Consider the following 51,340-nt stretch of genomic DNA (forward strand, 5'->3'; position numbering starts at 1 on the left):
GCCATTCGCGCCGAGGGCCGCTCGGCGCTCATCGGCTACCTGCCCGTGGGCTTTCCCTCCGTGGAGCGCTCCGTGCGGGCCATGGTCGCGATGGTGGAGGCCGGAGTCGACATTGTCGAGGTTGGCCTTCCCTATTCCGATCCAGTGATGGATGGCCCCACGATTCAACGGGCCGCGGAACGCGCGCTCGCGGGCGGCACACACGTTGCCGACGCTTTCACCGCAGTCGAGGCAGTGACCGACGCGGGGGCGCCCGCCGTCGTCATGTCCTACTACAACCCGATGCTGCAGTACGGCCTGGAACGCTTCGCCGATGACCTTGTCGCGGCTGGCGGATCCGGCGCGATTACGCCGGACCTGACGCCCGACGCGGCAGGCTTGTGGCTCGCGGCGGCGCGGGATCGCGGCCTGGACACGATCTTCCTGGTGGCACCCAGCTCGACGCATGAGCGGCTGCACATGACGGTCGCCGAGACGACGGGATTTGTGTATGCCGCTTCGCTCATGGGTGTGACGGGGGAGCGGGCCACGGTGGGCGCAGGGGCCGAGAAGCTCGTGGCGGCGACGCGCGCGGCTGGCGCGCCGCGGGTGTGCGTTGGCCTCGGAGTGTCGACCGGGGCGCAGGCCGCAGACGTGGCGCGCTTTGCCGATGGCGTGATCGTCGGCTCAGCGTTGGTGCGGTGCCTGGTGGAACATGACGGTGAAGAGGCCGCGCTCGATGCGCTGCGAACCAAGACCGCGGAGCTCGCTCGCGGAGTAAGGGGTGAGGCGTGATTCACGTGTCGTTTCCCAGCCCGCCGGTTGAGTGGGCGGCCTACCAGGTGGGCCCGCTGACGGTGCGTGCGTACTCGCTGTGGATCCTGGCGGGCATCTTCGTTGCCCTGTGGCTCACCACGAAACGATGGGTTGAGCGTGGCGGCAAGTCCGAGGTCGTCGCTGACGTCGCCTTCTGGGCGATCCCCTTCGGCATCATCGGCGGCAGGCTCTACCACGTCATCACGACGCCCGGGCCGTACTTTGGCGCTGGCGGCCAGCCGATGAACGCGTTCAAGATATGGGAGGGCGGGCTCGGCATCTGGGGAGCGGTCGCCCTGGGATCGCTTGGCGCCTACATCGGCGCGCGTCGCCACGGTGTGACGTTCACGGCGTTCATGGATGCCGCCGCGCCCGGTATCCTCATCGCACAAGCCATCGGCCGCATGGGCAACTACTTCAACCAAGAGTTGTTCGGTGGGCCGACCGACCTGCCGTGGGCGGTGCGGATCGATCCCGCATTTCGCCCCGATGGGTTTGAGCAGTTCGCCAGCTTCCACCCGACGTTCCTTTACGAACTGCTGTGGAATCTCGCAGGCGCGGCGTTGATCGTCTATCTCGATCGACGGCTCGACTTGCGTGGTGGCAGGGTCTTCTGGCTCTACGTGATCGTGTACGTGTCCGGCCGCCTGTGGATCGAGATGGTGCGGATCGATACCGCTGTGCACGTGTTGGGACTGCGCATCAATGTATGGGTGTCGATCGGCGTGCTGCTGCTCGGCATCGGCATGTTTGTGATGTGGGGCAGGCGCCAAGCGGCGCGGCCGCGGTTGCCGCGAGACCAACTTGCGGCTGACCAACGGGATGTCGCCGCTACGGACTGACGGTTCTGGCGGGCCCAGGAGGACGCGGTAGTCTGACTATTCGTGTGTACACCGGGTCGATGGCGCCCCGATACAAAGAAGTTCACGGCCTTGAGCCGGGACGGCAAAGGACGGTGTGATGGCCACGCATGGTGGTGACGAGCCCACGTCGGGACTGTACGACCCGGCCTACGAGCACGACGCATGTGGAGTCGCCTTTGTGGCGACGTTGCGTGGTCACGCGGGGCACGACATCGTCGATCTTGGCCTCACCGCGCTGAAGAACCTGGAACACCGCGGCGCCGTGGGCGCCGAGACGGAAACCGGCGACGGCGCGGGCATGCTGACGCAGATTCCTCACGAGTTCCTGCAGGCGAGAACGGACTTCGATCTTCCCGACATGGGGTCGTACGGCGTGGGCATTGCGTTCCTGACGCCCGGCAAGGAGGCCGCGGAGACTGCGGCATTCGAGAACGCGGCAGCCGCTGAGCATGCCGTGGTGCTGGGCTGGCGTGATGTGCCGGCCGTGCTCGATTCGCTTGGCCCGTCCGCCCGTGCGGCCGCACCCACGTTTCGCCAGGTGTTCGTGGTGGCGGATCAGCTGAGCGACATCGATCTGGATCGCCGGCTGTACCGAGTACGGAAGCGCGCGGAGAACAATGGCGGACCGTTCTTTGCGTCGCTGTCGGCACGCACGCTGACGTACAAGGGCATGCTCACCACGTACCAGCTCGAGCAGGTGTTCCCTGATCTGCTCGATTCGCTGTTCGCGTCGGAACTGGCTCTGGTCCATTCGCGCTTCTCCACCAATACCTTCCCGTCGTGGCCGTTGGCCCAGCCGTTACGCCTCATCGCGCACAACGGCGAGATCAACACGGTGCGCGGAAACCGCAACTGGATCGCGGCACGGGAAGGACGCCTGCACTCTGAGCTGCTCGGAGAGCTGAAGGACCTCATGCCCGTCTGCACGCCCTCGGCGTCGGACACCGCATCGTTTGACGAGGTGCTGGAGTTGCTGCACTTGGCGGGACGCCCGTTGCCGCATGCCGTGCTGATGATGATGCCGGAGGCATGGCAAAACAACGACGAGATGGATGAGTCGCGCCGCGCGTTCTACGAGTACCACTCGGCGCTGATCGAGCCTTGGGACGGCCCCGCGGCGTTGCATTTCACGGACGGCACGCTCATCGGTGCCACGCTGGATCGCAACGGCCTGCGACCGGGGCGGTTCTGGGTGACGGACGACGGCCTCGTGGTGTGCGGATCCGAGGCGGGCCTGCTGGACATCGACCCCGCCACCGTGGTCCGCAAGGGCCGCCTGCAGCCCGGCCGCATGCTCCTGGTCGACACGGCCGCGGGTCGCATCGTCGAGGACGATGAGGTGAAGTCCGCGCTAGCGGCCGAGCACCCCTACGCTCAATGGGTCAGCGACAATGCCGTGAGACTGGCCGAGTTGCCCGACAGGGAGCACGTGACGCACTCGCGCGCCTCGGTCGTGCGCCGACAGCGCACGTTTGGCTACACCGAAGAGGAGCTCAAGATCCTGCTTGAGCCGATGGCGAGGACCGCGGTGGAGCCGATCGGCGCCATGGGCTCCGACACCCCCATCGCGGTGCTCTCGAACCGACCCAAGCTGCTCTTCGACTACTTCACGCAGATCTTCGCGCAAGTCACCAACCCGCCGCTCGATGCGATCCGGGAAGAAATCGTGACCGCCATCGGGGGCGCCATCGGGCCCGAGCCCAACCTGCTCGCCGCGACCCCGGAGCACGCCCGCAAGGTCATCCTCGACTTTCCCGTGATCGACAACGACGAACTCGCCAAGATCATTCACATCGATGCGGACCCCAGCTTGCGTGGCGTGTTCTCGTCGCGCCGCATTCAGGGGCTCTACAACGTGCACGCCGGCGGTGCCGGGCTTGAGGCCCGCCTGGAGGAGATCTTCGTCGAGGTCGACCGTGCGTTGGAGGACGGCGTCAGCTTCTTGATTCTGTCTGACCGCGATTCCGACGCCGACCATGCGCCGATTCCCTCGCTGCTGTTGACCGCCGCGGTGCATCACCACTTGGTGCGACGCCACAACCGGACGCAGCTGTCGCTGGTGGTGGAGGCCGGAGACGTGCGCGAGGTGCACCACGTCGCGCTGCTCGTCGGCTACGGCGTGGGCGCCGTCAACCCATATCTCGCGATGGAGACGGTCGAGGATCTGGTCAGGCGCGGCTACATCACCGACATCACGGCGGAACAGGCCGTCAAGAACCTCATCAAGGCGCTCGGCAAGGGCGTCCTGAAGATCATGTCGAAGATGGGGATTTCGACGATCGCCTCGTACCGCGGGGCTCAGGTATTCGAGGCGATCGGCCTGTCTCGAGAGTTGGTCAACCTGCACTTCGCCGGCACGCCGAGCCAGATCGACGGCGTCGGCCTTGACGTGATCGCGCGAGAAGTCGCCGAACGTCACGCCGATGCCTATCCCGCATCGGGCCAGCGTCCCGCCCACCGGCGCCTCAACTCGGGCGGCGAGTACCAGTGGCGCCGCGATGGCGAGGAGCACCTGTTTGACCCCGAGACGGTGTTCAAACTTCAGCATTCGACCCGCACCCGCCAATACGCGCTGTTCAACGAGTACGCGCAACGCGTCAACAACCAGTCCAAGCGCCACATGACACTGCGCGGGCTCCTCGACTTCACGTCGGATCGTGAGCCCGTTCCCATCGAGGAAGTGGAACACGTGCGCGACATCGTCAAGCGCTTCACCACGGGCGCGATGTCGTTTGGATCGATCTCGCAGGAGGCCCACGAGACTCTTGCGGTCGCCATGAACAGGCTGGGCGGAAAGTCCAACACGGGTGAGGGCGGAGAGTCTCCGGAGAGGTTGTACGACCCCACGCGTCGCAGCGCCATCAAGCAGGTCGCCTCGGGCCGCTTTGGCGTGACCAGCGAGTATCTGGTGAATGCCGACGACCTGCAGATCAAGTTGGCGCAGGGAGCAAAGCCGGGCGAGGGCGGGCAGCTTCCCGGAGCGAAGGTGTACCCGTGGATCGCTGAGACGCGTCACTCCACGCCCGGCGTGGGCCTCATCTCGCCACCGCCCCACCACGACATCTACTCGATCGAAGATCTCAAGCAGTTGATCCACGACCTGAAGAACTCCAACCCCAAGGCGCGCGTGCACACCAAGCTGGTGTCGGAGATCGGCGTGGGAACGATCGCCGCAGGTGTCGCCAAGTGCAAGTCGGACGTGGTGCTCATCTCCGGTTCGGACGGCGGCACCGGTGCGAGCCCGCTCAACTCTCTCAAGCACGCGGGTGCGCCGTGGGAGATCGGCCTGGCCGACACCCAGCAGACGCTCGTGCGCAATGACCTGCGCGACCGCATCGTGGTACAGGTCGACGGCCAGTTGAAGACTGGACGCGATGTGGTCATGGCGATGCTGCTCGGCGCCGAGGAGTTCGGCTTTGCGACCGCCCCTCTGGTGGTCTCCGGCTGCATCATGATGCGCGTGTGTCACAAAGACACCTGCCCGGTCGGCGTCGCCACCCAGAACCCCGAACTGCGTGGCAGGTACACCGGCAAGCCGGAGTTCGTCGAAACGTTCTTCGAGTTCATCGCCCAGCAAGTGCGCGAACTGTTGGCTCGCCTGGGTTTCCGGTCCATCGAGGAGGCGGTGGGTCACGTGGAGATGCTGGACACCCGCGCGGCGATCGACCACTGGAAGGCGCAGGGATTGGATCTTGCGCCCATCCTCGCGGTCCCGCCCGCTGGAGCGAACTTGCACCAGTCGACCGCTCAGGATCACGGCCTCGACAAGGCCCTGGACCTGACACTCATCAAGGAAGCCAAGGCGGCGCTCGACAAGGGCACGCCGGTGCGACTCGCCCACGACGTGCGCAACACGAACCGCACCGTCGGCACGATGCTCGGGTACGAGGTGACCAGTCGCTACCAGGGGCAAGGCCTCCCGGACGACACCATCTGGGTGGACTTTACCGGTTCTGCTGGCCAATCATTTGGGGCGTTCGTTCCCAAGGGCATCACCTTGAGGCTCTTCGGTGACGCCAATGACTATGTGGCAAAGGGGCTGTCTGGCGGCCGCGTCATCGTTCGTCCCGACGCCTCGGCTGCACTCAACGACGCTCTCGACGTGATCGGCGGAAACGTCATCGGGTATGGCGCCACCAGCGGCCAGATCCTGCTGCGCGGCCAGGTGGGCGAACGCTTCCTGGTGCGCAACTCCGGCGCGACCGCTGTGGTGGAAGGCGTGGGCGACCACGGGCTCGAGTACATGACGGGCGGAACCGCCGTGATCCTCGGCCGGACGGGGCGAAACTTCGGTGCGGGAATGTCTGGCGGCACCGCCTACGTGCTGGATCTACGTCCGGAACGAGTCAACAAGGCCGCTCTTGCGTCGGGCGAGTTGACACTCGGCCCGCTCGACCCGGAGGACGTCGTCATCGTCCGTTCGCTGCTGGAGACCCACGTGGCGGAAACGGACTCGCCGCGCGGTCGTGAAGTACTCTCGAACTGGGATGCGTCAAGCGAGCGTTTCACTCGTGTGCTACCCGCCCAGTATGCCCGCGTGCGTGAGGCACTCGCGGAACTCGACGCCAAGGGGCTGGACCTCCAGGCGCCGGGTGCGTGGGAAAACTTCTTGGAGGTGACCGGTGGCTGACCCCCGTGGATTCCTGAACCACCGTGAAAGGGAGCTCCCCAGGAGCCGTCCCGTGCCGGTGAGGCTCATGGACTGGAAGTACGTCAAAGACGAACTCGCCAAAGATCCCGAGGCGCTGAACCGTCAGGCGGGACGGTGCATGGACTGCGGCATCCCGTTCTGCCACCAGGGATGCCCGCTCGGCAACCTCATTCCGGAGTGGAACGACCTTGTCTGGCGCGGCCAATGGGACGACGCCCTGGACCGTCTGCACGCGACCAACAACTTTCCCGAGTTCACGGGACGCATCTGCCCCGCGCCGTGCGAAACGAGTTGCGTACTGGGAATCAACCAGCCCGCAGTGACCATCAAGAACATCGAGGTCTCGATCATCGACGAGGCCTTCGAACGGGGCAGCGTCAAGCCCCTCGAGCCGACGCGTCAGACGGGCAGGACGATCGCCGTGGTGGGCTCCGGACCAGCGGGTTTGGCGGCCGCGCAACAACTCACGCGTGCCGGCCACACTGTGGCGGTCTACGAGAAGGACGACCGCATCGGCGGCCTGATGCGATATGGCGTGCCCGACTTCAAAATGGAGAAGATCCACATCGACCGCCGCGTCGAGCAGATGGAGGCCGAGGGAACCCGGTTCCGGACGTCTATGGAGATTGGCAAAGACATCAAGTGGGACGAACTTCGGGCCCGATTCGATGCCGTGCTGATCTGCACTGGGTCTAGCGTCCCGCGTGATCTGCCGGTTCCTGGGCGACGCTATAGGGGCATCCACTTCGCGATGCCCTACCTCACCCAGAGCAACAAGGTGGCTGCGGGCGACACCGTCGAGCGCCAGATCACCGCTAAGGACAAGCACGTGATCATCATCGGCGGCGGAGACACCGGCTCGGACTGCCTCGGCACCGCGCTTCGCCAGGGTGCCAAGTCGGTCACGACGCTCGCCATCGGCGTGCGACCACCCGACGAGCGCGACCCCAGGTCGCAGCCGTGGCCCACGCACCCGGTGCTGTTCGACGTGTCGAGTTCGCATGAGGAGGGCGGGGAGCGTAAGTTCCTCGCTTCGACCGTCGAGTTTCTGGCCGACGAGGATGAGCATGTCACGACGTTGCGCCTCGCCCGCACCCAGATCATGCCGGACGGCACCCGCGGGCCGGCGCCGGGCACCGAAGAAGAGATCCCGGCAGACCTCGTGCTCATCTCGATGGGCTTTACGGGGCCGCAGCGCGACACGTTGAGCCAACTCGAGCACATCGGCTTCACGCCGCGGGGCACCGTGGCGCGCAACGACCACTTCGCAACCGCCGTTGACGGCGTCTTTGTTGCGGGCGATGCTGGTCGTGGCCAATCACTCGTCGTCTGGGCGATCGCCGAAGGCAGGGCCGCAGCGGCCGCTGTCGACACATACCTCACCGGTGACACCGAGTTGCCGGCACCCGTGACCGCGAGAACGCTCGCGCTGCGGGCCTGAAGATCCCTAGGTTGGAGAACATGCGAAACGCCAAGATTGTCTGCACCATCGGCCCGGCGACGGCCTCGCTGGAGAACATGCGCAAGCTGGTGGATGCGGGTATGGACGTCGCCCGCATCAACCGCTCTCATGGCAGCGCCGAAGAGCACGAGCAGGTTTATCAGAATGTCCGCCGCGCCGCCGAGGATGCTGGCCGCAACGTCGCCGTGCTCGTGGACCTGCAGGGCCCCAAGATCCGCCTGGAGAAGTTCGCCGACGGCCCGCACGACCTCGCGGTGGGCGACGTGTTCACCATTACCACCCGCGACGTGGTGGGCACCAAGGACATCTGCGGCACCACCTTCAAGGGCCTGCCCGGCGACTGCCACGTGGGAGACTCGCTGCTGATCGACGATGGCAAGGTGCGTCTCGAGGTCACCTCGGTGACCGACACCGACGTGGTCACCAGGGTGGTCGTGCCTGGTCCCGTGTCGAACAACAAGGGCATCAACCTTCCCGGCGTGGCCGTGTCGGTCCCCGCTCTGTCCGAGAAGGACGAAGACGACTTGCGCTGGGGCCTCAGGCTCGGCGCGGACTTCATCGCTCTGTCTTTCGTGCGTTCCGCGGCCGACTATGACGATGTGGCCCGGATCATGGCGGAGGAAGGCATCACGTTGCCCGTGATCGCCAAGGTGGAGAAGCCGCAGGCCGTCGAGAACCTTGAAGAGATCGTCGATGCGTTCGACGGAGTCATGGTGGCGCGCGGCGACCTGGGTGTGGAACTCCCGCTCGAAGACGTCCCGCTCGTCCAGAAACAGGCCATCGAACTGTGCCGCTCGCAGGCTAAGCCCGTGATTGTGGCGACGCAGGTGCTCGAGTCGATGACGCATTCGCCGGTTCCGACCCGCGCCGAGACGTCCGACTGTGCGAACGCCATTCTCGATGGCGCCGACGCCGTCATGCTCTCCGGCGAAACCTCGGTGGGCGACTACCCGATCATCACTGTGGAGACGATGGCTCGCATCATCAAGAACACGGAAGAGAAGGGCCGTCACCGCATCGCGCCGTACACATCGATTCCCAAGACCCGTGGTGGCGCCGTGACTCACGCGGCCAAAGAGATCGCGGAGGTGTTGGATGTCAAGTACATCGTCACCTTCACGCAGTCGGGTGACTCTGCACAGCGCATGTCGCGCCTGCGTCCCGAGACGCCGATGATTGCGCTCACTCCCAACCCGAAGACTCAGAAGCGTCTGGCGCTTTCCTGGGGCGTCAGGACGGAGATTGTTCAGAAGGCCGAGAACACCGACGAGATGGTGGGGATCGTCGACACGATGCTGAAGAGGTCCGGTCGCGCCGTCGACGGTGACTACGTCGTCGTCGTGTCGGGAGCGCCCGTGGGCATACCCGGAACGACCAACTCCGTGCTGGTGCACAAGGTGGGTCAGGTCCGCGGCTAGTACCGCATTGTCCAGAGGGGCCCGCCGATTCGGGTCGGCGGGCTTTTCTGCAGGCGCATTGCGGTGCCGACGGTCCTAGAGTGAGGTGAGGGCGTGCGAACGCACGCGACCGGTCGCGACGAAGCGCCGGCGGGAACAGGGGAGTGGTCACCATGACGCGCAACGCGGTCCAACTCATCACATACGCCGATCGGCTCGCTGGGGACGTGCCTGGCCTGGCTCGGCTAATGGCGAGCGAACCGTGGTCCGGCGCGTTTGGCGGGGTTCACGTGCTGCCCTTCTTCACGCCATTCGATGGCGCAGACGCGGGTTTTGACCCCGTCGACCACACGCAGGTTGACCCCAGGTTGGGTAGTTGGGAGGACTTGGGAGCGCTTGGCGCCCAAGGCGACCTGATGGTGGACATCATCGTGAACCACGTGTCCAGTTCCTCCGCCGCGTTTGAGGATTGGTGCGAGCGAGGATCGGCGTCGCCTCACGACGGGATGTTCCTCACCATGTCGACCGTCTTCCCGGACGGGGCGACAGAGGCCGACCTCACCAAGATCTACCGACCTCGGCCGGGATTGCCCTTCACCCCCTATCGGGTGGGCGGCGAGCTCAGGCTGGTGTGGACCACATTCACGCCCCAGCAGATCGACATCGATGTCGCCAGCCCTGTGACGCTGCGTTACCTCGATACGATTCTCGATGCGGTCTCGGCATCCGGGGCCACCATCGTGCGCCTGGACGCGGTGGGTTACGCCGTGAAGACTCCCGGCACGTCGTCATTCATGACCGATGACACCTATGGGTTCATCTCCGATTTCACGGCGAAGGCGCGCGCCAGGGGCCTCGAGGTGCTGGTGGAGGTGCACTCGTACTACCGTCGCCAGATCGAGATCGGCCACGCAGTGGACAGGGTCTACGATTTTGCTTTGCCGCCCCTGGTGCTCCACGCCCTTTACACCGGTGACGCTGCGCCGCTTCACGAGTGGCTCACCATCCGGCCAAATAACGCGGTGACTGTCCTTGACACTCACGATGGCATCGGCGTCATCGATGTGGGCGCGGACCCATCCGCTCCCGACAGCCCGGGGCTGCTGCCTCCGGAGGCGATCGATGCTCTCGTCAAGACCATGCACGCCAAGTCCGGCGGGTCCAGTGCGGCCGCGACCGGCGCCGCCGCATCCAATCTTGACCTCTACCAAGTCAACTGCACGTTCTACGACGCGCTCGGAGCCGACGACCGCGCCTATCTCGCGGCGCGCGCCATTCAGTTCTTTGTGCCCGGTATCCCGCAGGTGTACTACGTGGGAGCCTTGGCGGGCCGAAACGACGTGGAGTTGCTGGGGCGCACCGGCATCGGTCGTGACATCAACCGCCACTACTACGCCCGCCAGGAGATCGCTTCCGATCTGGAACGGCCCGTGGTGGCGGCCCTCATGGCACTGTGCAAGTTCCGGAGTGAATTCCCGGTATTCGATGGCGACCACGTCTTCGGAATGTCCGACGACGGCATGACACTCACTCTGCATTGGAGCGACTGGCGCGACTGGGCCGAGCTCACGGTCTACGTGGGCGAGGCGTCAGCAAGTCTCGCGTGGTCCCATAAGGGTGTCGAGGGCAAGACGGACGACCTGCTGATCGATCCGCCGGTGCTTGTCTAGTGGTAGCGCTCACCGCATCGGCGGCGCACTGGCGACTCAGGGTCGATTCGTCAGTGTGATTCGCGCAGCGCGGCCCAGTCCCGGTCGCCAAGATCAGGGACGGTGCGGTCGTACGGCTCCGCAAACAGGGGCGACGAGATGAGGAAGTCGGCCGTTGCCATGTTCGACGCCATGGGAATGTTCCACACCGCCCCGATGCGTAGCAGTGCCTTGACGTCGGGGTCGTGCGGCTGTGCCTCGAGCGGATCCCAGAAGAAGAAGAGGGTGTCGATGCCGCCCTCCGCGATCTTGGCGCCGATCTGCTGGTCGCCGCCGACGGGGCCAGAGAGAAAGCGGGTGACCTTGAGGCCTAGCTCATACTCGAGCATCGTTCCCGTGGTCCCCGTCGCGTACAGGTGATGCTTGGACAGCGTGCCCTTGTTGAAGCTCGCCCACTCGAGCAGGTCGACCTTCTTGTTGTCATGCGCCACGAGGGCGATGTGACGTTTCGCGTCGTTGGTGCGCTTCGCATCGGTTTGAGCCATGTGCCCAGTATCGCGCCCGCCAGCCAATCGGGCCAAGTATTGTGCGGCCCTCAGGCGAGGTCCCACGCGGGTCTGCTACGTGCCTCCGCGGGTGGAGGCCTCACCCCTGAGTCGTAGAAGCCCGCCACGAGAAGATCATCCGTGGGGCGGTGCCGCCGACACCCCGGCGCTCCTAGTTTTGACGTGTCACAGCGTGAGACACAACGAGGAGAAAGATGATTGAGGCACAAGGGCTGACCAAGCGGTACGGCCCAACCACCGCGGTGGACCACATGTCATTCACCGTTCAACCCGGTCGAGTCGCCGGCTTCCTGGGCCCCAACGGCGCCGGGAAGTCCACCACCATGCGGATGATTGTGGGGCTTGACCGACCCACCGACGGCTCGGTGACCATCAACGGTCGCCACTACGCCGACCACCGCGCCCCCCTCCAAGAGGTGGGCGCACTGCTGGACGCCAAGGCCGTTCACACGGGCCGAAGCGCGCGCAACCACTTTGCGTGCCATGGCAGCCACTCACGGCATCTCCACCAAGCGGGTCGATGAGGTCATCGACATGACTGGACTCGAGTCGGTGGCCGACAAGCGGGTGGGTGGGTTCTCCCTGGGCATGGGTCAGCGATTGGGAATCGCGTCGGCGCTGTTAGGCGATCCGCAGACCTTGATCCTGGACGAGCCGGTCAACGGGCTGGATCCCGAAGGCGTGCTGTGGGTGCGCAATCTGACCAAGTACCGTGCGGACAAGGGTCGCACGGTCTTCTTGTCGTCTCACCCGATGAGCGAGATGGCGCTGGCCGCGGATCACATCATCGTGGTCGGCCGCAGCCGGGTACTCGCCGACGCCCCCGGTGGAAGACGTTGTCGCCGGCGCTCAGGGGTCCAAGGTGCGGGTACGTAGCCCGCGGGCGAACGACCTGGAGGCGATGCTGCGTTGCGCTGGTGCCGCGGTCGTCGCCACCGAACCCGGACTCCTGGAAGTGACCGGCAGCTCACTCGAGGATGCCTACCTGCAACTGACCGCCAACGACGTCGAGTACCACTCGACGCCCGTGGGCGCCGCCCACCCGTCCGGCGCGCAGCCGGTTACCGAAGGAGCATCACGATGACCACCACCGCAACACGCACACCGTTCGTACCGTCGAGTTCCGTCCGTCGCCAGACATTTGGACAGACCGTGCATGCCGAGTGGATCAAGTTTTGGACCGTGCGCTCGACGGCATGGACGCTCATCGCGACCGTCGGTCTCATGGTTGGCATTAGCGCCCTCGCCGCGTGGGGGATCCTCGATCGAGGCGGTCGACGCTGGCGATGGGCCCATGAACACCGCGATGCTGCTCGGCGCGGGCTACCAGGTGGGCCAACTGCCCGTGGCGGTTCTCGGCGTGCTGACGATTGCGGGCGAGTACTCGACGGGAATGATTCGCTCCACACTGGTGGCCGTGGGTCTGCCTCTGTACCTCGTGGCGATCGCGCTCTTCGCGTTCGTCGTGGGTGCGCTCCTTCGACACAGTGCTGCGGCGTTGACCGCAGTGATCGCGTTGCTGCTCGTCATCGAGAACGTGCTCCTGATCATTCCGTTGCGCGCCGTGGAGCTGATTAGCCCGTTCCTGCCGTCCACGGCGGGACGCATGGTGCTCTTCGACAACGAGATGTTGGAGGCCGCCACTCAGATGACGGATGGCGCCCCCGGGAACTCATGGTCCGCACGATCGCCAACCGACGGGCACCGACGAGGTGCTGCCCGGCATCCCACGTATCGGCCGCCACCGCCATCGTATGAGGTAATCCGCGCCCCTGGCTACTGATCCTCCACAGACGGCCGCCCGGGAAATCCCCGCGAGTCGCGCGTGGCGGACGCGCGAGTTCTGGCCGGGTTCGGCGGCAACGCACCTGCTGCATGTGCTCGCAGTTCTGAGCGCTTGCCCGGAGGTCGAGACGCGTCGCTGGTTGCCCGCGCGGGGTGCGGGGACGGGGCTTTTCACGCGTCTCATGAGGCGACCCGACGCGATCTACTCCACCCCTATGTGTCCGGGCTGGACGCGTGAAGGAAAATGCCCTACCTTTGGAGAAAGTCAGCCAGAGTGACATATACCTGGCCTCATGCGCAAGGAGGCGCTATGACTGAATCCGTCGCACCCCACGGTGCGCTCAGTGACCTGCTCCCGGCCTCTGCCGTTGAAGCTCAGGTGGAGGCAACGGATTGGCGGGAGGCGATCAGGGCCTCGGGCGACCTCTTGACCTCGACGGGGTCGGCTACGCCGGCCTACACCGAGCAGATGATCGCGGCGATCGACAAGTTCGGCCCCTACATCGTGATTGCCCCCGGCTTCGCACTCGCACACGCGCAGGCCTCCGAGGATGTCCTCCACACAGGCATGTCCTTCGTCCAGCTTGCCCGCCCGGTGAGTTTCGGTCACAAGACCAACGATCCCGTTCACCTGGTCGTCGGCCTGGCCAGCAAGGACCATGACGCCCACATGGAGGCCCTCCAACAATTGGCGGGCTTTCTGTCCGCCCCAAAAAAAACCGAGCAGCTGAGAAGCGCGGCCGACGCCGACGAGTTGCGAGTACTGCTCGGGCTCGTTCAGGGGTATGAGTAAACAACAGACCGGGCCGACGGCAGCGGCGCGATAGCGGCAAGACAGACGACACACAAAGGAGAAAGCATGAAAGTGATCTGCGTCTGCGGGATGGGTCTAGGAACCTCCATCCTGCTGAAGATGAATACCGACAAGGCAATGAAGCAGCTCGGCATCGACGCCGATGTGGACGCGGCCGACATCGGCACCGCCAAGGGTGCCGCAGGACAGGCCGATTTCGTGCTCACCAGCGCTGAGCTGGCCGAGGAATTGGAGGGGTTGCCGATACCGATCCGGGTCATCAACAACTTCATGGACGTGGACGAGATCTCCGCAGCCATCACCGATGTACTCAACCTCGAACAACTCTAAGAATGGAAGGTAGTTCGTCATGCCAGTAGTAAATTTCCTGGTTAACGAAGTCCTATCGGTGCCCGCCTATCTGGTCGGCATCATCGTGGCAGTAGGACTCATCGCCCTGAACAAGAGCGTGGGGCAAATTGTCGGGGGCGCACTCAAGGCAACCCTCGGTTTCCTCATTCTTGGAGCGGGTGCGGGTGTCGTCGTCAACGCGCTGTCGCCCCTAGGTGAACTGATCCTCGCGGCCACCGGCGCACAGGGCGTCGTGCCGACGAACGAGGCAATCGTCTCGATCGCCGCCGCCCAATTCGGAGCCCAGGTTGCCTGGACGATGATCGGTGGCTTCGCGATCAGCCTGTTGATTGCGCGGTTCACACCCCTCAAGTACGTGTTCCTCACCGGCCACCACATCTTCTTCATGGCCACCATGCTCACCGTGGTGCTGTCGGTGGCGGACCTGAGTAACACCATGATTGTGGTGGTTGGGTCGCTACTGCTGGGCACGATTATGCAGATCATGCCCACGTTCGCCCAGCCGTTCACGCGGCGCGTCACGGGCAACAACACGCTGGCCATGGGGCACTTCGGCTCGCTTGGTTACATCACCGCCGGAGCCATCGGTACTGTGGTCGGCAAGAAGTCGCGTTCCACCGAGGACCTCCACGTGCCCGAAGGGCTCCGCTTCCTGCGTGACTCGATGGTCGCCACGGCGCTTTCGATGGTGATCTTCTACATCGTCTTCACGACCTGGACCTGGATCAAGCTGGGCGACACGGCCGCGTTCGACATCCTGGGCGCCACCAATGGCGGCAACTTCATCATGCTGGGTGTGGCACTGGGTCTGCAGTTCGGTATCGGTGTCTCGATCATCCTCTACGGCGTGCGGACCATCCTGGCTGAACTGGTTCCCGCGTTCGAAGGAATCTCACGCAGGGTCGTTCCCGGTGCCGTCCCGGCGCTCGACGTTCCGATCGTCTTCCCCTTCGCCCCCAATGCGGTGCTTGTCGGCTTCATCGCGTCCTTCGCGGGCGGCCTGCTCTCGTTCGGGCTCCTCGCCTGGATCTTCGGGCCCGTGTTCGGGCTGGCGCTCATCCTGCCGGGCATGGTTCCGCACTTCTTCACCGGCGGTGGCGCTGGCGTATACGGCAACGCGACCGGCGGACGTCGTGGAGCGGTCATCGGAGCGTTTGCCAACGGCGTGCTGATCACCTTCCTTGCGGCGCTGCTGCTCAAGGTGCTGGGCTCGCTCGGCTTCGAGAACACGACGTTCGGTGACGCCGACTTCGGGTGGTTCGGCATCGTCGTCGGCAACGTCGTCAAGCTGGGCGCGATCGGCGGGCTGGTCGGGCTCGCAGTACTGATCGTGGTCCTCCTGTTCGGCGCCAGCCGGTACCAGCAGCGACTCGTCAACGTCGAATGGAAGCCGGGTCTGGAACACTCCGAGTGGGTCGCCGAGGAGGAGGCCGCAGAAAAGGCCGCCATCGCGGAAGAGGCTGCACGCAAGAAGGCCGCTGCCACTGGGGGCGAGACCTCCTAGCAGTATCCTCGACGCCGCAGGTACTCCACCTCCAAGGAGCACCTGCGGCGTCGCTCACTCCCCACATCTGATCACCGCTACTTCATGTCCCGCGAAGGACTGACTATGACCACCCCGCTTGAGTGGAACGACATCGATCGAAGGGCCGTCGACACCGCGCGCATCCTTGCAGCCGACGCGGTGGAGAAGGCCGGTAACGGACACCCGGGAACGGCGATCTCCTTGGCGCCGCTGGCCTACCTGCTCTACCAGAAGGTGATGACCGGCGATCCCTCCGATCCGCAGTGGATCGGTCGCGACCGGTTCGTGCTGTCCGCCGGTCATACGTCCTTGACCCTGTACACCCAGTTGTTCTTGGCCGGGTACGGCTTGGAAGTGGCCGACATCGCGGGGACGCGCGCGGAGGGCTCCCTGACGCCCGCGCATCCGGAATACGGGCACACGGCGGGTGTCGAGTGCACCACCGGCCCACTGGGAGCGGGCGTGGCGAACGCGGTCGGCTTCGCGATGGCGGCCCGCCGCGAGCGCGCACTGCTGGATCCGGACGCCCCACAGGGTTCCTCGGTGTTCGACCGGACGGTGTACTGCCTCGCCGGGGACGGCTGCATGCAGGAAGGGGTCGCCTCGGAGGCATCGTCGCTGGCGGGAGCTCAGAAGCTCGGCAACCTGATCCTGATCTACGACGACAACCGGATCACGATCGAGGGCGGGACACAGATCTCCTTCACCGAGGACGTGATGGCCCGCTACGCCGCCTACGGCTGGGACGTGCACCACGTGGACTGGACCAACGGCAGCACCGAGTACGCCGAGGACATGGAGGCCCTGTACGCCGCCCTGGAAGCGGCGAAGGGGGTGACGGATCGTCCCTCGTTCATCAGGCTGAGCACGATGATCGGCTGGCCCCTGCCGACCATGGCGGGCCACCACGCGGTGCATGGAGCGGCGCTGGGGCACGAGGAGATCGCTCGGCTGAAGGTTGCGCGGGGCTTTGACCCGGAGCGGTCGTTTCAGGTGGACCCCGAGGTGCTGGAGCACACCCGTCGCAACGCGGCGAACCGCGCCACGGCTGCGCGAGAGCAGTGGCAGGCCCGGTTCGAGGCGTGGCGAGACTCGCACCCCGACAGGGCGCTGCTGTTCGATCGGCTGGTGACCGGCACGCTGCCCGCGGGACTCGCCGAGGCTTTGCCGACCTTCCCCGTCGGGACGATGGCGACCCGTGCGGCCTCGGGTGCGGTGCTGACCGCCCTCGCCCACGTCATGCCGGAGCTGTGGGGCGGCTCCGCAGATCTTGGCGCGTCGAACAACACCACCATGAAGGGACAGCCGTCCTTCCTTCCGCCGGAGCAGTCGAACGACGATTTTGTCGGTGACTACAACGGTCGGGTCCTCCACTTTGGGGTCCGGGAGCACGCGATGGGCAACATCCTCAACGGGATCGCCATCTCGGGGCTGACCCGCGCCTACGGGGGCACGTACCTGGTGTTCTCCGACTACATGCGCGCTGCGGTCCGATTGGCCGCCCTGCAGCAGACGCCGAGCATCTTCGTCTGGACCCACGACAGCGTCGCTGTCGGAGAGGACGGTCCCACCCATCAACCGGTCGAACAGATCGCCTCACTCCGGCTGATCCCAGGGCTTGACGTGATCCGGCCCATGGACGCCAACGAGACGGCCCAGGCATGGGTCCAGGCGTTGCTTCACCACGACCGGCCCAGCGCGATCATCCTGTCGCGGCAGGCACTCCCGACGGTGGACCGCGGTCCCGGCGCCTGCGCCCCGGCCGAGCACCTGGCGCAGGGCGGGTACACGCTACTCGAGGCATCGACGGGTGAACCCAAAGTGGTCTTGATCGGCACCGGTTCGGAGGTGAGCATTGCCCTAGACGCCCGCGACCTGCTGGAGGCCGAGGGCGTCCCAACCCGCGTGGTCTCGATGCCCTGCCAAGAGTGGTTCGACAGCCAACCCCACGCGTACCGGGCCTCCGTCTTGCCCTCCGGCACCGCGAGGGTCGCCGTCGAGGCCGGGGTCGGGAAGGGCTGGCGGGACTACGTCGGCGACACCGGTGAAATCGTCTCGGTGGATCACTTCGGAGAGTCCGCGGCTGGCCCCCGACTGTTCGCCAAGTACGGGCTGACTGCGGTCAACGTTGCCGACCGGGCCAAGGTCGCCCTCGCCCGACAGCGTTGACACGTCCCGTGAGCCGACGTCGGGTCGGCGACTCGATAGGCGCCACCATCGCGTCAGCGAAGAGGCGTCCGGGATCCGACTCCGCCCATGCTCACGTCTCCAGGTGCCCCGAGTGGGATTCGAACCCACACTGGTACGGGTTTGAGCCGTATGCCTCTGCCGGTTGGGCTATCGGGGCGCGCCCACTAGGCTAGCGCCTGTGAACGAGAGTATTGAACCAGCGCAAACAGGTCCCGCCAAGCGTCGCGCCATCGTCGCTGAAGACGAGGCACTCATTCGGATGGATATCGTCGAGACGCTCCGTGAGGGCGGCTACGACGTTGTAGGCGAAGCCTCGAACGGCGAGGAATGCGTGGGCCTCGCCCGCGAACTCAAGCCAGACGTGGTGGTGATGGACGTGAAGATGCCCGTCATGGACGGCATCACCGCGGCCGAGCACATTGCCAAGGAACGGCTTGCGCCCGTCGTCCTGTTGACGGCATTCTCGCAGACCGAACTGGTGGAGCGTGCGCGTGACGCGGGCGCGATGGCATACGTGGTGAAGCCTTTCACCCCAGCGGACCTGCTGCCGGCGGTGGAGATCGCGGCTTCACGCTTCATGGAGTTCAGGGCTCTTGAGAACGAGATCGCCGACATCAATGAGCGCATGGAGACACGTAAGCGCGTCGAGCGTGCGAAGGGGCTGTTGATGGAGAAGATGCAGCTGAACGAGCCCGAGGCATTTCGCTGGATTCAGAAGACGTCGATGGACCGTCGCCTGACGATGCGCGAGGTGGCGGAGGCCGTCATCGATCAGATGGGCGGCAAGTAGTCCTTCGCGTCATCGTTCCTGGTAGGCGCGACCGCACGTGACCAGGGACCCGTGACCAAGGTCACGAAATCGTGACCCTAGCGACCCATGGACGTAATTTCCCGCCGGTACCGTGAAGGCAACTGCCAGCGAGGACCGTCCTCGCGGTGGATCCGGTGGGCGCGTCCCGCCGAACCTTGATGGAGGGAAAGACATGGCACGATGGAACACCATCGCACGAGGCACCGCTGTAGCGGCTGTCGCGTCCCTTGCCCTGGCGGCTTGCTCGTCCGGTGGAGGTGAGACGGCTACAAGTTCTTCGTCCGGCGGCGGCGGCGAAGACGTTGCGCCCCTGAAGATCGGCACATTGCTTCCGCTGACCGGCTCGCTCGCCTTCCTCGGCCCGCCCGAAGTCGCTGGTGTTCAGTTGGCTGCTGACGAAATCAACGCGGCCGGCGGCATCTTCGGCGCCGACGTCGTGATCAACAACCAGGACTCCTCGGACACCGACAACCCGCAGATCGCCGCGCAGTCGGTTTCCGCGATGGTCGCTGACAACGTGGCCGCGATCGTCGGTGCAGCATCGTCTTCGGTGTCGCTCAACGTGGTGGATGACGTGGCGAACGCCGGAATCGTCCAGATTTCGCCCGCCAACACCTCGACCGCGCTGTCCGGCTACTCGCCGTTCTACTTCCGCACCGCTCCGCCGGACACCGTTCAGGGTTCGGCGCTCGGAAACCTGATCGTGGCTGACGGCATCAAGAAGCTCGGCATCCTGCTGTTCGCCGACGACTACGCCACGTCGCTGCGTGACGTGGTCCAGGGTGTCGTTGAGGAAAACGGCGGCGAGATCACCTACGGCAAGGCCGGAGACGAGTTCCAGACCGACGCCTCGAACTTCGAGTCGATCGTTCAGGACGTGCTCGCGACCAACCCTGAAGGCATCCTCGTGATCGCCTTCGACCAGACCAAGAACATCGTTCCTGCGCTGGTGGGAGCGGGTTACCCGGCCGACAAGTTGTACTTCACGGACGGCAACACTGCGGACTACTCGGCCGACTTCGACGCAGGCGTGATGACCGGGGCAAAGGGCACCATTCCTGGCGCCAACGCACCGGACGACTTCAAGGCTCGCCTTGATGACACCAACGGCGGCAAGCTCGACTCTTACGCCTACGGTGCCGAGTCCTACGACGCCGCAATGCTGGTTGCCCTGGCTGCCCTCAAGGGCAATGGTTCGGACGGCCAGACTGTTCGCGACAACCTGGCGGCGGTTTCCGGCGCAGACGGTGGCACCGAGTGCACCGGCTGGGTGGAATGCTCCGACCTGATCCTGGCCGGCGAAGACATTATCTACCAGGCGGTCTCGGGTGTGGGTCCGTTCAACGCGGACAACGACCCGTCCAGCGCCTACGTGGGCGTGTACGTGTTCGACGACGCGAACGTCCCGCAGTGGACCGAAGCGGTGTACGGCGAGGTCTAAGCCTCACACGCACGAGCGAAGGGCCCCGGCTTCGGCCGGGGCCCTTCTGCGTGCCCGGACCGCGCACGGTGTGCGGTAGAGGTGCGCACACGAGAAAGGGCCCCGGCTCGCAAGCCAGGGCCCTTTCTCGGGACTGTTTACGCGCCCAGCGTGCCCAGGTACAGTTCGATGACCTTGGGGTCCTTCAGCAGCTCCTGGCCGGTCGCGGTGTACGCGGACGTGCCCTGGTCCATGACGTAGCCGCGGTCGCAGATCTGCAGGCAACGGCGGGCGTTCTGTTCCACCATGATGACCGTGACACCGGTCCGGTTGATCTCGCGTGTGCGCACAAAGGTCTCGTCCTGGAGGACGGGGGACAGGCCGGCGGAAGGCTCGTCGAGAAGCAGCACCTGCGGGTCCATCATGAGCGCACGTGCCATGGCCACCATCTGCCGCTCACCGCCCGAGAGCGATCCGGCACGCTGGCTACGACGATCCCCCAGGGTGGGGAAGAGCTCGACCACTCGATCGAATTGCTGGGGGAACTTCTTGTGGGCCTGGTAGGCCCCCATCTCGAGGTTCTCCTTGATAGTGAGCGAGGGGAACACGTTGTCGTTCTGTGGAACGAAGCCCACGCCCAGGTGAACGAGCTCGTCTGCCCGTTTGCCGGTGATGACCTGACCTTCGAGTGTCACCGTGCCCTCGCGGATCGGCACCAGACCGAACAGTGCCTTGAGGAAGGTGGACTTTCCGGCGCCGTTGGGGCCGATGACTCCGATCAACTCGCCTTGCTTCACCGTCATTGAACAGCCGTTGAGGATGTCCACGCCGGGAAGATACCCGGCAATGATCTCGTCGGCCTGGAGAATGGTGGGCGCATCGGTCATGAGCTGGACTCCTCGGACAGGTCGGTGTCGTGGTGGACACCCAGGTAGGCCTCCTGCACTTCTGGGTTGAGCATCACGGTGTCGGGCGGACCTTCGGCGATGATCCGGCCCTCCGCCATGACCACCACCCAGTCGGAGATCCGCCTGACCATGTGCATGTCGTGTTCGACGAACAACACGGAGACGCCCTCGTTCTTCAACTTCACGATGTGATCGAGCAGTGACTCCGTCAGAGCGGGGTTTACGCCCGCCATCGGCTCGTCGAGCATGACCATCTCAGGTTCGGACATGAGAGCGCGAGCCATCTCGAGCAACTTGCGCTGGCCGCCTGACAGCGAACCCGCGAAGTCGTCCTTCTTCTCGTACAACTTGAAGCGGTGGAGGAGGTCGTGTGCTCGTTCGGTGATGTCGGCCTCCCGCTGACGCCACAGCGACGGTACAAACGCGGCGAAGATGTTCTCGCCGCGCTGATCGGCCGCACCCAGCCGCATGTTCTCGATGACGGTCATGCGGTTGAGCGCCTTTGTCAATTGAAAGGTCCTCACCTTGCCGGCCCTGGCAACCTTGGCGGGCGAGACGCCCTTCATGGACTTGCCGTTGAAGAGCCACTCACCCTTTTGGGGCTTGTCAAAGCCGGTCAGGAGGTTGAAGAAGGTGGACTTTCCGGCGCCGTTGGGACCGATGAGGGCCGTGATGGCGTGACGCTGGACCTCGAAGTGGTCCACATCGACCGCCGTCAGCCCGCCGAAGCGACGTTGGACGTGATCCGCAATGATGATCGGATCTTCTTTGTGCGCTCCGGGTTCCGAAGGGACGTGAGCGAACGGGTTCTTGTCAGTCATTGAAGGCCAACTCCCTCTTGTCGCCGAGCACTCCTTGTGGTCTGAAGATCACCAGGAGCATGAGCGTGACTCCCACCAGCAGGAGTGAGAAGGGTTGGAGCTGTTCCTGCGACAGCACAGTGTCGGGAATCCACATGGCCGCCAGGCCCTTGATCAGGACGAGCGCGCACCAGAACAGGATGGAACCGAGCACGGGCCCGAAGATCGTGGCTGCGCCTCCAAGGAGCAATAACGTCCATATCCAGAAGGTAGTGGGGCGTCCCATCGAATCTGGTTGCACCGACGCTCCTAGGGACCAGATCACGCCGGCAATGGCTCCCACCGCGCCACCAATGACCAGCGCCTGCATCTTGTACGAGTAGACGTCCTTCCCGAGCGATCGCACGGCGTCTTCGTCCTCCCGGATTCCCTTGAGGACGCGCCCCCATGGCGACCGGGACAGCCGCGCGAAGATGAGGATGAAGATGGCGACAATCACCCAGGCAACGAGGATGAGCCACCAACTTGTGGACCGGGTGCCGTGGAAGGCGAATGGCCCCACGTCCACCATGCGGTCGGGGAACGGCGAAAGATCCTCGAAGGGGCCCTTAAACTCATTGCCGCGAATACCGGTAGATGCGCCGGTGAGACTATTGAAGTTCTGCGAACGCCCCAGGTATCGCACCATTTCGGCGGCCGCAATGGTGACGATCGCGAGGTAGTCGCCGCGCAGCTTCAGGGTTGGCCAGCCAAGAATCAGGCCGAAGACCATGGACACGGCGAGGGCCACGATGACCGCAAGCCAGATGGGTCCGCCTTCGCGGACGGTGATCGCGAATCCGTACATGCCCAGCAGCATGAAGCCCGCTTGACCCATGTTCAGCAGGCCGGTAAGTCCAAAGTGAAAATTGAGGCCGACGGCCGCGAGGGCGAATGCCGCGGTGGTGGGGGTGAATGCCTCACGCACCACGTCAACGAGAAGGTCTCCCATGGTCTAGCCCACCCTTTCCGCTCGCCCAAGAATTCCTTGTGGTCTCACAAGGAGCACGATGATGAGGATTCCGAGCGCTGTGGCGTACTTGAGGTCTGGACCGAGCCACAGCGTGGAGGTCTCCACGACGACTCCGATCACGAGTGATCCCGCGAGGGCGCCATAAGGCTGGCCGAGTCCGCCAAGTGTCACCGCCGCGAACATCAGCAGCAACAGTTTGGCGCCCACGTCGAACTTGGTGCCGCTGTCGTACAGGGCCATCAGGATGCCGCCGAGAGCGGCCAGGCTGACCGCCATGATCCACACCAGCCGAATGATCGAATCGACCTTGATGCCGGACGCGGCCGCGAGTGACGGGTTGTCTGATACCGCTCGAGTCGCTCGGCCGAGCCGAGTGCGCTGCAGGAAGAGGGCGACGCTAATGAGGACCACGGTAGCGATTGCGATGGACATCAACGTGATGTTGCCGATCTGAATGGGCCCTACTTGGTGGCGCACCTCGATGGCCTTACTCAGGCGGAGCCGGTCGGGGCCGATCCACCACTGGAGGAAGTTCAGCAGCGCGAGCGAGAGGCCGATCGACACGATCATCTGCTGAACGACGCCGACGCCGCGCTTGCGGAGTTTGCCCCACAGGAACTTGTCCTGGATCCAGCCGGTACCGCCTGCGATCACGATCGCCGCGATGGCGGCCCACCACAGCGGCCATCCAATGACGAACTCCCAGGGGGTCAAGGGGATGCTCACGGGTTGATCCGTTGCGAAGAAGTACGCCACCATGGCGCCGAGCGAGACCTGCTCTCCGTGCGCGAAGTTGCTGAGGCCCGTAGTTCCGTAGATGAGCGACAGGCCGACAGACGCGAGCGCCAGCAACAAGCCAAACACGACGCCGTTGAACACGTTTTGGAGGACTCGGGATTGGGCGTCCGATTCCGCGGTCTGCTCTGGGGTGGCCACTTCGGTCACGGCGATTGAGTCCGCGATGGCGGCGGAGCCCAACGCGGGGGCGTGGTTGGCGGTGTCGGTGGTGACGATGCTGGTCAAGCTTGCGGACTGCGATGTCGCAGCCGTGGATTGGGCCGATAACAGCCACGTCACCGCGGCCGCTGCAACAAGGAACACGACGAGTGCGCGCACCATTGCGCGGGTGCCAAGTGATCTCTTCACTGGTGTCCTCCCCAGGTGGTTGCGCAACAATGTACACACGTCATGTTTCGGCTATGTAGCCAAGCCTTCGCGAAGGAAGCACGTGAGGCGAGCAGTTGCGACACGCTCTCGGCGTTCGTCGAGAATGGCGATCTCGTAGCTCGCGACGCTTCTTCCCAGGCGCAGTGCGGTGGCTTCTGCACGAACGAAACCGCTGCTAACCGCCCGGTGATGGGTGATGCTGAGGTCCACTCCGACGGCTATCCGCCCGGGGCCAGCGTGGACGGCCGCTGCAAGCGATGCGATCGTCTCGGCCAAAGCTGCCGACGCGCCGCCGTGCAACAATCCGTACGGTTGCGTGTTGCCCTCGACCGGCATCGTCGCCGCCCCGCCTTCCGCAGACACCTGGATGATGGTCATGTGGAGGCGGTCGATGAGCCCGCCGAGGTCGGCATAGCCTGCCGCTGCGCTGTCGGTCATAGGGGATAGGTTGGCACCTGTGAGCGATTCAGCCAAGGACAGACTTCTGCTCGTCGACGGACTGTCGATGGCTTTCCGCGCTTTCTTCGCACTGCCCGTCGAGAATTTTGCGACGTCGACGGGCACGCCCACCAACGCGGTCTATGGATTCACCGCGATGCTCGCAACCCTGCTCAGCGACCGCAAGCCGACGCACGCGGCGGTGGCGTTTGACCTGCCTGGTGGGACGTTTCGCACGCGCCGCCTGCCGTCGTACAAGGGCACCCGGGACGAGACGCCCCCGGACCTGGAGCCGCAGGTTCCCCTGATGCGTGAGGTGCTTGATGCGCTCGGGGTGGTTGCCCTCGACAAGCCGGACTACGAGGCCGATGACCTGCTCGCGACCTACGCCCGCATGGGGCGTGAGGCTGGCATGGAGGTGCTCGTGGTGTCCGGAGACCGCGACACAATTCAACTGGTCACCGACGACGTCACGCTGTTGTACCCCCGGAAGGGCGTGAGCGACCTTGTCGAGTTCACCCCCGCCTCCGTCGAAGCGAAGTACGCCGTGCCACCGCACCGCTACCCGGAGCTGGCGGCGCTCGTCGGCGAGACGTCGGACAACCTTCCGGGCGTGCCCGGCGTCGGCCCCAAAACTGCCGCGAAGTGGATTACCGCGTATGGCGGTCTGGACGGGATTCTCGCGTCGGCGGACGATGTGCCGGGCAAGGCGGGGGAGAGCCTGCGCGCCAACGTCGAACGGGTGAAACTGAACCGCGAACTCAACCACTTGCTCACTGATCTCGACGTCGATCGGACTCTTGAGGACCTCCGACTGAAGGGCGCCGACGCCGCAGCGGTGCATCGGGTGTGCGACACCCTGCAGTTCCGTGGCTTGCGGTCACGATTGCTGGCCTTCGCGTCCGCCGACGCCGCGGAAGGGGATGCTGCACAGGAGACGCAGGCAGAGGTTCGTGTGCACGCTCCCGCGCACGTGCGAGACGTCGTCGCCCTCACCGGAGAGGTGGCACTGCACCTGTGGGGAGCGACCGACGACGCCTGGGCGCTGGGTGTCGCGACAGCGTCGGACGCGTGGGGACTGGACCTTGGCTCTCTGGGAGAGTCCGATGACGCGGCGCTGGCGAACTGGTTGGTGGATTCTTCGGTGCCGAAGGTCTTCCACGGCGCCAAGACGGCCCTGCACGCCCTCGCGGCACGTGGATTCACGGTCAAGGGTCTGCGCGACGACACGCAACTGGCCGCGTATCTGGCCAACCCCGCGCAGGGCCGCCTTGAGTTGGCGGACGTCGCGGAACGGTTCCTGGGGGTGCGCCCGGAGGGGGCGGCCTCGGGGCAGTTGGACCTCGGACTGGGTTCATCCGAGGTCGAGGAGGCCGCCAGGCAGGCGTTCCTGGTGGCGCGGTTGGCGCCCGTGCTGCGCGACGACATTGCACAGCGCAACATGATGGACCTCTATCGCGACATGGAGGTGCCGCTGGTCGAGGCGCTGTGGCGCATGGAGTCCGCTGGGGTCGCCGTTGACGCCCGCCACCTTGAGGAGTTGTCCGCCGCCGCAATGAAGCGTGCCGCGGCCGCAGCGGACCTTGCCTACGCGGCGATCGGCACGCAGGTGAATCTCGGCTCGCCCAAGCAACTGCAAGAGGTGTTGTTCGATCAGCTCGGCATGCCCAAGACCAAGAAGATCAAGACGGGCTACACCACGGACGCGGCATCCCTAGCCGACCTCTACGAGAAGCACCCGCACCCGTTCCTGGAGGCGTTGCTCGCGCATCGCGACGCCACCAAGCTGGCGCAAATCATCCAAACCTTGCGCGAATCGGTGCGCGCGGACGGTCGCATCCACACGACGTTCTCCCAGACCGTGGCCTCCACGGGGAGGCTGTCTTCTCGCGATCCCAACCTGCAGAACATTCCCATCCGCACTGACGAGGGACACCGCATTCGCGAGGCGTTCGTCGTGGGCGAGGGATACGAGACGCTCGTCACCGCCGACTACAGCCAGATCGAGATGCGGATCATGGCGCACCTCAGCGGCGACCAGGCGTTGATCGACGCCTTCAAGGCGGGAGAGGATCTGCACCGCTTTGTGGGCTCGCGGGTCTTTGGGGTTCCGCCCGAGGGCGTCACGCCCGAGATGAGATCCCAGATTAAGGCAATGTCGTACGGGCTCGCCTATGGCCTGTCATCGTTTGGCCTCGCGCGGCAACTCGGACTCGCGGTGGGCGAGGCGCAGGCCCTCATGGACGACTACTTCGCACGGTTCGGCGCGGTGCGGTCGTATCTCACGGGCGTCGTCAAGCAGGCGACGGCAGACGGCTACACCGAAACGATTTTTGGGCGGCGTCGTTACTTGCCGGATCTGTCCTCGACCAACCGGCAGCGCCGCGACATCGCCGAACGGATGGCACTCAACGCGCCCATCCAGGGCAGCGCCGCGGATCTCATCAAGCGGGCCATGCTCGCGGTCGACGCCCGGCTTGCAGCCGAGGGCCTGTCGTCTCGGCAGATCCTGCAGGTGCATGACGAACTGGTGGTCGAGGCCGCGCCCGGTGAGGCGGACGCCGTCGAGGCAATTCTTCGGGAGGAAATGGCGGGCGCCGGGGCCCTGTCACTGCCATTGGACGTCAACGTGGGACGTGGGACCAATTGGCGGGTCGCTGGCCACTGACACCCGTTAGTGTGGCTCTATGCGCATCGGAATTCTTACCGGCGGCGGCGACTGTCCCGGCCTCAACGCAGCGATTCGCGCTGTCGTGAAGCGGGGCACGTCTGAGCACGGGTGCTCCATTGTGGGCTTCCGCAATGGCTGGAGAGGCGTGATTGACGGCGACGCCCACCCCCTCACGCGGGACGACGTCTCCGGGATTCTTGTGGTTGGCGGCACCATGCTCGGCACCGCCCGCTGTCACCCGCACAAGGTGGACGGCGGTATGGACGCCGTGCGCGAGACCGTCGCCAACGAGAAGCTTGACGGACTGATCTGCATCGGCGGCGACGGCACCCTCAAGGCCGCTGGCGAGGTGGTTCGGGCCACGGGTATTCCCGTGATCGGCATCCCCAAGACGATCGACAACGACGTCGTGGGCACCGATACGTCGATCGGTTTCGACACCGCCGTGACTGTCGCGACCGAAGCGATAGACCGGTTGCACTCCACAGCCGAGTCACACAACCGCGTGATGGTGGTCGAACTGATGGGACGACACTCCGGTTGGATTGCCGTGACCGCAGGCATGGCCGGAGGCGCGGACATCATTCTCGCGCCCGAAGAGCCGTTCGACATTGAGAGCATCGCCAAGCGGATTCGCCACCGTCACCGCTACAAGAACTTCTCCATTGTCGCCGTCGCCGAAGGCGCCGTCCCGGCCGAAGGCACGCACTGGAACGGCAGCGCCACGATCGACGAAAGTGGCAATCCGATCGCGGGTTCCGTCGGCCACGAGGTCACCAAGGCCATTGAGGAACTCACGGGTTTCCCGACGCGGCTCACCGTCCTGGGCTACACGCAGCGGGGCGGCATTCCCACGGCGGCGGACCGGCTGCTCGGCACCAGGTTCGGCATCGCGGCCATCGACGCCATCGTCGCGGGAGAGTCGGGCAAGTTCACGGCGCTGCAGGGCGAGCACATCGTGCTCGAAGACTTCAGCACGATGATGGGCAAGACCAAGTGGGTTCCCAAGGAGTTGCTTGAGGCCGCCCGCGGGCTGTAGCGAACAGCTGAGGATCGTTGCCGAATCGTGTCCCGGTAGCAGGCATGCTCGTTTGTGCGGGTGATGGCCTGGAGGTAGTCTTTGGGGTGGCCGTGTGCGCCCTGCGTTCTGGCCTGCCCATCTATCAATGATTCACAGACCTCCGGAGTCACTCCCTCTATGTCCGTATCCACCCCCGAGACCACCCAGATCGCCGTCAATGACATCGGCTCGAGCGAAGACTTCCTCGCCGCTGTAGACGCGACTATCAAGAACTTCGACGACGGCGACCTGGTTCAAGGCGTCATCGTCAAGGTCGACCGTGACGAGGTCCTCCTCGACATCGGCTACAAGACCGAAGGCGTGATTCCCGCCCGCGAACTTTCCATCCGTCATGATGCCGATCCTGACGAGGTCGTTAACGTCGGTGACACCGTCGAGGCCCTTGTTCTCACCAAGGAGGACAAGGAAGGCCGCCTCATCCTTTCGAAGAAGCGCGCCCAGTATGAGCGGGCGTGGGGCTCGATCGAGAAGATCAAGGAAGACGACGGAGTCGTCACCGGTTCGGTCATCGAGGTCGTCAAGGGTGGTCTCATCGTAGACATCGGCCTGCGGGGCTTCCTGCCCGCATCGCTCGTGGAGATGCGCCGTGTGCGTGACCTCGGCCCGTACATCGGGCAGCAGATCGAGGCCAAGATCATTGAGCTCGACAAGAACCGCAACAACGTGGTGCTGTCGCGTCGCGCCTTCCTGGAGCAGACCCAGTCCGAGGTGCGGTCGTCGTTCCTCACGGCACTCGCCTCCGGCCAGGTCCGCAAGGGCGTCGTCTCGTCGATCGTCAACTTCGGTGCCTTCGTGGACCTCGGCGGCGTCGACGGCCTCGTGCACGTCTCGGAACTGTCGTGGAAGCACATCGACCACCCGAACGAGGTAGTGTCGGTGGGTCAGGAAGTCGAGGTCGAGGTTCTCGACATCGACATGGACCGCGAGCGCGTCTCGCTGTCGCTCAAGGCGACGCAGGAGGACCCGTGGGCCGTGTACGCACGTACCCACGCGATCGGCCAGATCGTTCCCGGCAAGGTCACCAAGCTTGTTCCGTTCGGCGCTTTTGTGCGGGTCTATGACGGCATCGAGGGCCTCGTGCACATCTCGGAATTGGCCGTGCGCCACGTCGAGCTTCCCGAGCAGGTCGTTCAGGCCGACGAAGAGGTGTTCGTCAAAATCATTGACATCGACCTCGAGCGTCGCCGCATCTCGCTGTCCATCAAGCAGGCCAATGAGGGTGTCGACCCTGCGGGCGAGGACTTCGACCCCGCCTTGTATGGCATGACCGCCGAGTATGACGAGGCTGGCAACTACAAGTATCCGGAGGGCTTCGACGCCGAGACGCAGGAATGGCAAGAAGGCTTTGACACTCAGCGTGAAGCGTGGGAGGCCGAGTACGCCAAGGCGCACGAGCGCTGGGAGGCTCACAAGGCATTCGTGGCCAAGCACGACGCTCAGGCCGCGGAGGCCGAGGTTGCCGAGCCCGTTGCTCCCCGCAAGCGTGGCCGTGGCGATGAGAGCGGCGGAGCAACGTCGTACTCCTCGCAGGAGGAGGAGCCCTCGGACGCCGGCACGCTGGCTTCCGACGAGCGCCTCGCCGCGCTGCGCGAGAAGTTGACGGGCAACTAGACACCGTCGTGCGATCGAAGGGCCCCGACCACACGGTCGGGGCCCTTCGTCCTGAGGGAACCATTGCTGTGGCGCCTTGCGTGCGGCGATGTTCCGTGACAGCCTTTGCGGGTGCTGCGCATCGGGTTGACGGGCGGAATCGGCGCCGGTAAATCCACGGCGGCCGCGCGATTTGGCGAACTCGGGGCCCGGGTCATCGATCACGACATCCTGGCGCGGCGCGTCGTGGAGCCCGGCTCCGCGGCCCTCGCGGACATCGTCGGTGAATTCGGGGATCGGGTGGTGAAAGGCGGTCTCCTCGACAGGGCGTCACTGGCCGCCATCGTGTTTGCCGATGACCATGCGCGCGTCCGACTCGAAGAGATCATCCACCCCTACGTGCGCGCCGCCGCGAGCGCAGCGGACCGACAGGCACGCGGCGAGGGCGTGGGCGTGGTGGTTCACGACATTCCGCTACTCGTCGAGACGGGCCAGGGAGGCGATTTCGACCTCGTGGTGTGCGTGACGGCTCCGCTGAGCACCCGTATCGCCCGGCTTCAACAGGCGCGCGGGCTCACCCGCGAGCAGGCGATGGGCCGCGCTCTGGCACAGGCTTCTGATGAGGAGCGCGCGGCCGTGTGCGACGTAGAACTCGACGGTTCGGGGACGGTCGAGCAGGTGCGCGCGCAAGTGGACCAGTTCTGGTCCACCCATCTGCCCTGACCGAATCGCGTGTCTGATCCCGGCGTTACCGTTGAGCCATGACCTCCGACTTGCGCCGCGCCGAAAACCCCTTCGAGGTCATTTCGGAGTACAAGCCGTCCGGCGACCAGCCCGCGGCAATCGAGGAGCTTGCGCGGCGGATTCAAGCTGGTGAGCCGGACGTGGTGCTCCTTGGCGCCACCGGCACCGGAAAGTCGGCGACCACCGCATGGCTGATCGAGCGACTCCAACGACCCACCCTGGTGATGGCTCACAACAAGACGCTCGCGGCTCAGCTGGCGAATGAGTTCCGGGATCTCATGCCGAAGAACGCGGTCGAGTACTTCGTCAGTTACTACGACTACTACCAGCCCGAGGCGTACGTGCCGCAGACGGACACCTTCATCGAGAAGGACTCCTCCATCAACGAGGAGGTGGAGCGTTTACGATACTCCGCGACCAATTCTCTGTTGACCCGCCGCGATGTGGTGGTGGTGTCCTCGGTGTCGTGCATCTACGGCCTCGGCACTCCCGAGGAGTACATCCAGGGGATGGTCAGCCTGCACGTGGGCGACGTGGTGCCACGCGACGCACTGCTGCGGGAGTTTGTGCAGATGCAGTATGCGCGCAACGACTTGGCCTTCACCCGCGGGACGTTCCGCGTGCGTGGCGACACCGTTGAGATCATTCCGGTCTACGAGGAGCTTGCGATTCGCATCGAGATGTTTGGCGACGAGGTGGAGGCGCTGTACACCCTGCATCCCCTCACCGGCCAGGTGGTCGCGCGTCGCGAACAGGTGCACATCTTCCCCGCATCGCACTACGTGGCGAGCGAGCAGCGCATGAACAGGGCCATCTCGACGATCGAACAGGAACTGGGGGAGCGGCTCGAGGAGTTGGAACGTCAGAACAAACTGCTCGAGGCCCAGCGACTCAAGATGCGCACCACCTTCGACCTCGAGATGATGCGGTCCGTCGGCACGTGCAGCGGTATCGAGAACTATTCGAGACACATCGAGCAACGCGAGCCGGGAACGCCGCCGCACACACTGCTTGACTACTTCCCCGACGACTTCCTGCTGGTGATCGACGAGAGCCACGTGACGGTGTCCCAAATCGGCGCGATGTACTCGGGCGATTCGTCGCGGAAACGCGTTCTCGTCGATCACGGCTTCCGCTTGCCCTCAGCGCTGGACAACCGCCCGTTGCGCTGGGATGAATTCCAGGAGCGCATCGGACAAACGGTGTACCTGTCTGCCACTCCAGGCAAGTACGAGCTGGGCAGGGCCGACGGCGTGGTCGAGCAGATCATTCGACCGACCGGGCTGGTAGACCCCGAGATTGTGGTCAAGCCCACGGACGGCCAGATCGACGACCTCTTGCACGAGATCCGCCTCCGGGTCGAGAAGGACGAGCGGGTGCTCGTGACTACCTTGACTAAGAAGATGGCCGAAGACCTCACGGAGTACATCTCTGAACGGGATGTGCGGGTCGAGTACCTTCACTCGGACGTGGACACCCTCAAGCGTGTGGAACTGCTGCGAGACCTTCGGATGGGTCGGTTCGACGTCCTCGTGGGTATCAACCTGTTGCGCGAGGGTCTTGACCTTCCCGAGGTGTCGCTCGTGAGCATCCTTGACGCGGACAAGGAGGGCTTTCTCAGGTCGGGAACGTCACTCATTCAGACGATTGGGCGTGCCGCTCGCAACGTCTCCGGCCAGGTTCACATGTATGCCGACACGGTGACCGACTCCATGGCTGCCGCGATTGATGAGACCAACAGGCGTCGCGAGAAGCAGGTGGCCTACAACAAGGAACGCGGAGTCGATCCGGAGCCGCTGCGCAAGAAGATCAGCGACATCACCGAGATGTTGGCGCGCGAGGAGGCCGACACCGTCGCCACGCTGCGGGAGGTGGACAAGGGCGTCAAGGGTGCCGCCGCATCGGCCGCCGCCAAGAGCGCCGGGCGACCCGCGCAGGACCTTGCGCGTTTGGTCGAGGAGCTGTCCGCGCAGATGAGGGGGGCCGCCGCGGAGCTGCACTTTGAACTGGCGGCGCGTTTGCGCGATGAGATCGCGGAACTCAAGAAGGAATTGCGCCAGATGATTCAAGCCGGCTAGGGGTCGGTCCCTAGGATGTCGAGGTGACCTCAGCTACCGTATGGGTTCTCACGCTCGTCGGCGTGGGCGCCGTGATCGTCTTCGATCTTGCAGTGGTGGTGCGAAGGCCGCACGAGCCTGCGTTCAGTGAATCCGTGCGGTGGACCCTGTTCTACATCGCCTCCGCGGTGGTCTTCGGGTTCTCGATGCTGTGGTGGCGAACGCCAGGGCAGGATGGCGCCAGCGAGTTCTTTGCCGGCTACCTCACCGAATGGTCCCTGTCGGTCGACAACCTCTTTGTCTTCCTGGTGATCCTTGGCCGATTCGCCGTCCCAGCCCTGTACCGGCAGCGGGTTCTGTTGTTCGGCGTGGTCTTGGCCCTCGTGCTCAGGGGACTCTTCATTGCGGCGGGCGGCGCCGCGCTGGCCGCGTTCTCGTGGGTGTTCTACCTCTTTGGCGCTTTCCTGCTCTGGACGGCCTTCTCGGTGGCGCGTGAGGGTGGCCCCGACGAGGGCGAGGTGGAATACCACGAGAACAGGCTGATGCGCGGCCTGAGGCGATTCACTCACGAGACGGACGGCTACCGGGGTGGGGCGGTGGTGGTGCGCGAAGGCGGCCGCAGAATGGTCACGCCGTTGCTGCTCGTCATGATCGCGATCGGCTCCACCGATGTTCTCTTCGCCCTCGATTCGATCCCGGCAATCTTTGGCCTGACTCAGGATCCCTACCTCGTCTTCACGGCCAATGCCTTCGCGCTGATGGGCCTGCGCCAGCTGTTCTTCGTGGTGCAGGGGCTACTGAAACGCCTCAAGTACCTGTCCTACGGTCTGTCCGTGGTGCTTGCCTTCATTGCCGTCAAACTTGTCCTTGAAGCGCTCCACACGAACTCTCTGCCGTTCATCAACGGGGGCGAGAACATTGAATGGGCTCCCCAGGTGCCCACGTGGATGTCGCTCGCCGTGATCGTGATGGCCATTGGAGGGGCGGCGCTGGTGAGCGTGGCGGCGACGCGGGGCAGCGGCGCCCCAGCGGATGTTTCGGAGCGAGGGAACTAGGACAAGGGCGGCGCGGGTGCCGTGTCGTGCCACAGTGGCCCCAAGTGACCGTCCCATGGTCGAATGCTGATGTCCGCAACGGCACCGACGATGATGTAGGGATCCTCCGCTAGGAGGTCCTCCACGTGCTGCTTGGTAGGCGCGGAAGCGATGAGCAGAGACCCCGGTTCGGCTTGGTCATCGAACCTGCCGTAGGCGATCATCGCTCCTGCGTCGGCCAGGCCGGCGAGATACCACTGATGCTCATCCAGGAGGCTGGCACGCAACGCTTCCCGGGTGTCATACGTGTAATGGATGATCCACAAAGACATGAGACCATTCTGGGCGGTTGGAACAGGAGCTCGCTCATGACTGTTGTCCCAGGTTGGAGCGACACGGCAATTCGAACACGTGTTCGACGGGTTTCGCGTAGGGTGGCGGTGTGAACGACAAGTTGGTGGTGCGTGGCGCGCGCGAGCACAATCTCAAGGGCGTGGATCTGGAGCTCCCGCGGGATGCGCTCATTGTGTTTTCAGGCTTGTCGGGTTCCGGCAAGTCGTCGCTCGCCTTCGACACGATCTTTGCGGAGGGTCAGCGCCGGTATGTCGAGTCACTGAGCGCGTATGCGCGCCAGTTCTTGGGCCAGATGGACAAGCCGGACGTGGACTTCATTGAGGGCCTCTCACCCGCAGTCTCGATTGATCAGAAGTCAACGAACCGGAACCCGCGATCCACGGTCGGGACCATCACCGAGGTGTATGACTACCTCCGCCTGCTCTTTGCGCGTGTGGGTGTGCCCCACTGCCCGGTGTGCGGTGAGGAGGTGAAGTCGCAGACACCTCAACAGATCGTGGACTCGGTGCTGGCCCTTCCGGAAGGAACGCGCTACCAGGTGCTCGCTCCCGTGGTGCGGGGACGCAAGGGGGAGTATGCGGACCTTTTTGCGGACCTCCAACAGCAAGGCTTTGCGCGCGCCCGTGTCGACGGCGAATCGGTGCAGCTGAGCGACGCGCCGACCTTGGAGAAGAAGCTCAAGCACAGCATCGAGGTGGTGGTGGACCGCCTCGTGGCGAGGGACGGCGTGCGCCAGCGCCTCGCAGACTCGGTGGAAACTGCACTGAAGCTCGCCGACGGCCTGGTGATCATCGATCCCGTGGACGGCGAGCTTCCCGCGCGGCGATACTCGGAGAAGCGTGCCTGCCCCAACGATCACATGTTGAGCCTTGAGGAGATGGAGCCGCGCACCTTCTCCTTCAACGCTCCCTACGGCGCGTGCCCCGAGTGTCACGGCATCGGCGTGCGACTCGAAGTCGATCGGGAACTCGTGGTCCCGGATCCGAGCAAGTCGCTCGCACAAGGGGCGATCGCGCCATGGGAGTCGATGGCGTCCGATTACTTCGGCCGCATGTTCCGCGCGCTGGCGCAGGACGTCGGCTTCTCGGTGGACACCCCGTTCGAGGACCTTCCGTCCGAGGCGCAGGAGTCGCTGCTCGTGGGCAAGGACTATGAGGTTCACGTGCGTTTCCGCAACCGCTACGGGCGCGAGCGCCAGTACACCACCGGCTTCGAGGGTGCGATCACCTGGCTGGAAAGACTTCACAGTCAGACGGAGTCTGACTATTCGCGTGAGAAGTACGAGCAATACATGCGGGAGGTCCCGTGCCCCGTGTGTCACGGCGCCCGCCTGAAGCCGGAGGTGCTCGCGGTCACCATCGGCGACAAGTCGATTGCCGAAGTGTGTGAGCTGTCCATTCGCGATGCCCGCGCCTTCCTGTCCGACGTCTCGTGGGATGAGCGTGCTCTGCACATCGCCACCCAGGTGCTCAAGGAAATCGACGCCCGGCTCGGGTTCCTGCTGGACGTGGGGCTGGACTACCTGACTCTTGCGCGTGCCGCGGGAACCCTGTCGGGAGGGGAGGCGCAGCGCATTCGCCTTGCCACCCAGATCGGTTCCGGCCTGGTCGGCGTTCTCTACGTGCTCGACGAGCCGAGCATCGGGCTCCATCAGCGCGACAACCGCAGGCTGATCGAGACGCTCACTCGGCTCCGGGACCTCGGCAACACGCTGATCGTGGTGGAGCACGACGAGGACACGATCCGCACCGCCGACTGGGTTGTCGATATTGGCCCAGGAGCAGGCGAACACGGCGGCGAGGTGGTCCACTCGGGCACCTACGCCGACCTGCTGACCAACGAGCGGTCGATCACCGGCGCGTACGTGTCGGGTCGGCGTAGCATTCCCGTGCCTCAGGAGCGGCGCCAGGCCGACTTTGCGCGCAAGATCACGGTGGTGGGCGCCAGGGAGCACAACCTTCGGGACATCGATGTGTCATTCCCTTTGGGAGTGCTCACTGCCGTGACGGGGGTCTCCGGCTCGGGCAAGTCGACGCTCGTCAACACCATCCTGTACACCGCGCTGGCTCATGAGCTGAACGGAGCGCGCCAGGTGCCAGGCAGGCACACCCGGATCGAGGGCACGGACCAACTGGACAAGATCGTGCACGTCGACCAGGGCCCCATCGGCCGCACCCCACGGTCCAACCCCGCGACCTACACGGGCGTGTGGGACAAGGTCCGCAAGCTGTTCGCCGAGACTCAGGAGGCGAAGATGCGCGGCTATGGGCCCGGGCGATTCTCCTTCAACGTCAAGGGCGGACGATGCGAGTCCTGCTCCGGTGACGGCACGCTGAAGATCGAGATGAACTTCCTGCCTGACGTGTACGTGATGTGTGAGGTGTGCAAGGGAGCCAGGTACAACCGGGAGACGCTCGAGGTGCATTTCAAGGGCAAGAGCGTGGCAGACGTGCTCAACATGCCGATCGAGGAGGCGGCCGCGTTCTTCGAGGCGATTCCCGCGATCTCGCGGCAGTTGTCGACGCTCGTCGACGTCGGGCTCGGATATGTGCGGCTCGGTCAGCCGGCGCCCACGCTCTCCGGCGGCGAGGCCCAGCGTGTCAAGCTCGCCTCCGAACTGCAGCGTCGCTCGACTGGTCGCACGATCTACGTGCTTGACGAGCCGACCACTGGTTTGCACTTCGAGGACGTCAAGAAGCTCATGAGCGTCCTCCAGGGCTTGGTGGACAAGGGAAACACCGTCATCGTGATCGAACACAACCTCGACGTCATCAAGTCGGCCGACTGGATCCTCGACATGGGTCCCGAGGGCGGTTCCGGAGGCGGGGCAGTGGTGGCCGAGGGCACGCCGGAAGAGGTCGCGGCCAACCCCCACAGCCACACCGGCCAGTTCTTGGGCCGGGTGCTGGGCGCCCGCGCCCACGTAGCCGCGCCCGCCTAGGCTGGCATCGTGCCTGACCCCTCCGAATACCGCCCCGCGCCGGGCAGCATTCCCGCGGCGCCCGGCGTCTACCGCTTCCGCGACCCTCACGGCAGGGTCGTGTACGTCGGCAAGGCGAAGAGTCTGCGGTCCCGGCTGAGCAACTACTTCCAGCCGCTCGGCGCCCTTCACCCGCGGACCCGGGTGATGGTGACCACGGCGGCGTCGGTGGAGTGGACTGTGGTGCGCAATGAGGTGGAGGCGCTGGTCCTTGAGCACAGCTGGATCAAGCAATACGACCCCCGCTTCAACGTGGTGTTCAAGGACGACAAGTCGTACCCGTTCCTTGCCGTGACGATGAACGAGAAGTACCCGCGAATGCAGGTGATGCGCGGGGATCGCAAGAAGGGCGTGCGGTACTTCGGTCCTTATGCCAAGGCGTGGGCCATTCGCGAGACGGTGGACACGCTGCTCACGGTGCTGCCGGTGAGGACGTGCGCACCGGCGGTGTTCAGCAAGGCGCAGCGGCAGGGCCGCCCGTGCCTGCTCGGCTACATCGACAAGTGCGCGGCACCGTGCGTGGGTCGCGTGACCGAGCAGGAACACCGTGAGTTGGCAGACAGGGTGTGTCAGGTGCTGGCGGGCGACGCCAAGCCCCTGATTCGAGAGCTGACACAGACCATGGAGACCGCCGCCGACAGGGAGGACTTTGAGGTGGCAGCTCGGGCTCGAGACCGCCTGCGTGCGTTGACGAGCGTCCTGGAGCGCAACGCCATGGTGCTTTCGCAGGGAGTGGACGTCGATGTGTTCAGCCTGATCGACGACGAGTGGGAGGCCGCCGCGCACGTCTTCTACGTGCGTGACGGGCGCATCACGGGCGAACGGGGCTGGGTGGTGGACAAGCCGGAGCCGCTCGACGTGGCGCACCTGGTGGCGGCGCTGCTGCAAGAGGCGTACACGACGGCCGACTCGGTGCCGCCCGAGATTCTGGTTCCGGCTGTCCCCGCCGAGGCAGACGCTCTGCGAGAGTACCTGCGCGGAGTTCGTGGGGGTGCCGTCAGTATCAAGGTGCCCTCTCGCGGCAAGAAGGCCGAACTCGCCGAGTCTGGCAAGCGAAACGCCCAGCAGGTGCTCGATCAGCATCGCCTCAAGCGTGCATCGGACCTCACCACCCGCTCCGAGGCCTTGCGCGATCTTCAGGACTATCTGGCCCTTGATGAGGCGCCCCTGCGCATCGAGTGCTATGACATCTCGCACACGCAGGGCACCCACCAGGTGGCGTCGATGGTGGTCTTTGAGGACGCCTTGCCGCGCAAGAAGGAGTACCGACAGTTCGCCATCGGCGACGCTGTGGACGACACGGCAGCGATGAATGACGTGTTGACACGGCGTTTCGCTCGCTATCTGGAGGAGGTCGCGTTGCTGCCCGAGGAGCGCGAGAGTGCCCGCTTCGCGTACCCGCCGCAATTGGTGGTGGTGGATGGCGGTCCCCCGCAGGTGGCCGCGGCGCGCAAGGCGATGGACAAGGTGGGCGTGCCCCACATCCCCGTGGTGGGCCTCGCAAAGCGGCTCGAGGAGGTGTGGATTCCGGGCGAGGAGTTTCCCGCGATCCTGCCGCGCGGCTCCGAGGCCCTCTACCTTCTGCAGCGTGTTCGGGACGAGGCGCACCGCTTCGCCATTCGTCACCATCGGGCGAAGCGTGGCAAGGCCATGAGCGCGTCCGCGCTCGACGAGGTGGCAGGAGTGGGCCCCACTCGAGCCAAGGCGTTGATCAGGCACTTCGGTTCGCTGCCCGCGCTCAAGGAGGCATCCGTTGAGCAGATCGCGCGGGTTCCCGGCATCGGAGATGTGACGGCCCGCGCGATTCACGCGAGTCTGCGCGGCGACAGTGGCATTCTTGACGCATGACGGAAGAGGCTAAGCCGGTCACGTACCCGTCCGGAATCCCCAAGCCAGAGTTCGACGCGCCAGCGGTGGCGCCCGAGGTGATGATTCTCACGGGCATGTCCGGGGCGGGGCGCACTCGTGCCGCGGCAACGCTGGGCGATCTCGGTTGGTACGTGGTCGACAACCTGCCCCCGCAGTTGCTCGGCGGCTTGGTCACCATGGTTGGCCGGGACCCTCAGGAAAAGCTGGCCGTGGTGGTTGACGTGCGAGGCGGCGACTTCTTCCAGGATGTCGAGTCCGTGTTGGATGACCTCGAGGTGCGTGGAATCCAGGTGCGCATGCTCTTCCTCGACGCGTCGGACGACGCGTTGGTACGGCGCTACGAGGAGGCGCGGCGCCCGCACCCGCTTCAAGAGGGCGGTACGTTGCTCGAAGGAATTGGCCGCGAGCGGGCACTCGTCCAGGCACTCAAGGACCGAGCGGACGTGGTGGTCGACACGAGTGACCTCAACGTGCATGAGCTCCGCGACGCGATCACGGCCGATGTGGGGCACACGGATCAGCCGCTGTCCGTCAACATTGTGTCCTTCGGGTTTCGCAATGGCTTGCCGTCCGACGCCGATTTCGTCGCCGACGTCAGGTTCCTCCCCAACCCACATTGGGTGCCGGATCTGCGCCCGTTGACGGGCCTTGACCCGGCGGTGCGCGATCACGTGCTGTCGTCCGATGGCGCCGGTCAGTTCCTTGACACCTACACGGCCATGCTTGAGTCGGTGCTGGCCCTGTATCGGGCCCATGACAAGCACTCGGTGACGATCGCGATCGGTTGCACCGGCGGCAAGCACCGTTCGGTGGCGATTGCCGAAGAGATCGGCAAGCGACTGCGGGTCCATCGCGACCAGGTCAGGGTCACGCACCGGGATCGGCCCCTGGAATGAGGCACGAGTCGGTCGTTGCGCTCGGCGGCGGGCATGGTCTCTACGCGACTCTCAGTGCGTTGCGTCACGTGACGGACGACCTCACGGCGGTGGTGACTGTCGCGGACGACGGCGGTTCTTCGGGCCGGTTGCGCGAAGAGATGGGCATCGTGCCGCCTGGGGACCTGCGCATGGCGCTGAGCGCGTTGTGCGAGGACGGCGAGTGGGGCCGAATCTGGCGAGACGTGTTGCAGACGCGGTTCTCGACCCCGGGTCCGCTCGACGGGCACGCGTTGGGGAACCTGTTGATCGCGGGGTTGTGGGAACGTACCGGCGATGTCGTCGAAGGGCTCGACTGGGTCGCGCGCTTGCTGAGGGCGCAAGGCAGGGTGCTGCCGCTCGCCGAGGAGCCGCTGCAGATATCAGCCATGATCTACGGCGAGAACGTGAGTTCGGTGGCTCGCGGTCAGGTGGCGGTTGCCTCGTCGGGAGGCCGGGTGACGGGTCTCAGCATCGAGCCCTCGCGACCGAAGGTGCCGCGGGCCACTCTCGATGCCATCGCTGGGGCATCGGCCGTGGTCCTGGGACCAGGCTCGTGGTACACCTCCGTGCTGGTGCACTTCTTGGTCGAGCCCGTGGCGCAGGCGCTGGTGGAGGCGGGCCCGCGCACCGTGCTGACGCTCAACATCGCCTATGAAGACGCGGAAACTGGGGGATCAGATCGCGTCGACGACATCCGCGCGCTCAGGCGTCTGGAGCCGGCGTTCCGGCCGGCCGTTGTCCTTGCCGATGCGTCCCACGGCCGCGACCGGGCGCTGGTGGAGGAGATCGAGGAGTGGGGCTCTCAACTGGTCGTACTCAACCTGAAGCGGTCCGATGCACTGGATCGTCACGACGTGACGCTCCTCACAAATGCATATTCGCAGGTGTTGGGGGGCCTTTCGGGCTGAACGGGGCGTGCCAAGATGGCAGGATAGGCGACATGGCGCTGACGGCACAGGTGAAGGATGAGTTGGCGCGTGTCGCCGTCGACAGAATCTCGTCTCGCAAGGCGGAGATCGCGACCACGCTGAGATTCGCCGGCGGGCTTCACATTGTGTCCGGCCGAATCGTGATCGAGGCAGAACTGGACACCGCGGCTGCCGCGCGACGCTTGCGCGCCTTCATCCACGATGTCTACAACCTGGGATCAGAGATCATCGTGGTCTCTGGTGGTGCATTGAAGCGCGGGAATCGCTACGTGGTGCGCGTGGTCAAGGAGGGCGAATCGCTCGCCCGCCAGACCGGGCTGCTCGATCACCGGGGACGTCCGGTGCGCGGTTTGCCGCCGCAGGTGGTGGGCGGCTCGGTGGAGGACACGGTCGCCGCATGGCGGGGGGCCTTCCTCGCGCATGGCTCGCTCACGGAGCCCGGTCGCTCCGCGAGCCTCGAAGTGACGTCTCCGGGCCCCGAGGCCGCGCTTGCGCTGGTGGGCGCCGCCAGGCGGCTTGGAATCTCCGCGAAGTCCCGTGAGGTGCGCGGTGTCGATCGCGTCGTCATCCGGGATGGTGACGCGATTTCAGGATTGCTTGCCCGGCTTGGGGCACACGACTCCGTGCTCGAGTGGGAGAACAAGCGGACTCGACGAGAGGTGCGAGGCACCGCAAACCGACTCGCCAACTTCGACGACGCCAACTTGCGACGCTCCGCGCAGGCGGCCGTGGCGGCATCGGCGCGGGTGGAGAGGGCATTCGAGATTCTTGCGGACGAGGTGCCGGAGCACCTTCGGGAGGCCGGTACCTTGCGGATGGCGAACCGCGACGCATCCCTCGAAGAACTCGGTCGACTCGCGTCCCCGCCGCTTACCAAGGACGCCGTGGCGGGCCGGATTCGCCGCTTGCTGGCCACCGCTGACAAGAAGGCGAAGGACCTGGGCATTCCGGACACGGAAGCTGGCATCAATCAAGAACTGCTCCGCTACGAGTGACGCGCCGACGTCCCCACGAAGGGGGCGTGTGAGGGACCTTTGTCTCGCGCATTTTGCGTGCCGTTGGTAGTAGGCTGGCCGCAGTGGCTCGCTCCGGCGACGCCCCGCGCACCAGTGCGCAGCCCCAGATCCCCAAACGCGCCACGACGCGCGAACCGAGGAGAGAAAGTGACCATCAAGGTCGGTATCAACGGCTTCGGCCGCATTGGACGAAACTTCTACCGCGCGGTCGTCGCGTCGGGCGCTGACATCGAGATCGTCGGTGTCAATGACTTGACCGACAACAAGACTCTCGCGCACCTGCTCAAGTACGACACCGTGCTGGGCATCTTCCCGGGCACTGTGGAGTTCGACGACGACAACATCATCGTCGATGGCAAGGCCATCCGCACCCTTGAAGAGCGTGACCCGAACAACCTTCCTTGGGCCGAGCTCGGGGTGGACATCGTGATCGAGTCGACCGGGTTCTTCACGGATGCCACCAAGGCGAAGGCGCACATCGACGCCGGCGCCAAGAAGGTCATCATCTCGGCACCCGCGAAGAACGAGGACGGCACCTTCGTCGTCGGTGTGAACCACACGGACTACGACCCTGCCACGCAGCACATCATCTCAAATGCCTCGTGCACCACCAACTGCCTGGCGCCCGTCGCCAAGGCCCTCAACGACGCCATCGGCATCGAAAGGGGTCTGATGACGACGATCCACGCCTACACCGGCGACCAGAACCTGCAGGATGGCCCTCACAAGGACCTCCGCCGTGCACGTGCGGCCGCGCAGAACATCGTTCCCACCTCGACCGGTGCCGCCAAGGCCGTCGCCTTGGTGCTCCCCGAGCTCAAGGGCAAGCTGGACGGCTTCGCGTTGCGTGTTCCGACCATCACCGGTTCCGCCACCGACCTGACCTTCACCGCTTCGCGTGAGGTCACCGTCGAAGAGGTCAACGCCGCGGTCAAGGCTGCGGCCGATGGCGCGATGGCCGGCACCCTCGAGTACACCGAAGACGAGATCGTCTCCTCGGACATCGTGGGCAACCCGCACCAGAGCATCTTCGACGCCAAGTTAACCAAGGTGACCGGCGACATGGTGAAGATCGTGTCCTGGTACGACAACGAGTGGGGCTACTCGACCAGCCTGGTCAAGCTGACGTCGTACGTCGGCGAGCGCCTTTAACATTCCCGTGAGAAACGTCCGTGCACGCGACACGCGTGTGCGGACGTTTTTCTGTGACGACTCAGGAAGACAGACATGCTGAAGACGATTGACAGCCTCGGCGATCTCACCGGCAAGAAGGTGCTGGTTCGCTCCGACCTCAACGTGCCGCTCGATGGCGCCACCATCACGGATGACGGCCGTGTACGCGCGTCCGTTCCCACCATTGAGAAGTTGCTGGCCGCGGGCGCCGCGGTCATCGTGACCGCGCACCTTGGTCGTCCCAAGGGTGCTCCGGAGGATAAGTACTCGCTAGCACCCGCGGCCGCCCGCCTGGCGGAGTTGCTCGGCAAGCCCGTATCGCTCGCCTCGGACCTGGTGGGCGAGTCGGCTAAGGCAACTGTGGCCGCGCTCGAGTCCGGCCACGTGGCCATGCTGGAGAACGTGCGCTTTGACGCCCGCGAAACCTCGAAGGTGGACCAAGAGCGGGAGGCCCTGGCTGCCGAGCTCGCCGCCATGGCGGACGCCTTTGTGTCGGACGGCTTTGGCGTGGTGCACCGCAAGCAGGCTTCCGTGTACGACGTCGCCAAACTTCTGCCCTCGGCCGCGGGCCTGCTGGTCCAGAAGGAGGTCGAGTCGCTCGGCAAGGCAGTGACCGACCCCGCCCGTCCCTACGTGGTGGTGCTGGGCGGCTCCAAAGTCTCCGACAAGCTCGGCGTGATCGCCAACCTGCTGACCAAGGCCGACCGCCTGCTCATCGGTGGCGGCATGGTCTTCACGTTCCTCAAGGCTCAGGGCTACGAGGTGGGCGGCTCGTTGCTCGAAGAGGACCAGATTGACACCGTCAAGGGCTACCTGGCCACGGCCAAGGAGAGCGGTGTGGAGATCGTCCTGCCGACCGATATCGTGGCTGCCGCAGGATTCTCCGCCGATGCCGAGCACGACGTCGTCGCGGCCGATGCGATTCCTGCCGATCGCATGGGCCTGGACATCGGACCTGACTCGGCGCAGATGTTCGCCTCCAAGATTGTGGACGCCAAGACCATCGTCTGGAACGGCCCCATGGGCGTGTTCGAGTTCGACGCCTTCGCGGGTGGCACCAGGGCCGTGGCTCAAGCCATGATCGACTCCGACGGATTCTCCGTGGTGGGTGGCGGCGATTCCGCGGCTGCGGTTCGCATCCTTGGTTTCGACGAGGCGGGCTTCGGCCACATTTCCACGGGTGGCGGCGCGTCGCTCGAACTTCTCGAAGGCAAGACCCTTCCGGGTCTGGCCGTGCTGGAGGACTGACACATGACACGCACCTCACTCATTGCAGGCAACTGGAAGCTGAACCTCGACCACCTCGAGGCGACGCACACCGTGCAGAAGCTCGCGTGGCTGCTCCGCGACGCGAAGCACGACTTCTCCTCGGTTGAGGTGGCCGTGTTGCCGTCGTTCACGTCGCTGCGCTCTGTGCAGACGCTCGTGGACGCCGACAAGCTCGAACTCAAGTACGGCGCTCAGGACATCTCGGAGCATGTCTCCGGCGCCTACACGGGCGAGGTTTCCGGCAAGCAGCTAGCGAAGCTCGGCTGCGACTTCGTTGCGGTCGGTCACTCGGAGCGCCGCCAGTTCCACGCCGAGACCGACGAGGTCGTGGCCGCCAAGACCAAGGCTGCGTTCGACAACGACATCATCCCGATCGTGTGTGTGGGCGAGGGCCTCGACATTCGCAAGGCTGGCGACCAGGTGTCCTACACGCTCGCGCAGGTCGATGGAGCTCTTAAGGACCTGCCTGCCGACAAGGCGAAGGACGTCGTCATCGCGTACGAGCCCGTCTGGGCCATCGGCACCGGAGAGGTCGCCACCCCCGCGGACGCTCAGGAGGTGTGCGGAGCGATCCGCGGCCGCCTGGCCGAGCTGTACGACGCGGAGCTCGCCACAGGCGTGCGTGTCCTTTACGGTGGCTCCGTGAAGTCCGGTTCCATCGCTCAGCTGATGGCCGAGGTCGACGTGGACGGCGCCCTGGTGGGCGGCGCGAGCCTCGACCCCGAGGAGTTCGCCAAGATCGCGCGCTTCCGCGAGCACGTCGGCGCGTAGCCCGTGATACCCGGCCGCGCGGCACCGTGCGGCGGGGTGCTCAGCGGTCGACGCCCTTGCGTGGTTCGCGCGTCGCGTATCCTGGTGCCAACGACTTAAGAGTTCGAGGAGAACTGTGCAGATTCTGACAACCGTCCTGTGGGTGATTCTTGTTGCCACCAACCTGCTGATGATCGGTCTCGTACTGGTCCACAGGGGGCGTGGTGGAGGCATCACCGACGTCTTCGGCGGCGGTATCGCCTCCGGTATTCAGAGCTCCGCGGTGGGTGAACGCAACCTTTCGCGCATCACGTGGGGTGTCGCAATCGCCTGGGCGATGTCGATCGTTCTGCTTGGTCTGATCACCAAGTACGTCAACTAGCCGCGCAAAGAAGCAAGGGGTAGTGCACCATGGCAGGTGGTAACGCAATTCGTGGGTCGCGCGTTGGCGCGGGCCCGCTGGGGGAGGCGGAGCGCGGCGAGTCCGCTCCGCGCGAGATCTTCTCGTACTACTGCGCGAAGGGACACGTCACGCGCCCCAGTTTTGCCACGGGGGAAGATCGTGAGATTCCCGCCGAGTGGGACTGCCCCCGCTGCGGACTGCCTGCGGGCCTCGACCCCGAAAATCCGCCCGAGCCGTTGCGCAACGAGCCCTACAAGACTCACCTTGCGTACGTGAAGGAACGGCGCACGGACTCCGAGGGCGAGGCGCTCCTGCAAGAGGCGCTCGACGCCCTGCGCGCCCGCCGCGCCTCGGTAGCCGCGGATTAGTCGGCTCCTCTCGGGAGTTCGTGCGGACGTCGAGCCCCAGGGAATGAAAACGGCGCTGCGGTCGCTGTCTCCCGTGGAGGTAACACATGAAGATTGAGATCGAATACTGCGTTCCCTGCGGCTATCTGCCGCGAGCCACGGAAGCCCAGACGCGCCTGCTGGAGGAGTTCGGCAACGCGATCGAGGGCGTGACGCTCAAGACCGGGCGCAAGGGCGTGTTTAGGTTCACTGCCGACGGCGAGCAAATCTATGCGAAGCCGGACGAGTTCGACATCGACGCGATCGTGGGCACTGTCCGAGGAATGTTGCCGGCCGCCGACGGAGTCCAGGCCGAGGGACGCGACCTGCTGATGGGCAAGAAGCACTAGGTCACGATTCCTGGGGCGGCACGCAACACGGCGAGTGGATCCGGGCATGTAGGGGGTGACTCCTGAAAGGGGAAGCCGCCATGAACGCATCTGATCTTGACCACCTCTTGCGTGAGGCGCGTATCGACGTGACGACGCACTTGAGTGAGAGTGCCGCGCAGACGTCAAGGGCTGTCGCAGCCCATGCGGGGAGTAGGCGCCGCCGACGCCGCTGGACCATTCCCGTGGGCGTGGCACTAGGCGCCGTCGCGCTGACGGCGGCAGCGCCCTACGTGATGCCCGGCATGGATGGGTGGCCATTCGTCTCGATCACCCAAGGCGAGCGCCGCACCGAGGCCAGCATTCCCGTCGTCTACGCGGGCCCTGACGATGCCACTCCGACCACGTGCGGTGCGTGGATGGACGTGGCGAACGCAACGGACGCCGACATGGAGCGCCTCAATGACGCTATTGAGGACCACGATTGGCCGGCTCTTGCGTACAACCCGGGGAGCGCGTCAGATGACCCCGTGTTTATCGCGCTGGAGCAGTTCATCAAGCATGATGTCGCGGGCATCGGATGGGGCTGGGACGATCCTGCTGATGACACGTCGGTGCATGTCACCGCTTCTGGAGTGCTGTGCAGCCCAGAACTGGCGGACGTCGAGTGAGGGCCGAATCCGCGCGAAGGGCCGAACGGTTCACGGCCGAGAACTCGGGCGATCTCCTCAGTTACTTTCTGCGCCGCGTTCCCAATAGTGAGGACGCCGCCGATCTCCTGGCCGAGACGCTACTCGTCATGTGGAAGCGCATCAGGGACATGCCGAGCGACGATGCCGAGGCGCGCCCGTGGCTTTTCGGCGTGGCAAGGCGCGTGCTGTCGCACTACCACCGCTCTGGGGTGAGACGCCAAGGGTTGGCCGATTCCCTGCGCGCGCAGGTAGCGGCAACGGGGCAGTTGACCGTACCGTCCGCCGAGGCGCGAGTCGAGGTCCAGGGGTTGCTGGCTCAGTTGACGGAGAACGACAGGGAGATTGTCTTGCTGCACGCGTGGGAGGGGTTCACCCACGAGGAGATCGCCACCATTGTGGGCATGAAGGCAGCGACCGTGCGTAGCCGGTACGCCCGGGCACGGTCCCAGTTGGTGACGAACCTGACTAAGGAAAGTCAGAGCACCTCGGGGCCCTAAATTTGGGTGGACGCCGCCGCGTCGAGCAGCCACAGCGTGCGTTCGGTGCCCGCGACGGCCGCGACCGGAAGAGTCCTGTCTCCGGCGAGGCCACGCGCTACGGCGTCGGCCTTCGGCGCACCTGCCGCGACCACCCAGACCTCTCGCGCCCGGTTGATGGACGCCAGGCTCAGGCTCACCCTTGTGGGCGGGGGTTTGGGGGAGTCGTGCACCGCCACGGCTTCCGCATCGCCAGCTGCGGCGTAGACGGGGTGATCCGGGAATAGCGACGCGACGTGACCGTCGGGCCCCATGCCAAGCATGAGGACATCCCAACCGGGGCCGCCGTGGTCGGCGATCTCGGCGGAGTAGGCCGACGCGGCGTCCTCCGCGGTGGCGAAGTCGTCGGAGTTGCCTATCCGGTGGATGTTCTCCTCCGGGAGAGGAACGTGGCGCAGCAGCGCCTCTTGAGCCTGGCCCTCGTTGCGGTCGGGATCGCCCGCGCCGACAAAGCGTTCGTCACCCCACCACACGTGGACGCTGGTCCAGTCGATCAGCTCGGCAAGGGGAGAGGTCGCGAGGGAGGCGAGGAGTCCAACGCCAACCGTGCCGCCCGTGAGGACCACGTGCGCCGCCCCCCGTCGTGCGATCACATCGGCGACGGTGACTCCTAGCCGGGCCGCCGTGGCATTTGCGACGGCCTGCTGATCCGGGTAGATGACGACGCTTCTCATCCGCAGTGCACGATCTCGTGAAGGGCCTCGCCATAGACCGGGTCATCGTCCATGCGACGCAACTCCTCGGCAAGGCACTCGCCGAGGCTGCGCGAGGGAATTGCGATGACGTGGTCGGGTTGGCCGGGCTGGGTCAGCGTGGCGTTGATGCCGTCCGGGCGATGGATTGCGATCTCGCCGGCTGGGGTTTCGAGGCAGACGGAGACCAGTCCGGTGGCCTCGGGATCGTAGGTCGCCTCGAACTCGCACCCGAGCGTGCGGCGCAGCCACGCTCCAAGAAGCAGAATCGAGGGTGAGTTGACATCGCCGTGCATCCGGGCCTTGGTGACGCGTTGATCGCTGACCTGCTCGAGCGCGGACGCGAGGAGGGCGCGCCAGCGCGTGAGGCGGGTCCAGGCGAAGTCAGTGTCGCCGGCCCGGTAGCCGTCCGACAGGGCGCACAGGACCGCGGCCGGGTCGCTGGCGCCCTTGGTGTCGGTGATGCGTCGCTGAGCCATCGCCCCGAGTCCCACGGCGGAGGGCACCAGGGGGACGACGGAGGGCCACCACGCCACGATCGGCGCGTCGGGCAGCAGGAGGGGGGTGATGAGGGTGTCCGCGTGCTCCATGGCGGCCACGGGTGGGCGGAGCAGGACCACTTCGGAGGCCCCGGCGTCACCACCCACCCTAATCTGCGCGTCGAGCACGTCACTGTCCTTCTGCGGGGAGAGTATGACGACGCGGCACGGATGCTCTCGCGACGCCATATTGGCCGTGCTGATCGCCTCGTCGGCGTCGGCATCGGTCGCGTCAATCACAAGAGTCATGACGCGGCCCAACGTAATCACCCCGCCCTCCTTGCGCAGCCGCAAGAGTTCGGAGTTGATGTCCACGGTGGTGGTGCCGGGAAGGTCGAGAATCATGGCCGCCTCCAGACGCGACCATCGCGCGCCATCATCTGATCCGCCTCTGCCGGACCCCAGGTGCCGGAGCGGTATTGCTCGGGTTGGCCCTGTGTCGCCCAGAACCCCGTGATGGGGTCGAGGATCTTCCAGGACAGCGCCACCTCTTCATGCCGGGGGAACAGCGGCGGGTCGCCCAGGAGGACGTCGAGGATGAGTCGCTCGTAGGCCTCGGGCGATTCGTCGGTGAAGGCGTTGCCATACGCGAAGTCCATCGTGACGTCGCGGACCTCCATGGCGGTGCCGGGCACCTTGGAACCGAACTTGAGCGTGACACCTTCATCGGGTTGGACGCGAATCACCAAGGCGTTGGTGCCCACATCGGAGCCCTCAATCTGTTGGAAGTACGGGGAGGGGGCCTTCTTGAACACGAGCGCGATCTCGGTGACGCGGCGTCCAAGTCGCTTGCCGGCCCGCAAGTAGAAGGGCGTGCCGTTCCAGCGCCGGTTGGGGATGTGCAGCTTGATCGCGGCATAGGTCTCCGTGATCGAGTCTTCAGCGATGCCGTCCTCTTCGAGGTACGCACCCACGCGTTCGCCTCCGCGCCAGCCGGCGGCGTACTGGCCTCGCGAGGTGCATCCGGAGAGGTCGTCGGGAAGGTTGACCGCCCGCAGCACCTTCTCCTTTTCCGCACGCAGGTCAGCCGCGCCAAATGAGGCGGGCTCCTCCATTGCCGTGAGGGCGAGCAGTTGGAGCAAGTGGTTCTGAATCACGTCGCGCGCGGCGCCGATGCCGTCGTAGTATCCGGCGCGACCGCCGATGCCGATGTCCTCGGCCATGGTGATCTGGACGTGGTCCACATACTGGGAGTTCCAGATGGGCTCGAACAGCTGGTTGGCAAAGCGCAGTGCCAGGAGGTTCTGCACCGTCTCCTTGCCCAGGTAGTGGTCGATCCGGAATACGGCGTCGGCCGGGAAGACCTCACTGACCACATCGTTGAGCTGGTTGGCGGTCTCGAGGTTGTCCCCGAAGGGCTTCTCGATGACGACCCTGCGCCAGGTGCCTTCCTTGGGGTCCGACAGGCCGGAGTCGCGCAGTTGGGTGATGACCTGGGGGAAGGCCGACGGCGGAATTGACAGGTAGAAGGCGTGGTTGCCGCCGGTGCCGCGCTTGGCGTCCAGATCCTCGACGGTTCGGCGCAACTCGGCGAAGGCCGCGGGGTCGTCAAAGGTGCCCTGCACAAAGCGAATGCCTTCGGACAGCTGCTTCCAGGTTTCCTCGCGCCACGGCGTGCGTGCATACTTCTTGACCGAGTCGTGCACCACTTGCGCAAAGTCTTGCTTGTCCCAGTCCCTGCGGGCAAAGCCGGTGAGGGCGAATGCGGGCGGGAGCAGGCCGCGGTTGGCGAGGTCGTAGACGGCGGGCATCAGCTTCTTGCGCGCGAGGTCGCCAGTCACGCCGAACATCACGAGGCCACAGGACCCGGCAATACGGGGCAGGCGACGATCGCGGGGATCACGCAGGGGGTTGACCACTTGATGAGCCTCCCAGGGCTGAAGTCACGCGGGCCACGTCGGACATCGACGCGGCGTTGAGGCGAAGCACGGGACAACCGTGCTCCATCAGCACGCGTGCGTCGCCGTCGGCTTGCGCCGCCACCAGTTGACCAAACGTGAATGGTCGGCCAGGAATTTCCATGTCATCCGCATAGGTTCCCGTGAGTTGCAGGAAGGCGCCGACGGGTGGGCCGCCCTTGTGGAGCTGTCCGGTTGAGTGCAGGAAGCGCGGACCCCATCCGAACGTGACCGGCCTGCCGATCGCTGCCGCGAGCGCGCTACGTACCCGTGGCAGGTGCGGGAGGCTCTCGCGGTTGAGGTATGCCATGACGGCGAGGTAGCCGTCCGCTGGCACGGCGGACCTGATGGCGCCGATGGCGTCCTCGAGGGTGGTTGCGCTGTCCAGGAGGCCCGCGGACCCGCGCACCTCGATCCCGCCGTCCACGAAGGCGGGCCGTTCCGGCTGCGGGAGTGAGTCGAGCAGCGCGCGCGCAGCGGTCTTGGCCGACTCCACATTCGGCTGGTCGAACGGATTGATGCCCAGCAGGCGCCCGGCGATGGCGGTGGCGTACTCCCACAGCAAGAATTGGCCCCCAAGCGTCCCGGCGACCCAGATCGCGTGACCCTCGGGTTCGCCGTCGAAGTCGAGGGTCACCAGACGGGTGTCGAGGACGCCGTCAGCGGCGGCATCGGGGGCGTCGATGTCGGCCACAACCGGGAGTACCCCAACGCCGTTCTTCCCGGTCGATTCGGCTATCAGCTGCTCTGCCCAGTCGGCGAAGCCCACGAGCCCCGAGTGGTGGTCGGAGAAGACGAGGGTGTGGCGGGGCGAGCCCGCCATGGCG

Annotated in this window: 42 protein-coding genes, 1 tRNA gene and 2 pseudogenes (1 of these 45 cut by a window edge); 33 read left to right on the forward strand and 12 right to left on the reverse strand. The window is 65.2% G+C overall.

Annotated elements, in window-relative coordinates:
• From trpA to gtfA, 6 genes are all read left to right on the forward strand, one after another.
• Positions 1 to 774 carry the 3' portion of a tryptophan synthase subunit alpha gene (gene trpA, locus QZZ29_RS07650; protein ID WP_291382398.1) on the forward strand. Its footprint begins 27 nt before the window's first position, so 774 of the gene's 801 nt are visible here — the last part of the coding sequence; its start codon lies beyond the left edge, outside the window; it ends in the stop codon at positions 772 to 774.
• A 5-nt stretch (positions 775 to 779) separates the two neighbouring features.
• Complete coding sequence (gene lgt / locus QZZ29_RS07655) at positions 780 to 1,637, forward strand: prolipoprotein diacylglyceryl transferase (protein ID WP_291382438.1); 858 nt, start codon at positions 780 to 782, stop codon at positions 1,635 to 1,637.
• 118 nt (positions 1,638 to 1,755) lie between these two features.
• Entirely contained in the window at positions 1,756 to 6,288 is a 4,533-nt protein-coding gene (gltB, locus tag QZZ29_RS07660; RefSeq protein WP_291382399.1) for a glutamate synthase large subunit, read from the forward strand.
• Complete coding sequence (locus QZZ29_RS07665) at positions 6,281 to 7,750, forward strand: glutamate synthase subunit beta (protein WP_291382400.1); 1,470 nt, start codon at positions 6,281 to 6,283, stop codon at positions 7,748 to 7,750. Before gltB ends, QZZ29_RS07665 begins: the two co-directional genes overlap by 8 nt.
• A 20-nt stretch (positions 7,751 to 7,770) precedes the next feature.
• Positions 7,771 to 9,189, forward strand: a complete 1,419-nt coding sequence (gene pyk, locus QZZ29_RS07670) for a pyruvate kinase (protein ID WP_291382401.1) — start codon at positions 7,771 to 7,773, stop codon at positions 9,187 to 9,189.
• Between the two features lie 152 nt (positions 9,190 to 9,341).
• Entirely contained in the window at positions 9,342 to 10,838 is a 1,497-nt protein-coding gene (gene gtfA / locus QZZ29_RS07675; RefSeq protein ID WP_291382402.1) for a sucrose phosphorylase, read from the forward strand.
• Positions 10,839 to 10,888: 50 nt separating this feature from the next.
• Here the strand turns inward: gtfA and QZZ29_RS07680 are convergent, their stop codons facing one another.
• Positions 10,889 to 11,362, reverse strand: coding sequence for a methylglyoxal synthase (locus tag QZZ29_RS07680; RefSeq protein WP_291382403.1), 474 nt, complete (start codon positions 11,360 to 11,362; stop codon positions 10,889 to 10,891).
• A 215-nt stretch (positions 11,363 to 11,577) separates the two neighbouring features.
• Between QZZ29_RS07680 and QZZ29_RS07685 the strand changes: the two are divergent.
• The 6 genes and pseudogenes from QZZ29_RS07685 to tkt all read left to right on the forward strand — a co-directional run bounded on the left by QZZ29_RS07685 (position 11,578) and on the right by tkt (position 18,027).
• Positions 11,578 to 12,467: pseudogene (locus tag QZZ29_RS07685) on the forward strand (ATP-binding cassette domain-containing protein).
• Between the two features lie 210 nt (positions 12,468 to 12,677).
• Positions 12,678 to 13,166 carry a hypothetical protein gene (locus QZZ29_RS07690; protein ID WP_291382404.1) on the forward strand — a complete coding sequence of 163 codons (489 nt, stop codon included), beginning with the start codon at positions 12,678 to 12,680 and terminating at the stop codon, positions 13,164 to 13,166.
• 312 nt (positions 13,167 to 13,478) lie between these two features.
• Positions 13,479 to 13,961 (forward strand): PTS sugar transporter subunit IIA, encoded by a 483-nt coding sequence (locus QZZ29_RS07695; RefSeq protein ID WP_291382405.1) that lies wholly within the window; start codon positions 13,479 to 13,481, stop codon positions 13,959 to 13,961.
• Positions 13,962 to 14,027: 66 nt separating this feature from the next.
• The gene (locus tag QZZ29_RS07700) at positions 14,028 to 14,312 is read left to right on the forward strand and encodes a PTS sugar transporter subunit IIB (RefSeq protein WP_291382406.1); all 285 of its coding nucleotides are present in this window, start codon (positions 14,028 to 14,030) and stop codon (positions 14,310 to 14,312) included.
• A gap of 19 nt (positions 14,313 to 14,331) precedes the next feature.
• A complete protein-coding gene (locus tag QZZ29_RS07705; RefSeq protein WP_291382407.1) occupies positions 14,332 to 15,837 on the forward strand; it encodes a PTS ascorbate transporter subunit IIC in 1,506 nt (501 codons plus the stop codon).
• A 105-nt stretch (positions 15,838 to 15,942) separates the two neighbouring features.
• Positions 15,943 to 18,027, forward strand: coding sequence for a transketolase (tkt, locus tag QZZ29_RS07710; protein ID WP_291382408.1), 2,085 nt, complete (start codon positions 15,943 to 15,945; stop codon positions 18,025 to 18,027).
• A gap of 104 nt (positions 18,028 to 18,131) precedes the next feature.
• On the opposite strand, the gene QZZ29_RS07715 is transcribed toward tkt, so the two are convergent.
• A tRNA-Leu gene (locus QZZ29_RS07715) sits at positions 18,132 to 18,205 on the reverse strand.
• 21 nt (positions 18,206 to 18,226) lie between these two features.
• Here QZZ29_RS07715 and QZZ29_RS07720 point away from each other — a divergent pair.
• Positions 18,227 to 18,838: a response regulator gene (locus QZZ29_RS07720; RefSeq protein WP_291382409.1), complete on the forward strand. Its 612-nt coding sequence runs from the start codon at positions 18,227 to 18,229 to the stop codon at positions 18,836 to 18,838.
• A 193-nt stretch (positions 18,839 to 19,031) separates the two neighbouring features.
• On the forward strand, positions 19,032 to 20,300 hold the full coding sequence (locus QZZ29_RS07725; protein WP_291382410.1) for an ABC transporter substrate-binding protein: 1,269 nt from the start codon (positions 19,032 to 19,034) through the stop codon (positions 20,298 to 20,300).
• A 137-nt stretch (positions 20,301 to 20,437) separates the two neighbouring features.
• On the opposite strand, the gene QZZ29_RS07730 is transcribed toward QZZ29_RS07725, so the two are convergent.
• From QZZ29_RS07730 to QZZ29_RS07750, 5 genes are read right to left on the reverse strand one after another with little or no spacing between them, the layout of a single operon-like run.
• The gene (locus QZZ29_RS07730; protein WP_291382411.1) at positions 20,438 to 21,166 is read right to left on the reverse strand and encodes an ABC transporter ATP-binding protein; all 729 of its coding nucleotides are present in this window, start codon (positions 21,164 to 21,166) and stop codon (positions 20,438 to 20,440) included.
• On the reverse strand, positions 21,163 to 22,008 hold the full coding sequence (locus QZZ29_RS07735) for an ABC transporter ATP-binding protein (protein ID WP_291382412.1): 846 nt from the start codon (positions 22,006 to 22,008) through the stop codon (positions 21,163 to 21,165). The genes QZZ29_RS07730 and QZZ29_RS07735 overlap by 4 nt, the downstream gene beginning before the upstream one ends.
• On the reverse strand, positions 22,001 to 22,978 hold the full coding sequence (locus QZZ29_RS07740; protein WP_291382413.1) for a branched-chain amino acid ABC transporter permease: 978 nt from the start codon (positions 22,976 to 22,978) through the stop codon (positions 22,001 to 22,003). The genes QZZ29_RS07735 and QZZ29_RS07740 overlap by 8 nt, the downstream gene beginning before the upstream one ends.
• A 3-nt stretch (positions 22,979 to 22,981) precedes the next feature.
• Complete coding sequence (locus tag QZZ29_RS07745; RefSeq protein ID WP_291382414.1) at positions 22,982 to 24,145, reverse strand: branched-chain amino acid ABC transporter permease; 1,164 nt, start codon at positions 24,143 to 24,145, stop codon at positions 22,982 to 22,984.
• A gap of 51 nt (positions 24,146 to 24,196) precedes the next feature.
• Complete coding sequence (locus QZZ29_RS07750) at positions 24,197 to 24,604, reverse strand: hotdog fold thioesterase (RefSeq protein WP_291382415.1); 408 nt, start codon at positions 24,602 to 24,604, stop codon at positions 24,197 to 24,199.
• Between the two features lie 19 nt (positions 24,605 to 24,623).
• Here QZZ29_RS07750 and polA point away from each other — a divergent pair, with 19 nt between their 5' ends.
• The 6 genes from polA (at position 24,624) to QZZ29_RS07780 (ending at position 33,802) form a co-directional block, all read left to right on the forward strand.
• Positions 24,624 to 27,272, forward strand: coding sequence for a DNA polymerase I (gene polA / locus QZZ29_RS07755; RefSeq protein WP_366479258.1), 2,649 nt, complete (start codon positions 24,624 to 24,626; stop codon positions 27,270 to 27,272).
• 19 nt (positions 27,273 to 27,291) lie between these two features.
• Positions 27,292 to 28,314 (forward strand): ATP-dependent 6-phosphofructokinase, encoded by a 1,023-nt coding sequence (locus tag QZZ29_RS07760; RefSeq protein ID WP_291382416.1) that lies wholly within the window; start codon positions 27,292 to 27,294, stop codon positions 28,312 to 28,314.
• Between the two features lie 159 nt (positions 28,315 to 28,473).
• The gene (rpsA, locus tag QZZ29_RS07765; protein ID WP_291382417.1) at positions 28,474 to 29,967 is read left to right on the forward strand and encodes a 30S ribosomal protein S1; all 1,494 of its coding nucleotides are present in this window, start codon (positions 28,474 to 28,476) and stop codon (positions 29,965 to 29,967) included.
• 111 nt (positions 29,968 to 30,078) lie between these two features.
• Positions 30,079 to 30,669 (forward strand): dephospho-CoA kinase, encoded by a 591-nt coding sequence (gene coaE, locus QZZ29_RS07770; RefSeq protein WP_291382418.1) that lies wholly within the window; start codon positions 30,079 to 30,081, stop codon positions 30,667 to 30,669.
• Between the two features lie 38 nt (positions 30,670 to 30,707).
• Entirely contained in the window at positions 30,708 to 32,768 is a 2,061-nt protein-coding gene (gene uvrB, locus QZZ29_RS07775) for an excinuclease ABC subunit UvrB (protein ID WP_291382419.1), read from the forward strand.
• A 23-nt stretch (positions 32,769 to 32,791) separates the two neighbouring features.
• Positions 32,792 to 33,802 (forward strand): TerC/Alx family metal homeostasis membrane protein, encoded by a 1,011-nt coding sequence (locus QZZ29_RS07780; protein ID WP_291382420.1) that lies wholly within the window; start codon positions 32,792 to 32,794, stop codon positions 33,800 to 33,802.
• Here the strand turns inward: QZZ29_RS07780 and QZZ29_RS07785 are convergent.
• Entirely contained in the window at positions 33,799 to 34,113 is a 315-nt protein-coding gene (locus QZZ29_RS07785) for a YciI family protein (RefSeq protein ID WP_291382421.1), read from the reverse strand. The two genes, QZZ29_RS07780 and QZZ29_RS07785, sit on opposite strands and share 4 nt — an antisense overlap.
• Positions 34,114 to 34,223: 110 nt before the next feature.
• On the opposite strand from QZZ29_RS07785, the gene uvrA reads away from it, so the two are divergent.
• The 13 genes from uvrA (at position 34,224) to QZZ29_RS07850 (ending at position 47,345) form a co-directional block, all read left to right on the forward strand.
• Positions 34,224 to 37,076 (forward strand): excinuclease ABC subunit UvrA, encoded by a 2,853-nt coding sequence (gene uvrA, locus QZZ29_RS07790; RefSeq protein WP_291382422.1) that lies wholly within the window; start codon positions 34,224 to 34,226, stop codon positions 37,074 to 37,076.
• Positions 37,077 to 37,085: 9 nt separating this feature from the next.
• Complete coding sequence (uvrC, locus tag QZZ29_RS07795; protein WP_291382423.1) at positions 37,086 to 38,963, forward strand: excinuclease ABC subunit UvrC; 1,878 nt, start codon at positions 37,086 to 37,088, stop codon at positions 38,961 to 38,963.
• Positions 38,960 to 39,880, forward strand: a complete 921-nt coding sequence (rapZ, locus tag QZZ29_RS07800) for an RNase adapter RapZ (RefSeq protein ID WP_291382424.1) — start codon at positions 38,960 to 38,962, stop codon at positions 39,878 to 39,880. Before uvrC ends, rapZ begins: the two co-directional genes overlap by 4 nt.
• On the forward strand, positions 39,877 to 40,809 hold the full coding sequence (yvcK, locus tag QZZ29_RS07805; protein WP_291382425.1) for a uridine diphosphate-N-acetylglucosamine-binding protein YvcK: 933 nt from the start codon (positions 39,877 to 39,879) through the stop codon (positions 40,807 to 40,809). The genes rapZ and yvcK overlap by 4 nt, the downstream gene beginning before the upstream one ends.
• 32 nt (positions 40,810 to 40,841) lie before the next feature.
• Entirely contained in the window at positions 40,842 to 41,825 is a 984-nt protein-coding gene (gene whiA, locus QZZ29_RS07810) for a DNA-binding protein WhiA (protein WP_291382426.1), read from the forward strand.
• Positions 41,826 to 41,993: 168 nt separating this feature from the next.
• Positions 41,994 to 42,998 carry a type I glyceraldehyde-3-phosphate dehydrogenase gene (gene gap / locus QZZ29_RS07815; RefSeq protein WP_291382427.1) on the forward strand — a complete coding sequence of 335 codons (1,005 nt, stop codon included), beginning with the start codon at positions 41,994 to 41,996 and terminating at the stop codon, positions 42,996 to 42,998.
• Positions 42,999 to 43,076: 78 nt separating this feature from the next.
• Positions 43,077 to 44,267: a phosphoglycerate kinase gene (locus tag QZZ29_RS07820; protein ID WP_291382440.1), complete on the forward strand. Its 1,191-nt coding sequence runs from the start codon at positions 43,077 to 43,079 to the stop codon at positions 44,265 to 44,267.
• A gap of 3 nt (positions 44,268 to 44,270) precedes the next feature.
• Positions 44,271 to 45,059: a triose-phosphate isomerase gene (tpiA, locus tag QZZ29_RS07825; protein WP_291382428.1), complete on the forward strand. Its 789-nt coding sequence runs from the start codon at positions 44,271 to 44,273 to the stop codon at positions 45,057 to 45,059.
• A gap of 115 nt (positions 45,060 to 45,174) precedes the next feature.
• Positions 45,175 to 45,420, forward strand: coding sequence for a preprotein translocase subunit SecG (secG, locus tag QZZ29_RS07830; RefSeq protein WP_291382429.1), 246 nt, complete (start codon positions 45,175 to 45,177; stop codon positions 45,418 to 45,420).
• A gap of 29 nt (positions 45,421 to 45,449) precedes the next feature.
• Positions 45,450 to 45,809, forward strand: a complete 360-nt coding sequence (locus QZZ29_RS07835; RefSeq protein ID WP_291382430.1) for an RNA polymerase-binding protein RbpA — start codon at positions 45,450 to 45,452, stop codon at positions 45,807 to 45,809.
• 86 nt (positions 45,810 to 45,895) lie between these two features.
• Positions 45,896 to 46,177, forward strand: coding sequence for an Rdx family protein (locus QZZ29_RS07840; RefSeq protein ID WP_291382431.1), 282 nt, complete (start codon positions 45,896 to 45,898; stop codon positions 46,175 to 46,177).
• A gap of 80 nt (positions 46,178 to 46,257) precedes the next feature.
• Positions 46,258 to 46,827 carry a hypothetical protein gene (locus QZZ29_RS07845; RefSeq protein WP_291382432.1) on the forward strand — a complete coding sequence of 190 codons (570 nt, stop codon included), beginning with the start codon at positions 46,258 to 46,260 and terminating at the stop codon, positions 46,825 to 46,827.
• Positions 46,824 to 47,345: an RNA polymerase sigma factor gene (locus QZZ29_RS07850; protein ID WP_291382433.1), complete on the forward strand. Its 522-nt coding sequence runs from the start codon at positions 46,824 to 46,826 to the stop codon at positions 47,343 to 47,345. Before QZZ29_RS07845 ends, QZZ29_RS07850 begins: the two co-directional genes overlap by 4 nt.
• Here the strand turns inward: QZZ29_RS07850 and pgl are convergent.
• From pgl to QZZ29_RS07870, 4 genes and pseudogenes are all read right to left on the reverse strand, one after another.
• Entirely contained in the window at positions 47,342 to 48,058 is a 717-nt protein-coding gene (gene pgl / locus QZZ29_RS07855) for a 6-phosphogluconolactonase (protein ID WP_291382434.1), read from the reverse strand. The two genes, QZZ29_RS07850 and pgl, sit on opposite strands and share 4 nt — an antisense overlap.
• Complete coding sequence (locus tag QZZ29_RS07860) at positions 48,055 to 48,960, reverse strand: glucose-6-phosphate dehydrogenase assembly protein OpcA (RefSeq protein WP_291382435.1); 906 nt, start codon at positions 48,958 to 48,960, stop codon at positions 48,055 to 48,057. Before QZZ29_RS07860 ends, pgl begins: the two co-directional genes overlap by 4 nt.
• A complete protein-coding gene (gene zwf / locus QZZ29_RS07865; protein WP_291382436.1) occupies positions 48,957 to 50,474 on the reverse strand; it encodes a glucose-6-phosphate dehydrogenase in 1,518 nt (505 codons plus the stop codon). The genes QZZ29_RS07860 and zwf overlap by 4 nt, the downstream gene beginning before the upstream one ends.
• Positions 50,455 to 51,340: pseudogene (locus QZZ29_RS07870) on the reverse strand (glucose-6-phosphate isomerase); the annotation flags it as partial. The pseudogene QZZ29_RS07870 and the gene zwf, both read right to left, overlap by 20 nt.

It is taken from the genome of Demequina sp. (assembly GCF_016278765.1).
Taxonomy (GTDB): domain Bacteria; phylum Actinomycetota; class Actinomycetes; order Actinomycetales; family Demequinaceae; genus Demequina.

Bases quoted from the DNA above. Each gene is read 5' to 3' on its own strand.
- gltB (WP_291382399.1), top strand. From the start codon at position 1,756: ATGGCCACGCATGGTGGTGACGAGCCCACGTCGGGACTGTACGACCCG.
- pyk (WP_291382401.1), top strand. From the start codon at position 7,771: ATGCGAAACGCCAAGATTGTCTGCACCATCGGCCCGGCGACGGCCTCG.
- gtfA (WP_291382402.1), top strand. From the start codon at position 9,342: ATGACGCGCAACGCGGTCCAACTCATCACATACGCCGATCGGCTCGCT.
- QZZ29_RS07680 (WP_291382403.1), bottom strand. From the start codon at position 11,362: ATGGCTCAAACCGATGCGAAGCGCACCAACGACGCGAAACGTCACATC.
- QZZ29_RS07690 (WP_291382404.1), top strand. From the start codon at position 12,678: ATGAACACCGCGATGCTGCTCGGCGCGGGCTACCAGGTGGGCCAACTG.
- QZZ29_RS07695 (WP_291382405.1), top strand. From the start codon at position 13,479: ATGACTGAATCCGTCGCACCCCACGGTGCGCTCAGTGACCTGCTCCCG.
- QZZ29_RS07700 (WP_291382406.1), top strand. From the start codon at position 14,028: ATGAAAGTGATCTGCGTCTGCGGGATGGGTCTAGGAACCTCCATCCTG.
- QZZ29_RS07705 (WP_291382407.1), top strand. From the start codon at position 14,332: ATGCCAGTAGTAAATTTCCTGGTTAACGAAGTCCTATCGGTGCCCGCC.
- tkt (WP_291382408.1), top strand. From the start codon at position 15,943: ATGACCACCCCGCTTGAGTGGAACGACATCGATCGAAGGGCCGTCGAC.
- QZZ29_RS07725 (WP_291382410.1), top strand. From the start codon at position 19,032: ATGGCACGATGGAACACCATCGCACGAGGCACCGCTGTAGCGGCTGTC.
- QZZ29_RS07730 (WP_291382411.1), bottom strand. From the start codon at position 21,166: ATGACCGATGCGCCCACCATTCTCCAGGCCGACGAGATCATTGCCGGG.
- QZZ29_RS07735 (WP_291382412.1), bottom strand. From the start codon at position 22,008: ATGACTGACAAGAACCCGTTCGCTCACGTCCCTTCGGAACCCGGAGCG.
- QZZ29_RS07740 (WP_291382413.1), bottom strand. From the start codon at position 22,978: ATGGGAGACCTTCTCGTTGACGTGGTGCGTGAGGCATTCACCCCCACC.
- QZZ29_RS07750 (WP_291382415.1), bottom strand. From the start codon at position 24,604: ATGACCGACAGCGCAGCGGCAGGCTATGCCGACCTCGGCGGGCTCATC.
- QZZ29_RS07760 (WP_291382416.1), top strand. From the start codon at position 27,292: ATGCGCATCGGAATTCTTACCGGCGGCGGCGACTGTCCCGGCCTCAAC.
- rpsA (WP_291382417.1), top strand. From the start codon at position 28,474: ATGTCCGTATCCACCCCCGAGACCACCCAGATCGCCGTCAATGACATC.
- uvrB (WP_291382419.1), top strand. From the start codon at position 30,708: ATGACCTCCGACTTGCGCCGCGCCGAAAACCCCTTCGAGGTCATTTCG.
- QZZ29_RS07785 (WP_291382421.1), bottom strand. From the start codon at position 34,113: ATGTCTTTGTGGATCATCCATTACACGTATGACACCCGGGAAGCGTTG.
- rapZ (WP_291382424.1), top strand. From the start codon at position 38,960: ATGACGGAAGAGGCTAAGCCGGTCACGTACCCGTCCGGAATCCCCAAG.
- yvcK (WP_291382425.1), top strand. From the start codon at position 39,877: ATGAGGCACGAGTCGGTCGTTGCGCTCGGCGGCGGGCATGGTCTCTAC.
- whiA (WP_291382426.1), top strand. From the start codon at position 40,842: ATGGCGCTGACGGCACAGGTGAAGGATGAGTTGGCGCGTGTCGCCGTC.
- tpiA (WP_291382428.1), top strand. From the start codon at position 44,271: ATGACACGCACCTCACTCATTGCAGGCAACTGGAAGCTGAACCTCGAC.
- QZZ29_RS07835 (WP_291382430.1), top strand. From the start codon at position 45,450: ATGGCAGGTGGTAACGCAATTCGTGGGTCGCGCGTTGGCGCGGGCCCG.
- QZZ29_RS07840 (WP_291382431.1), top strand. From the start codon at position 45,896: ATGAAGATTGAGATCGAATACTGCGTTCCCTGCGGCTATCTGCCGCGA.
- QZZ29_RS07845 (WP_291382432.1), top strand. From the start codon at position 46,258: ATGAACGCATCTGATCTTGACCACCTCTTGCGTGAGGCGCGTATCGAC.
- pgl (WP_291382434.1), bottom strand. From the start codon at position 48,058: ATGAGAAGCGTCGTCATCTACCCGGATCAGCAGGCCGTCGCAAATGCC.
- QZZ29_RS07860 (WP_291382435.1), bottom strand. From the start codon at position 48,960: ATGATTCTCGACCTTCCCGGCACCACCACCGTGGACATCAACTCCGAA.